This window comes from Streptomyces sp. NPDC041122 (genome assembly GCF_055592445.1).
Window position 1 is genome coordinate 1 of record NZ_JBVIYQ010000009.1, and the last position, 55,939, is coordinate 55,939.

General features: G+C 71.6%; 54 protein-coding genes and 2 riboswitches (1 of these 56 cut by a window edge). Of the genes, 34 read left to right on the plus strand and 20 right to left on the minus strand.

Annotated elements, in window-relative coordinates:
• Positions 1-184: 184 nt before the first annotated feature.
• On the minus strand, positions 185-1,672 hold the full coding sequence (locus ACZ6B8_RS29005; protein WP_471609174.1) for a hypothetical protein: 1,488 nt from the start codon (positions 1,670-1,672) through the stop codon (positions 185-187).
• Positions 1,673-1,864: 192 nt separating this feature from the next.
• Positions 1,865-2,092, minus strand: a complete 228-nt coding sequence (locus ACZ6B8_RS29010) for a hypothetical protein (RefSeq protein ID WP_471076535.1) — start codon at positions 2,090-2,092, stop codon at positions 1,865-1,867.
• Between the two features lie 133 nt (positions 2,093-2,225).
• On the opposite strand from ACZ6B8_RS29010, the gene ACZ6B8_RS29015 reads away from it, so the two are divergent.
• The gene (locus ACZ6B8_RS29015; RefSeq protein WP_471609175.1) at positions 2,226-3,200 is read left to right on the plus strand and encodes a carbohydrate kinase family protein; all 975 of its coding nucleotides are present in this window, start codon (positions 2,226-2,228) and stop codon (positions 3,198-3,200) included.
• A gap of 18 nt (positions 3,201-3,218) precedes the next feature.
• Here ACZ6B8_RS29015 and ACZ6B8_RS29020 read toward each other — a convergent pair whose 3' ends face one another.
• The gene (locus ACZ6B8_RS29020) at positions 3,219-4,595 is read right to left on the minus strand and encodes an aminotransferase class V-fold PLP-dependent enzyme (RefSeq protein ID WP_471609176.1); all 1,377 of its coding nucleotides are present in this window, start codon (positions 4,593-4,595) and stop codon (positions 3,219-3,221) included.
• A gap of 360 nt (positions 4,596-4,955) precedes the next feature.
• Between ACZ6B8_RS29020 and ctaC the strand changes: the two genes are divergently transcribed.
• The 4 genes from ctaC to ACZ6B8_RS29040 all read left to right on the plus strand — a co-directional run bounded on the left by ctaC (position 4,956) and on the right by ACZ6B8_RS29040 (position 9,428).
• The gene (gene ctaC / locus ACZ6B8_RS29025; RefSeq protein ID WP_471609177.1) at positions 4,956-5,918 is read left to right on the plus strand and encodes an aa3-type cytochrome oxidase subunit II; all 963 of its coding nucleotides are present in this window, start codon (positions 4,956-4,958) and stop codon (positions 5,916-5,918) included.
• The gene (gene ctaD, locus ACZ6B8_RS29030) at positions 5,915-7,654 is read left to right on the plus strand and encodes an aa3-type cytochrome oxidase subunit I (protein ID WP_471075258.1); all 1,740 of its coding nucleotides are present in this window, start codon (positions 5,915-5,917) and stop codon (positions 7,652-7,654) included. The genes ctaC and ctaD overlap by 4 nt, the downstream gene beginning before the upstream one ends.
• Positions 7,651-8,049 carry a cytochrome c oxidase subunit 4 gene (locus ACZ6B8_RS29035; RefSeq protein ID WP_362331502.1) on the plus strand — a complete coding sequence of 133 codons (399 nt, stop codon included), beginning with the start codon at positions 7,651-7,653 and terminating at the stop codon, positions 8,047-8,049. The genes ctaD and ACZ6B8_RS29035 overlap by 4 nt, the downstream gene beginning before the upstream one ends.
• 131 nt (positions 8,050-8,180) lie before the next feature.
• Positions 8,181-9,428, plus strand: a complete 1,248-nt coding sequence (locus tag ACZ6B8_RS29040; protein ID WP_471075261.1) for a L,D-transpeptidase — start codon at positions 8,181-8,183, stop codon at positions 9,426-9,428.
• A gap of 103 nt (positions 9,429-9,531) precedes the next feature.
• On the opposite strand, the gene ACZ6B8_RS29045 is transcribed toward ACZ6B8_RS29040, so the two are convergent.
• Positions 9,532-9,930, minus strand: coding sequence for a hypothetical protein (locus ACZ6B8_RS29045; RefSeq protein ID WP_471075264.1), 399 nt, complete (start codon positions 9,928-9,930; stop codon positions 9,532-9,534).
• 212 nt (positions 9,931-10,142) lie between these two features.
• On the opposite strand from ACZ6B8_RS29045, the gene ctaE reads away from it, so the two are divergent.
• The 6 genes from ctaE to ACZ6B8_RS29075 all read left to right on the plus strand — a co-directional run bounded on the left by ctaE (position 10,143) and on the right by ACZ6B8_RS29075 (position 17,313).
• Positions 10,143-10,763, plus strand: coding sequence for an aa3-type cytochrome oxidase subunit III (ctaE, locus tag ACZ6B8_RS29050; RefSeq protein WP_355813721.1), 621 nt, complete (start codon positions 10,143-10,145; stop codon positions 10,761-10,763).
• Positions 10,764-10,841: 78 nt separating this feature from the next.
• Entirely contained in the window at positions 10,842-11,651 is an 810-nt protein-coding gene (qcrC, locus tag ACZ6B8_RS29055) for a cytochrome bc1 complex diheme cytochrome c subunit (protein WP_355813718.1), read from the plus strand.
• Positions 11,648-12,703 carry a cytochrome bc1 complex Rieske iron-sulfur subunit gene (gene qcrA / locus ACZ6B8_RS29060; protein ID WP_471075268.1) on the plus strand — a complete coding sequence of 352 codons (1,056 nt, stop codon included), beginning with the start codon at positions 11,648-11,650 and terminating at the stop codon, positions 12,701-12,703. Before qcrC ends, qcrA begins: the two co-directional genes overlap by 4 nt.
• A complete protein-coding gene (gene qcrB / locus ACZ6B8_RS29065; RefSeq protein ID WP_471075271.1) occupies positions 12,700-14,337 on the plus strand; it encodes a cytochrome bc1 complex cytochrome b subunit in 1,638 nt (545 codons plus the stop codon). The genes qcrA and qcrB overlap by 4 nt, the downstream gene beginning before the upstream one ends.
• 162 nt (positions 14,338-14,499) lie before the next feature.
• A complete protein-coding gene (trpD, locus tag ACZ6B8_RS29070) occupies positions 14,500-15,564 on the plus strand; it encodes an anthranilate phosphoribosyltransferase (protein WP_471075277.1) in 1,065 nt (354 codons plus the stop codon).
• A gap of 84 nt (positions 15,565-15,648) precedes the next feature.
• Positions 15,649-15,766, plus strand: a riboswitch (SAM riboswitch).
• 164 nt (positions 15,767-15,930) lie between these two features.
• Complete coding sequence (locus ACZ6B8_RS29075) at positions 15,931-17,313, plus strand: aminotransferase class V-fold PLP-dependent enzyme (RefSeq protein ID WP_471075280.1); 1,383 nt, start codon at positions 15,931-15,933, stop codon at positions 17,311-17,313.
• 21 nt (positions 17,314-17,334) lie between these two features.
• Here ACZ6B8_RS29075 and ACZ6B8_RS29080 read toward each other — a convergent pair whose 3' ends face one another.
• Positions 17,335-17,616 (minus strand): Lrp/AsnC family transcriptional regulator, encoded by a 282-nt coding sequence (locus ACZ6B8_RS29080; RefSeq protein WP_055566223.1) that lies wholly within the window; start codon positions 17,614-17,616, stop codon positions 17,335-17,337.
• Positions 17,613-18,344 (minus strand): rhomboid family intramembrane serine protease, encoded by a 732-nt coding sequence (locus ACZ6B8_RS29085; protein WP_471075283.1) that lies wholly within the window; start codon positions 18,342-18,344, stop codon positions 17,613-17,615. The genes ACZ6B8_RS29080 and ACZ6B8_RS29085 overlap by 4 nt, the downstream gene beginning before the upstream one ends.
• Before the next feature lie 180 nt (positions 18,345-18,524).
• On the opposite strand from ACZ6B8_RS29085, the gene ACZ6B8_RS29090 reads away from it, so the two are divergent.
• From ACZ6B8_RS29090 to ACZ6B8_RS29110, 5 genes are all read left to right on the plus strand, one after another.
• Complete coding sequence (locus ACZ6B8_RS29090; RefSeq protein ID WP_355813701.1) at positions 18,525-18,764, plus strand: hypothetical protein; 240 nt, start codon at positions 18,525-18,527, stop codon at positions 18,762-18,764.
• Between the two features lie 34 nt (positions 18,765-18,798).
• A complete protein-coding gene (locus tag ACZ6B8_RS29095; protein WP_471075287.1) occupies positions 18,799-20,148 on the plus strand; it encodes an NYN domain-containing protein in 1,350 nt (449 codons plus the stop codon).
• Positions 20,149-20,416: 268 nt separating this feature from the next.
• Positions 20,417-21,448: a C40 family peptidase gene (locus ACZ6B8_RS29100; protein WP_471075289.1), complete on the plus strand. Its 1,032-nt coding sequence runs from the start codon at positions 20,417-20,419 to the stop codon at positions 21,446-21,448.
• A gap of 249 nt (positions 21,449-21,697) precedes the next feature.
• Complete coding sequence (locus ACZ6B8_RS29105; RefSeq protein ID WP_471075293.1) at positions 21,698-22,726, plus strand: C40 family peptidase; 1,029 nt, start codon at positions 21,698-21,700, stop codon at positions 22,724-22,726.
• Positions 22,727-22,764: 38 nt separating this feature from the next.
• A complete protein-coding gene (locus ACZ6B8_RS29110; RefSeq protein ID WP_471609178.1) occupies positions 22,765-23,967 on the plus strand; it encodes a hypothetical protein in 1,203 nt (400 codons plus the stop codon).
• Here the strand turns inward: ACZ6B8_RS29110 and ACZ6B8_RS29115 are convergent.
• Positions 23,924-25,162, minus strand: a complete 1,239-nt coding sequence (locus tag ACZ6B8_RS29115) for a glycosyltransferase 87 family protein (RefSeq protein WP_471609179.1) — start codon at positions 25,160-25,162, stop codon at positions 23,924-23,926. The genes ACZ6B8_RS29110 and ACZ6B8_RS29115 overlap by 44 nt on opposite strands.
• 164 nt (positions 25,163-25,326) lie before the next feature.
• On the opposite strand from ACZ6B8_RS29115, the gene ACZ6B8_RS29120 reads away from it, so the two are divergent.
• A complete protein-coding gene (locus ACZ6B8_RS29120; RefSeq protein ID WP_471609180.1) occupies positions 25,327-26,469 on the plus strand; it encodes a glycosyltransferase family 4 protein in 1,143 nt (380 codons plus the stop codon).
• Positions 26,470-26,697: 228 nt separating this feature from the next.
• Here the strand turns inward: ACZ6B8_RS29120 and ACZ6B8_RS29125 are convergent, their stop codons facing one another.
• Entirely contained in the window at positions 26,698-28,494 is a 1,797-nt protein-coding gene (locus tag ACZ6B8_RS29125) for an AMP-dependent synthetase/ligase (RefSeq protein WP_471609181.1), read from the minus strand.
• A gap of 311 nt (positions 28,495-28,805) precedes the next feature.
• Between ACZ6B8_RS29125 and ACZ6B8_RS29130 the strand changes: the two genes are divergently transcribed.
• From ACZ6B8_RS29130 to ACZ6B8_RS29155, 6 genes are all read left to right on the plus strand, one after another.
• Positions 28,806-29,576 carry a metallophosphoesterase family protein gene (locus ACZ6B8_RS29130; RefSeq protein WP_471075307.1) on the plus strand — a complete coding sequence of 257 codons (771 nt, stop codon included), beginning with the start codon at positions 28,806-28,808 and terminating at the stop codon, positions 29,574-29,576.
• An 82-nt stretch (positions 29,577-29,658) separates the two neighbouring features.
• Positions 29,659-30,099: an SRPBCC family protein gene (locus ACZ6B8_RS29135; protein ID WP_471075311.1), complete on the plus strand. Its 441-nt coding sequence runs from the start codon at positions 29,659-29,661 to the stop codon at positions 30,097-30,099.
• A gap of 302 nt (positions 30,100-30,401) precedes the next feature.
• Positions 30,402-31,598 carry an ArsA family ATPase gene (locus tag ACZ6B8_RS29140; RefSeq protein ID WP_471609182.1) on the plus strand — a complete coding sequence of 399 codons (1,197 nt, stop codon included), beginning with the start codon at positions 30,402-30,404 and terminating at the stop codon, positions 31,596-31,598.
• 58 nt (positions 31,599-31,656) lie between these two features.
• Positions 31,657-32,169 (plus strand): DUF5304 domain-containing protein, encoded by a 513-nt coding sequence (locus tag ACZ6B8_RS29145; RefSeq protein WP_471075316.1) that lies wholly within the window; start codon positions 31,657-31,659, stop codon positions 32,167-32,169.
• 52 nt (positions 32,170-32,221) lie between these two features.
• A complete protein-coding gene (locus ACZ6B8_RS29150) occupies positions 32,222-33,175 on the plus strand; it encodes an ROK family glucokinase (RefSeq protein ID WP_355813669.1) in 954 nt (317 codons plus the stop codon).
• Positions 33,176-33,250: 75 nt separating this feature from the next.
• Entirely contained in the window at positions 33,251-34,024 is a 774-nt protein-coding gene (locus ACZ6B8_RS29155; protein ID WP_471609183.1) for an endonuclease/exonuclease/phosphatase family protein, read from the plus strand.
• A 3-nt stretch (positions 34,025-34,027) separates the two neighbouring features.
• Here ACZ6B8_RS29155 and ACZ6B8_RS29160 read toward each other — a convergent pair whose 3' ends face one another.
• From ACZ6B8_RS29160 to ACZ6B8_RS29175, 4 genes are all read right to left on the minus strand, one after another.
• Positions 34,028-34,990, minus strand: a complete 963-nt coding sequence (locus ACZ6B8_RS29160; protein ID WP_471609184.1) for a CU044_5270 family protein — start codon at positions 34,988-34,990, stop codon at positions 34,028-34,030.
• Positions 34,983-35,666, minus strand: coding sequence for an RNA polymerase sigma factor (locus ACZ6B8_RS29165; RefSeq protein ID WP_471609185.1), 684 nt, complete (start codon positions 35,664-35,666; stop codon positions 34,983-34,985). The genes ACZ6B8_RS29160 and ACZ6B8_RS29165 overlap by 8 nt, the downstream gene beginning before the upstream one ends.
• Positions 35,667-35,840: 174 nt before the next feature.
• Entirely contained in the window at positions 35,841-36,461 is a 621-nt protein-coding gene (locus ACZ6B8_RS29170; protein WP_471609186.1) for a hypothetical protein, read from the minus strand.
• The gene (locus ACZ6B8_RS29175; protein WP_471075331.1) at positions 36,454-37,233 is read right to left on the minus strand and encodes an alpha/beta hydrolase; all 780 of its coding nucleotides are present in this window, start codon (positions 37,231-37,233) and stop codon (positions 36,454-36,456) included. The genes ACZ6B8_RS29170 and ACZ6B8_RS29175 overlap by 8 nt, the downstream gene beginning before the upstream one ends.
• Positions 37,234-37,451: 218 nt before the next feature.
• Here ACZ6B8_RS29175 and ACZ6B8_RS29180 point away from each other — a divergent pair, with 218 nt between their 5' ends.
• The 5 genes from ACZ6B8_RS29180 (at position 37,452) to ACZ6B8_RS29200 (ending at position 42,517) form a co-directional block, all read left to right on the plus strand.
• Positions 37,452-38,189 (plus strand): lysophospholipid acyltransferase family protein, encoded by a 738-nt coding sequence (locus ACZ6B8_RS29180; protein ID WP_471609187.1) that lies wholly within the window; start codon positions 37,452-37,454, stop codon positions 38,187-38,189.
• A gap of 73 nt (positions 38,190-38,262) precedes the next feature.
• On the plus strand, positions 38,263-39,504 hold the full coding sequence (gene macS / locus ACZ6B8_RS29185) for a MacS family sensor histidine kinase (RefSeq protein ID WP_471609188.1): 1,242 nt from the start codon (positions 38,263-38,265) through the stop codon (positions 39,502-39,504).
• Between the two features lie 122 nt (positions 39,505-39,626).
• On the plus strand, positions 39,627-40,271 hold the full coding sequence (locus ACZ6B8_RS29190; protein ID WP_471609361.1) for a response regulator: 645 nt from the start codon (positions 39,627-39,629) through the stop codon (positions 40,269-40,271).
• A 134-nt stretch (positions 40,272-40,405) separates the two neighbouring features.
• Entirely contained in the window at positions 40,406-41,443 is a 1,038-nt protein-coding gene (locus ACZ6B8_RS29195) for a 6-phosphofructokinase (RefSeq protein WP_471075338.1), read from the plus strand.
• Positions 41,444-41,512: 69 nt separating this feature from the next.
• Positions 41,513-42,517, plus strand: coding sequence for a 2-hydroxyacid dehydrogenase (locus ACZ6B8_RS29200; RefSeq protein WP_471075341.1), 1,005 nt, complete (start codon positions 41,513-41,515; stop codon positions 42,515-42,517).
• Here the strand turns inward: ACZ6B8_RS29200 and ACZ6B8_RS29205 are convergent.
• A complete protein-coding gene (locus tag ACZ6B8_RS29205; RefSeq protein WP_471609189.1) occupies positions 42,460-44,352 on the minus strand; it encodes an anthranilate synthase family protein in 1,893 nt (630 codons plus the stop codon). The two genes, ACZ6B8_RS29200 and ACZ6B8_RS29205, sit on opposite strands and share 58 nt — an antisense overlap.
• 293 nt (positions 44,353-44,645) lie before the next feature.
• On the opposite strand from ACZ6B8_RS29205, the gene ACZ6B8_RS29210 reads away from it, so the two are divergent.
• On the plus strand, positions 44,646-45,998 hold the full coding sequence (locus ACZ6B8_RS29210) for a class II 3-deoxy-7-phosphoheptulonate synthase (protein WP_471075347.1): 1,353 nt from the start codon (positions 44,646-44,648) through the stop codon (positions 45,996-45,998).
• Positions 45,999-46,131: 133 nt separating this feature from the next.
• The gene (locus ACZ6B8_RS29215; RefSeq protein WP_471075350.1) at positions 46,132-46,398 is read left to right on the plus strand and encodes a (2Fe-2S)-binding protein; all 267 of its coding nucleotides are present in this window, start codon (positions 46,132-46,134) and stop codon (positions 46,396-46,398) included.
• Here the strand turns inward: ACZ6B8_RS29215 and bfr are convergent.
• On the minus strand, positions 46,395-46,874 hold the full coding sequence (gene bfr / locus ACZ6B8_RS29220) for a bacterioferritin (protein ID WP_355834117.1): 480 nt from the start codon (positions 46,872-46,874) through the stop codon (positions 46,395-46,397). The genes ACZ6B8_RS29215 and bfr overlap by 4 nt on opposite strands.
• 165 nt (positions 46,875-47,039) lie before the next feature.
• Between bfr and ACZ6B8_RS29225 the strand changes: the two genes are divergently transcribed.
• A complete protein-coding gene (locus tag ACZ6B8_RS29225) occupies positions 47,040-47,672 on the plus strand; it encodes a sulfite oxidase-like oxidoreductase (protein WP_471075353.1) in 633 nt (210 codons plus the stop codon).
• Between the two features lie 45 nt (positions 47,673-47,717).
• Here the strand turns inward: ACZ6B8_RS29225 and ACZ6B8_RS29230 are convergent, their stop codons facing one another.
• From ACZ6B8_RS29230 to thiO, 6 genes are all read right to left on the minus strand, one after another.
• On the minus strand, positions 47,718-48,224 hold the full coding sequence (locus ACZ6B8_RS29230; RefSeq protein ID WP_471609190.1) for a DUF4396 domain-containing protein: 507 nt from the start codon (positions 48,222-48,224) through the stop codon (positions 47,718-47,720).
• 81 nt (positions 48,225-48,305) lie between these two features.
• The gene (locus ACZ6B8_RS29235) at positions 48,306-49,199 is read right to left on the minus strand and encodes a deoxyribonuclease IV (protein WP_471609191.1); all 894 of its coding nucleotides are present in this window, start codon (positions 49,197-49,199) and stop codon (positions 48,306-48,308) included.
• A gap of 61 nt (positions 49,200-49,260) precedes the next feature.
• A complete protein-coding gene (gene pknB / locus ACZ6B8_RS29240; RefSeq protein WP_471609192.1) occupies positions 49,261-51,222 on the minus strand; it encodes a Stk1 family PASTA domain-containing Ser/Thr kinase in 1,962 nt (653 codons plus the stop codon).
• Between the two features lie 139 nt (positions 51,223-51,361).
• Complete coding sequence (locus ACZ6B8_RS29245) at positions 51,362-52,156, minus strand: thiazole synthase (RefSeq protein WP_471609193.1); 795 nt, start codon at positions 52,154-52,156, stop codon at positions 51,362-51,364.
• Between the two features lie 3 nt (positions 52,157-52,159).
• A complete protein-coding gene (gene thiS / locus ACZ6B8_RS29250; RefSeq protein ID WP_471075368.1) occupies positions 52,160-52,372 on the minus strand; it encodes a sulfur carrier protein ThiS in 213 nt (70 codons plus the stop codon).
• Entirely contained in the window at positions 52,369-53,607 is a 1,239-nt protein-coding gene (gene thiO / locus ACZ6B8_RS29255) for a glycine oxidase ThiO (protein ID WP_471609194.1), read from the minus strand. The genes thiS and thiO overlap by 4 nt, the downstream gene beginning before the upstream one ends.
• A riboswitch (TPP riboswitch) is annotated at positions 53,605-53,718 on the minus strand. Its footprint overlaps the gene before it by 3 nt.
• Positions 53,719-53,848: 130 nt before the next feature.
• On the opposite strand from thiO, the gene ACZ6B8_RS29260 reads away from it, so the two are divergent.
• The 3 genes from ACZ6B8_RS29260 to thiE form a co-directional block, all read left to right on the plus strand.
• Positions 53,849-55,084, plus strand: coding sequence for an NAD(P)/FAD-dependent oxidoreductase (locus ACZ6B8_RS29260; RefSeq protein WP_471075373.1), 1,236 nt, complete (start codon positions 53,849-53,851; stop codon positions 55,082-55,084).
• 62 nt (positions 55,085-55,146) lie between these two features.
• A complete protein-coding gene (locus ACZ6B8_RS29265; protein ID WP_471075376.1) occupies positions 55,147-55,512 on the plus strand; it encodes an Rv2175c family DNA-binding protein in 366 nt (121 codons plus the stop codon).
• 85 nt (positions 55,513-55,597) lie between these two features.
• Positions 55,598-55,939, plus strand: partial view of a thiamine phosphate synthase gene (gene thiE / locus ACZ6B8_RS29270; RefSeq protein ID WP_471075379.1) — the 5' portion only. Its footprint extends 318 nt past the window's final position; the window shows 342 of its 660 coding nt (coding positions 1-342); the start codon lies at positions 55,598-55,600; the stop codon falls past the right edge of the window.

The following is a 55,939-nucleotide window of genomic DNA, read 5'->3' on the forward strand; positions in this document are numbered from 1 at the left end:
AACCACGGGTTCTGGAACACGAGGGGCGACAGGTTCTGAAAAAAGCACCGCGGGACAGCGGCTGTTTGTCCGCCAGGCCCCCCCCGGGACGGAAGAGGGTGGCGGCCCCTCTAACGTTCCGGGGGGCCCCCCGCCTTCGTACGTCCCGGCGCGGGCCGGCCGGCCAACCGGCCGCGCTCGCGCGCTACTTCTGCCGGACCGTGTCGCCCTTCGTGTCCACGACCCTGCGGTCGCCGAGCGGCTTGTCGAGGTGCACCGTCTTCGAGAGCTTCTTGGCGACCTTGACGCACATCTTGCCGTCCTGCGCGGGCGTCTCAATGACCTCGACCCGCACCTGGTCGCCGTCCTCCCGCGCGGACGCGGCGTACGTGCTGCACACGCCGCCCCAGAAGTGCACGGTCAGCGACCGGCCGTCGGCGCTGTAGGACTCGACGCCTGCCGTGCGCCGCTCGTCACCGCCGGGCTTCTCGCTGGGCGTGGGCGTCCCCGGCGTGCGGGGCGAGGTCAGATACTCGGGGGCGACGGCCGGATGCGTGACCGTGAAGGTCTCCTTCGCGCCCTCGGGCCTCACGTCGAACAGCCAGGACGGCACCAGGGCCCGCTTCCCCGCGACGAAGTGCGTCGCGAGCCCGAACGTGGCGCCGCTGACGGCGACCGGCCGCGGCTCCGGCGGCGCGGACGACGGCGCGCAGGGCTGCTGCTCCGGCCCGCTGCCGCCCTCCGCCTTCGTCTCGTCGTCGGCATGCGGCACCGGCCTCGCGCAGCCGCCGACGCCGACCCGGCCGTGGCCGCCGCCCGACTTGTTCAGCAGGTCGAGTGTCTTCTCGGCGCTGATCACCGGATACGTGGCGCCCTTCTCCGGCGCCTTCAACTGGCCGCTGCCGCCGACCACTTCACCGTCCGCGCCGACCTGGATGCCGGTCGACCAGCCGTACGTCGGCAGGCCGTCGAACTTCGGGTCGGCGTTCACCACCCGTACGGCGCCCATCAGCTGGCCCGCGTCCAGCTTGGCGTCGTCCTGGCCGAGCGCCTTCAGGACGGGGGCGGCGGCCGCCTTCGCCGCCTCCTCGCTCACCGCGTCGCCCGGCTCGCCGCCGGGCGCGGTGGAGGTCGAGGAACAGGGCTTGCCCTTGGAGCAGTTGTCGGTGCCGCCGGTGGCGTGCGCGGTGTAGGTCCAGGTGCCCGGCGCCTGCTTGTCGACCTGGAGGGAGGGGCCCGAGCCGTCGTTGGTGGGGCCCACCCGCCAGGCGCCGTCCCGCGAGGTCGCCGTGCCGCTCACGCCGAGCGCGTCGGCCAGCTCGGTGACCTCGCCCCGGGTGACCTGGCCCCGCGCGTGGTACACGGCCGCCGACCCGGGGCCGTCGGGCAGGTCGCCGGCCGCCCGGTACGTCGCGCCGTGCGGGTCGGGCTCACCCGGCGCGATGCCGCTGGTGCCGCCGTCCTGCCGGTCGTCGCCCGGATAGCCGTCCAGGGCGAGCGGGGGAGGCGTGCCGCCGTCCCCCGCCGGGGCTCCGTCGCCGCCGCCGTTGCCGCCACCGCCGGACGCGGTCGCCGCGACGTACGCGCCACCGCCGCCTACCAGCAGCACGGTGGCCGCGACCGAGACGACGGCCAGACGGGAACGCCGCCGCCGCGGTTCGGCTGCCTCATGATCGGATCGCTCGGTGCTCACCGCATCGCTCCTTCGACTGCACTGCTGTCCCTGACATCCCACGGGTGGGCTTCGTCGTATCCCCCTTCCCCTTGACGGGGGACGGCAATGGGACGCAGCGGGGGAGCGCACGGTTCCCCGCGCGCGCCGGTGCCCCGGAAGGGACCCTCCCCGGACGAAGCACGTCCGGGGCCGGACCCGGTGAGGCCGACGTCAGTCCCCGTACTCCGACATCCCGGCGATCACCCGCGCCGAGGCCGGCGGGACGGTGATCCCGTGGATGAGCGAGGGCGGCACGGGAGCGGTGGCGGCTACGGCGGGCACTGCCCAGTGCGGCGCCATGCGGGCACCGTCCCCGCGCAGCGTCTCCATGGTCTCCGGAGCCTCGGTGGGCGGCGCGGCGCGGCGCCGCAGGACGACATCCTTCGGGATAACGGTCATAACGGCACCGTATGCATCACGCGGCGTCGGAAAAAAGCCCTACTATTGGGTAGTTTTGGCACTTCAGAGACGGTGCGTCGACCCGGTAGCGTGAACTGTCAATCCCGCCTCTCCTCCACAGGAGCATCCAGCCGTGCGTATCGCAGTCACCGGCTCCATCGCCACCGACCACCTGATGACCTTCCCCGGCCGCTTCGCCGACCAGCTGGTCGCCGATCAGCTGCACACGGTCTCCCTCTCCTTCCTCGTCGACGCCCTCGATGTGCGCAGGGGAGGCGTCGCCGCCAACATCACGTTCGGCATGGGCCAGCTCGGCACCCGCCCGATCCTGGTCGGCGCCGCCGGCTCGGACTTCGACGAGTACCGCGCCTGGCTCGACCGGCACGGCGTGGACACCGCGTCGGTCCGGATCTCCGAGACCCTGCACACCGCGCGCTTCGTCTGCACCACGGACGCCGACCACAACCAGATCGGCTCCTTCTACACGGGCGCCATGAGCGAGGCCCGCCTCATCGAGCTGAAGACGGTGGCCGACCGCGTCGGCGGTCTCGACCTCGTGTCGATCGGCGCCGACGACCCCGAGGCGATGCTCCGTCACACGGAGGAGTGCCGCAGCCGCGAGATCCCCTTCGCCGCTGACTTCTCGCAGCAGATCGCGCGCATGCAGGGCGACGAGATCCGCACGCTCCTCGACGGCGCCACGTACCTCTTCTCCAACGAGTACGAGAAGGGACTCATCGAGTCCAAGACCGGCTGGAGCGACGCCGAGATCCTCTCCAAGGTCGGCCACCGCGTGACCACCCTCGGCGCGCAGGGCGTGCGCATCGAGACCGCGGGCCAGGACCCGATCGAGGTCGGCGTCCCGCAGGAGGAGGCGAAGGTCGAGCCGACCGGCGTCGGCGACGCCTTCCGCGCGGGCTTCTTCTCCGGCCTCGCCTGGGGCGTCTCGCACGAGCGCGCCGCGCAGGTCGGCTGCATGCTCGCCACCCTGGTCATCGAGACCGTCGGCACCCAGGAGTACGAGCTGCGCCGCAGCAACTTCATGGACCGCTTCACCAAGGCGTACGGCCACGAGGCCGCGGCCGAGGTCCAGCCGCACCTCGGCTAGCCGGTCGCGGGCAGCCGGTCACGAGCTCCGGCGGACCACGTAGGCCACGCCCTGGTCCGCCGGCCGCTCGCCCACGTACTCCTGCTGCCGCGTCCAGCACCACGCCGGGATGTCCACCGCCGCGACCTCGTCGTCGGCGAGCACGGTGACGGTGCCGCCCACCCGCACCCGCCCGATCGCCCGGGCCAGTTCGATGACCGGCTGCGGGCAGCTCGTGCCGAGCGCGTCGACGGTCACGGCCTCGGCGTCCCCGCTCCCGCCCGCGACCGGAGCCCCCAGCGTCTCCCGCACGCCCCGCACCACCCCCGGCAGCACGTCGAGGAACCGCTCGACCTCCGCCGCCTCGGTGCCGGCCGGCAGCGAGATCCGTACGTTGCCCTCGCTCAGCACGCCCATCGCCCTGAGCACATGGCTCGGCGTCAGCGTCGAGCTGGTGCACGAGGAGCCGGACGACACGGAGAAGCCCGCCCGGTCCAGCTCGTGCAGCAGTGTCTCCCCGTCGACATAGAGACAGGAGAAGGTCACCAGGTGCGGAAGGCGCCGCACGGGATCGCCCACCACCTCCACATCCGGCACGAGCGAGGGCACCCGCGTCCGGATCCGCTCCGTCAGCTCCCGCAGCCGCGCCCCCTCCGCCGCGGCCTCGGCCCGCACCGCGCGCAGCGAGGCCGCCGCCGCCACGACCGCCGGAATGTTCTCGAACCCGGCGGCCCGCCCCGACTCCCGCTCGTCGGCCGGACCCCGCGGCGCGAACCGCACCCCCTTGCGTACGACGAGGACGCCGACCCCCGCGGGCCCGCCCCACTTGTGGGCGCTGCCGGTCAGCAGCGACCAGGCCCCCTCGACCGGCCCCCAGGCCAGCGACTGCGCGGCGTCCACCAGGAGCGGCACCCCGGCGGCGCGGCAGACCTCGGCGACCTCGGCGACCGGCTGCTCGGTGCCGACCTCGTGGTTGGCGGACTGCAGACAGGCGAGCGCGGTGTCCTCGCGCAGCGCGGCGGCGTACCCGTCCGGGGCCACCGCCCCACCCCGGTCCACCGGCACCCGGGTCACCGCCCCGCCGCCCTGCTCGTGCGCCTCCGCCGAATGGAGCACCGACGAATGTTCGACGGCCGACACGATCAGGTGGTGTCCGACGCGCCGACGCGCGGCGAGCGCGCCCTCGATCCCGGCGTGCACGGCACGGGTGCCGGAGGCGGTGAAGACGAGCTCGTCCGGCCGGCACCCCACGGCCTCCGCGGCCGCCTCACGCGCGGCATCCAGCAGCATCCGGGCCCGCCGCCCCTCCCGGTACAGCCGCGCGGGATCGGCCCACCCCTCGTCGAGCGAGGCCACCAGCGCCTGCCGGGCAACGGGGTGAAGGGGAGCGGAAGACGCAACATCAAAGTAGGACACGCCCCCACGCTAAGACGTCGGCGCACCGGGGCACCCTGAGGGAGCGCCCCGCAGGGGCCGCTCCTTCAGGGGCGCGGGGAACTGCGCGCCCAGCCACAGCGCACCCGCACCCGCGGACCAACAGATTCCGCCGAGCTGGTGGGCGCCCCGACCCTCCGTCAGAAAGGGCCCGACGGCGCCCCGTCCCACCCTTCGGAGTGACCCGCGGCGCGTTAGGCACCCTCCCCGCGCGACCCCAAATAGCGTCCAGTAGGGTTTGGTCCGCATAAACATCCAAACCCCTGCCCGACGCAGGGCGGCGACCGACCAGCGTGGAGGCCGCAGCCGACCGCGCGGGCGAGACTCTCGGGAAGGCGCTACGTGAGTCCCAACGGCTCCGACCGCTCGTCGCGGCGCCCGATGCGGCGGAAGCTGCCGCAGGTGCTGACTGCGGGCCTGATCCTGGCGACCGCCACCGGTTGCACATACAAGGATTTCCCCCGCCTTGGAATGCCCACCCCGGTAACGGAAGAGGCTCCGCGGATTCTCTCCCTCTGGCAGGGCTCGTGGGCGGCAGCGCTCGCCACGGGCGTCCTGGTCTGGGGTCTGATCCTGTGGAGCGTCGTCTTCCACCGGCGCAGCCGCACCAAGGTGGAAGTACCGGCGCAGACGCGTTACAACATGCCCATCGAGGCGCTGTACACGGTGGTGCCCCTCATCATCGTGTCGGTGCTCTTCTACTTCACGGCACGTGACGAGTCCAAGCTCCTCAAGCTCGACGACAAGCCGGCCCACACGGTCAACGTGGTCGGCTTCCAGTGGAGCTGGGGCTTCAACTACGTCGAGAACGTTCCGGGTGGCGGCAAGGACAACGCCAAGACGTCCAAGGACCTCTCGGCGATCCCCGACAAGTTCCGCAAGGACTTCCCGGCCAGGGCCAACGGCGTCTACGACGTCGGCACGCCCGGCGAGCGGAACCCCCAGAACGGCAACCCCGGCCCGACCCTCTGGCTCCCCAAGGGCGAGAAGGTCCGCTTCGTGCTCACCTCGCGTGACGTCATCCACTCCTTCTGGGTGGTGCCGTTCCTCATGAAGCAGGACGTCATCCCGGGCCACACCAACGCCTTCGAGGTCACTCCGAACAAGGAGGGCACCTTCATGGGCAAGTGCGCCGAGCTCTGCGGCGTCGACCACTCCCGGATGCTCTTCAACGTCAAGGTCGTCTCCCCCGAGCGCTACAAGCAGCACCTCGAGGACCTGGTGAAGAAGAACCAGACCGGTTACATCCCGGCCGGCATCGAGCAGACGCCCCACGAGAAGAACCGGGAGACGAACAACCTGTGAGCATCCTCAACGAACCCCAGGGTGCCGCGGCAGCAGAAGACTCGTACGAGAACGAGCTGCCGGTCAGGCGCAAGCAGCCGGGCAACGTCGTCATCAAGTGGCTGACCACCACCGACCACAAGACGATCGGCACGTTGTATCTGGTCACGTCGTTCGCGTTCTTCTGCATCGGCGGTGTGATGGCGCTCTTCATGCGCGCCGAGCTCGCCCGCCCGGGCACGCAGATCATGTCGAACGAGCAGTTCAACCAGGCGTTCACGATGCACGGCACGATCATGCTGCTGATGTTCGCGACGCCGTTGTTCGCCGGTTTCGCGAACTGGATCATGCCGCTGCAGATCGGCGCGCCCGACGTGGCGTTCCCGCGGCTGAACATGTTCGCCTACTGGCTGTACCTGTTCGGCTCGCTCATCGCCGTGGGCGGTTTCCTCACGCCGCAGGGTGCGGCGGACTTCGGCTGGTTCGCCTACAGCCCGCTCTCCGACGCGGTCCGTTCGCCGGGCATCGGCGCCGACATGTGGATCATGGGTCTGGCCTTCTCCGGCTTCGGCACGATCCTCGGCTCGGTCAACTTCATCACCACGATCATCTGCATGCGCGCTCCGGGCATGACGATGTTCCGTATGCCGATCTTCGTGTGGAACGTGCTGCTGACCGCGGTGCTGGTCCTGCTGGCCTTCCCGGTCCTGGCCGCCGCGCTGTTCGCCCTGGAGGCGGACCGTAAATTCGGTGCGCATGTCTTCGACGCGGCCAATGGCGGCGCATTGCTCTGGCAACACCTCTTCTGGTTCTTCGGCCATCCAGAGGTGTACATCATCGCGCTACCGTTCTTCGGCATCATTTCCGAGGTCATTCCGGTCTTCTCCCGCAAGCCGATGTTCGGCTACATGGGTCTGATCGGCGCGACCATCGCGATCGCGGGTCTGTCCGTGACGGTGTGGGCGCACCACATGTACGTCACCGGCGGAGTGCTCCTGCCGTTCTTCTCCTTCATGACGTTCCTCATCGCCGTACCGACCGGCGTGAAGTTCTTCAACTGGATCGGCACGATGTGGAAGGGGTCCCTGTCGTTCGAGACCCCGATGCTGTGGGCGGTCGGCTTCCTGATCACCTTCACCTTCGGTGGTCTGACGGGCGTCATCCTGGCCTCGCCGCCGATGGACTTCCACGTCTCGGACTCCTACTTCGTGGTGGCGCACTTCCACTACGTGGTGTTCGGCACCGTCGTCTTCGCGATGTTCTCCGGCTTCCACTTCTGGTGGCCGAAGATGACCGGCAAGATGCTCGACGAGCGCCTGGGCAAGATCACCTTCTGGACGCTGTTCGTCGGCTTCCACGGCACCTTCCTCGTCCAGCACTGGCTGGGTGCCGAGGGCATGCCGCGGCGTTACGCGGACTACCTCGCCGCCGACGGCTTCACCGCGCTGAACACGATCTCCACGATCTGCTCGTTCCTGCTCGGTCTGTCGATCCTGCCGTTCTTCTACAACGTCTGGAAGACGGCGAAGTACGGCAAGAAGGTCGAGGTCGACGACCCGTGGGGCTACGGCCGTTCGCTCGAGTGGGCGACGTCCTGCCCGCCGCCGCGGCACAACTTCCTCACCCTGCCGCGCATCCGCTCCGAATCGCCGGCGTTCGACCTGCACCACCCTGAGATCGCCGCGATCGGACACATCGAGAACGACGGGCAGAAGGACACCGCTCTGTTCGGCGGCGACAAGGAGAGCGCGAAGTGAAGATCCAGGGCAAGATGTTCATCTGGCTGAGCGTCTTCGTCCTCGCCATGGCGATCGTCTATGGCGTGTGGTCGAAGGAGCCCGCCGGTACCACGGCGCTCTTCCTGGCCTTCGGCCTGTGCATCATGATCGGCTACTACCTGGCCTTCACGGCCCGGCGGGTCGACGCCTCCGCACAGGACAACAAGGAGGCGGACGTCGCGGACGAGGCCGGCGAGGTGGGCTTCTTCAGCCCGCACAGCTGGCAGCCGCTCTCCCTGGCCGTCGGTGGCGCGCTCGCCTTCCTGGGCGTCGTCTTCGGCTGGTGGCTGCTGTACTTCTCGGCCCCGATCATCCTGATCGGCCTGTGGGGCTGGGTCTTCGAGTACTACCGCGGCGAGAACCAGACCCAGTGAGCCGGTAGTTCCCGTTCAACGCCGAAGGGCCCGGACACTCCTGAGGGAGTGTCCGGGCCCTTCGGCGTGTCGGTACCCCGGACGGGTGACTTCGGCGCGCCGAACCCGGCGGATCTTCATACCGTGTGTCTATGAGCCACTCACCGCGAATTCGCACGGTACTGAGCTGCACGATGCTGGTGGCCGCCCTCGGTGCGGGGACCACGGCGTGCGGCAGCTCCGACGGCCACCCGCTCTCGGCGAAGCCGTACGACGCGGCCGGCCAGATCGCCTTCAACGGCCCCACGGGCACCCAGAAGGCGGACCCGGACAAGCCCCTGGAAGTCACCGCCCAGGGTGACGACGGACGCATCACCGACGTGACGGCCACCGACGCGACGGGCCGGTACGTGGCGGGTGAACTCTCGGCCGACGGCGCCCGGTGGCACAGCACCACCCCGCTGGCCGCGGACGCCCACTACACGGTGCGGGTGAGCACCGAGGACGAGGACGGGGCGCCGGGGCGCAAGGTCCTCGCCTTCGACACCACCACCCCCGATGACAAGAAGCGGCTGAAGGTCACCTTCGGCCCGGAGGCGGGCAAGTACGGCGTCGGACAGCCCGTCACGGCCACGCTCAGCCGCGCGGTGAAGGACAAGAAGGCCAGGGCGGTCGTCGAGCGTGCGCTCAAGGTCCGCTCGACTCCCGCCACGGAGGGCGCCTGGTACTGGGTGGACAGCAAGACCCTGCACTACCGCCCGAAGGAGTACTGGCCCGCGGGAGCGAGCGTCAGCGTCTCCAGCAACCTCAAGGGCCTCAAGGTCGACGACAAGCTGTGGGGCGCCGAGACCAAGCCGCTGGAGCTCACCATCGGCGACCGCGTCGAGGCCGTGACGGACGCCGGCTCGCACTACATGACGGTCTACCGCAACGGCGAGGAGATCAACTCCATGCCGGTGACCACCGGCAAGCCCGGCTACTCCACGCGCAACGGCGTCAAGGTGGTGCTGGGCAAGGAGTACTCCGTACGCATGACCAGCGCCAGCATCGGGTCGTCGGACTTCTACGACAAGCAGGTCTACTACGCGACGCGGGTCACCGACTCCGGCGAGTACGTGCACGCCGCGCCCTGGTCGGTGGGGTCGCAGGGGTACGCGAACACCAGCCACGGCTGCACCGGCATGAGCACCGGGGACGCCGCCTGGTTCTACGAGACCGTCCGCCAGGGCGACCTGGTGAAGGTCATCAACAGCGCCGGCGAGGACATGCCGACGTTCGGCAACGGCCTCGGCGACTGGAACATGGGCTGGAAGAAGTGGCGCAAGGGCAGCGCGCTGCTTGCCGGGGCCAAGGAAGGCCCGTCGGCGGTCGAGGCCGCCAGGCTGCGGCCGGCTGTCTGACGGAGCCGCAGAGACGCTGTCAGAGACGCACGAGAGGGGCCCACACCGCGGTGTGGGCCCCTCTCGTGGAGCACGGGCCCCTTCGGCGGGTCCGGGCGGCCCGTCAGGCCTCCACGGCCGCCTTGTCGCGCAGCAGCGCGGCCAGGGCCCGGGCGAACTCCACCGGCTCGACCGGCAGCGTCACCGCGGCCTCCGCGCGGCTCCAGGTGGCCAGCCAGGCGTCCTGGGGGCGCCCGATGAGCAGCAGGACGGGCGGGGCCTGGAAGATCTCGTCCTTGATCTGCCGGCAGACGCCCATCCCGCCGGGCGCCGACTCGCCGTCGAGGACACAGACGTCGATGCCGCCGTGGTCGAGCTCCTTGAGGACCGCGTGCTGGGTGGCGCACTCCACGAACCGGACCTCGGGAACGTCCGTCGCCGGCCTGCGACCGGTGGCCAACCGGACTTGCTCGCGGGTGCCGGCGTTGTCGCTGTAGACCAGCACCGTGGCGGTCGGCTGCATTGTTCCTCCAGTACGTCAGTGCGTCGAGCAGTGCTGAGCTGAGCTGAGCTGTGCCGTCATGGGTCGGGAACCGATGCGCGGATGCTACTCCTCCCGACACCCCGTCAACACCGGTTCGGAGCGGGCTGCGATGGGCCATCCGGGCAGGACACACCCCGTAGACACTCCGAACGGCACCCCCCGGGGTGAGGGCGGGATAAGCGACCGACATAATGTCGGTCGTGGCGACAGCAACGACAGTAGATACCGGGCACGCGCACCCGCCGGTCAATCGACCGAACCTCACCAGCGTCGGAACCATCATCTGGTTGAGTTCCGAGCTGATGTTCTTCGCGGCCCTCTTCGCGATGTACTTCACCCTGCGATCGGTGACAGGTCCTGATCACTGGAAGGAAATGGCCTCGGCCCTTAACTTCCCGTTCTCGGCGACGAACACCACGATCCTGGTGCTCTCCTCCCTCACGTGTCAGCTGGGCGTGTTCGCAGCTGAACGCGGGGATGTGAAGAAGCTCCGGATGTGGTTCATCGTCACCTTCATCATGGGTGCGATCTTCATCGGCGGTCAGGTGTTCGAGTACACCGAGCTGGTCAAGAAGGATGGGCTCTCGCTCTCCTCCGACCCCTACGGCTCGGTCTTCTACCTGACCACCGGCTTCCACGGACTGCATGTGACAGGCGGCCTCATCGCCTTCCTGCTGGTCCTCGGACGCACCTATGCGGCCAGGAGGTTCACCCACGAACAGGCGACCGCAGCCATCGTCGTGTCCTACTACTGGCACTTCGTCGATGTGGTCTGGATCGGCCTCTTCGCCACGATCTACATGATCAAGTAATCGGCGGGGTCGCTCCCGCGACGCAACCGACACATTCCAGAAGCATCGACGCAGAAGATCCTGACACCGGGGTAATCCGTGAAAAAGCTCTCCGCACGACGACGCCATCCGCTGGCGGCGGTCGTCGTCCTACTCCTCGCGCTGGCGGCCACCGGGGGGCTGTACGCCGCGTTCGCGCCGGCGGACAAGGCGCAGGCCGATGACACCGCCCAGTCCCTCGCCATCGACGAGGGCAAGAAGCTCTACGCCGTGGGCTGCTCCAGCTGCCACGGAACCGGCGGTCAGGGCTCCTCCGACGGTCCGAGCCTGGTCGGCGTGGGCGCCGCCGCTGTCGACTTCCAGGTCGGCACCGGGCGCATGCCGCTCCAGCAGCCGGGTGCCCAGGCGCCCAAGAAGAAGGTCATCTACAACCAGGCCCAGATCGACCAGCTGGCGGCGTACATCTCGTCGCTGGGTGCCGGTCCCTCGGTCCCGACCGAGAAGCAGTACAGCCCGGACGGGGCGGACATCGCCAAGGGTGGCGAGCTGTTCCGCACCAACTGCGCCCAGTGCCACAACTTCACCGGTGAAGGTGGTGCGTTGACGCACGGCAAGTTCGCGCCTTCGCTGGAGGGCGTCGCCCCGAAGCACATCTACGAGGCCATGCAGACCGGCCCGCAGAACATGCCGTCCTTCCCCGACACCACGATGCCGGAGAAGAACAAGAAGGACATCATCGCGTACCTCGACGCGGTCAACGGTGAGAAGACCGAGAGCCCTGGCGGTCTCAAGCTGGGTGGTCTGGGTCCGGTCAGTGAAGGCCTCTTCGGCTGGATCTTCGGTCTCGGCTCGCTGATCGCGGTCGCCGTGTGGGTCGCCGCTCGGACCGCAAAGGCCAAGAAGTCATGAGTAGCCAAGAGATTCCAGAGAAGAACCTGCCCAGCAAGCAGGAGACCGGGCACGGCTCGGTGGCCGAGACGGAAGAGAACCCGTTCGCCGACCCGGGGCTGCCGCCCCACGAGCACCGCGTCCAGGACATCGACGAGCGGGCCGCCAAGCGGTCCGAGCGTGCCGTGGCGTTCCTGTTCACGCTGTCGATGATCGCCACCGTGGGCTTCATCGCCTCGTACGTGGCGATCCCGGCCGACAAGAGCATCTACGTCTTCCCGATCGGTCACATCAGCGGCCTGAACTTCGCCCTGGGCCTGACCCTCGGCGTGGCCCTGTTCTGCATCGGCGCGGGCGCGGTCCACTGGGCCCGCACCCTGATGTCCGACGTGGAGATGGCCGACGAGCGGCACGAGATCGCCGCCGAGCCCGAGGTCCGCGCCAAGGTCATGGCCGACTTCAAGCAGGGTGCGGCGGAGTCCGGCTTCGGCCGGCGCAAGCTCATCCGCAACACGATGTTCGGCGCGCTGGCCCTGGTCCCGCTCTCCGGCGTCGTCCTCCTGCGTGACCTCGGTCCGCTGCCCGAGGACAAGCTCCGCCACACCAAGTGGGGCCGGGGCAAGATGCTCGTCAACATGAACACGCACGAGCCGCTGCGTCCCGCGGACGTCCAGGTCGGTTCGCTGACCTTCGCGATGCCCGAGGGGATGTCGGAGCACGACCACGACTTCCAGACGCAGATCGCCAAGGCCGCCCTGATGATCGTCCGGATCCAGCCGGAGAACATCAAGGACAAGCGCGAGCTGGAGTGGTCGCACGAGGGCATCGTGGCCTACTCCAAGATCTGCACCCACGTGGGCTGCCCGATCTCCCTGTACGAGCAGCAGACGCACCACGTCCTCTGCCCGTGCCACCAGTCCACCTTCGATCTCTCCGACGGTGCCCGAGTGATCTTCGGCCCGGCTGGTCACGCCCTGCCGCAGCTGCGCATCGGCGTGAACGAAAAGGGCTATCTCGAGGCGCTCGGCGACTTCGAAGAGCCCGTCGGTCCGGCCTTCTGGGAGCGCGGATGAGCACCACCACTTCTTCGAACGACAACCGCCAGAAGGCGCCCGCGGGTGAGCGGGTCGCGGACTGGGCGGACGGCCGGCTGGGGATCTACTCCCTCGCCAAGGCCAACATGCGCAAGATCTTTCCGGACCACTGGTCCTTCATGCTCGGCGAGATCTGCCTGTACAGCTTCCTCATCATCATCCTCACGGGTGTGTACCTGACGCTGTTCTTCCACCCGTCGATGAACGAGGTGGAGTACTCCGGCAGCTACATCCCGATGCAGGGACAGCTGATGTCGGAGGCGTTCAACTCGACCATGCACATCTCCTTCGATGTGCGCGGTGGTCTGCTGATCCGGCAGATCCACCACTGGGCGGCGCTGATCTTCCTCGCCGGCATGTTCGTGCACATGATGCGCGTCTTCTTCACGGGTGCGTTCCGCAAGCCGCGTGAGGTCAACTGGCTGTTCGGCTTCCTGCTGTTCGTCCTCGGCATGTTCACCGGCTTCACCGGTTACTCGCTCCCGGACGACCTGCTCTCCGGTACCGGTGTCCGCTTCATGCAGGGCGCCATCCTCGGAGTGCCGATCGTCGGCACGTACCTCTCGATGTTCCTGTTCGGCGGGGAGTTCCCCGGCGGCGACTTCGTGGCCCGGTTCTACTCGGTGCACATCCTGCTGCTGCCGGGCATCATGCTCGGTCTCGTGGTGGCGCACCTGATCCTGGTCTTCTACCACAAGCACACGCAGTACGCGGGCGCCGGCAAGAACAACAAGAACGTCGTCGGCATGCCGCTGCTGCCGGTCTACATGGCCAAGGCCGGAGGCTTCTTCTTCCTGGTCTTCGGTGTCATCGCGGTCATCGCGGCGATCGCCTCGATCAACCCGATCTGGGCCATCGGCCCGTACCGCCCGGACCAGGTGTCCACCGGCGCCCAGCCCGACTGGTACATGGGCTTCGCCGAGGGTCTGATCCGTGTGATGCCGGGCTGGGAGATCAACCTCTGGGGCCACACGCTGGTCCTCGGTGTGTTCATCCCGCTGGTCGTGGTCTTCCCGCTGGTCCTCGTGGCCATTGCGGTCTACCCGTTCATCGAGTCCTGGGTCACCGGCGACAAGCGCGAGCACCACATCCTGGACCGCCCGCGCAACGCCCCGACCCGTACGGCCTTCGGTGTCGCCTGGCTCACCGCGTACATGGTCATGCTCGTCGGTGGTGGCAACGACCTGTGGGCCACCCACTTCCACCTGTCGCTGAACGCGATCACCTGGTTCGTCCGGATCGCCTTCTTCGTCGGACCGGTCGTCGCCTTCATCGTCACCAAGCGGATCTGCCTGGGTCTGCAGCGGCGCGACAAGGACAAGGTGCTGCACGGCCGCGAGTCGGGCATCATCAAGCGGCTGCCGCACGGTGAGTTCATCGAGATCCACGAGCCGCTCAGCCAGGACCAGCTGCACACGCTCACCGCGCACGAGCAGTACAAGCCGGTCGAGATCGGCCCGTCGGTCGACGAGAACGGCGTCGAGCGCAAGCTGTCCGGTTCGCAGAAGCTCCGGGCGAAGCTCTCCAAGGGCTACTACGGGGAGAACAACCAGATCCCCAAGCCCACCGCCGAGGAGTACAAGGAGATCACGAGCGGCCACGGTCACCACTGATCACCTGACGCTTCACGCGCTCCGACCTTCCACGGTCGCCACGGCAGGAGCCCCGTCCAGTGCATGGACGGGGCTCTTCGCCGTCCCGGGGCTGGATAGGGTGGAGCCACCCCGGTATTCCGGGGCGTTTCCCACCCCACCGGACAGAGACCAGGAGCAGCCATGAACGCTGTGACCCCCGCAGGAGGCGACACCGCGGCGGCCCGCTCCTGGCCCGACGTGCTGAACGGTCTGCTCGACGGACGGGACCAGAGCGCCGACGACACCGCGTGGGCGATGGACCGCATCATGCGCGGAGAGGCCACCGACGCGCAGATCGCGGGCTTCGTGGTGGCGCTGCGCGCCAAGGGCGAGACCGTCGCGGAGATCTCCGGCCTGGTGCGCGCCATGTACGCGCACGCCAACGTCGTCGAGGTGCCGGGTCCGAGCGTCGACATCGTGGGCACCGGCGGCGACGGCGCCAAGACCGTCAACATCTCCACCATGTCCGCGATCGTCGTCGCGGGAGCGGGCGCCAAGGTCGTCAAGCACGGCAACCGCGCCGCCTCCAGCGCGTCCGGCGCCTCCGACGTCCTGGAGAAGCTCGGCGTCAACCTGGACCTCACGCCCCGGCGGGTCGTCGAGGTCGCCGAAGAGGCCGGCATCACGTTCTGCTTCGCCGTGAAGTTCCACCCCGCGCTGCGGTACGCCGGCGCCGCCCGCAGCCAGCTGGGGATCAGGACGGTCTTCAACCTGCTCGGCCCGCTCACCAACCCGGCGAAGGTACGGGCCCAGGCGGTCGGGGTCGCCGATCCGCGGATGGCGCCCGTCGTCGCCGGGGTCTTCGCCGAGCGCGGGCACTCCTCCCTCGTCTTCCGCGGCGACGACGGCCTCGACGAGCTGACGACGACGTCGACGTCCCGGGTCTGGACCGTGCGGGACGGCGCCGTGCGCGAGGAGCCCTTCGACCCGCGGGACGTCGGGATCGACCTGGTGCCCGTCGAGGCGCTGCGGGGCGCCGACGCCTCGTACAACGCCGAGGTGGCGCGGCGCCTCCTGGACGGCGAGAGCGGGCCGGTGCGGGACGCGGTGCTGCTGAACTCCGCGGCGGCGCTCGTGGCCCTCACACCGACCGACGAGCCGCTGGTGGAGCAGATCCGCGCCCAGATGGCCCGGGCGGCGCAGGCGATCGACTCCGGCGCCGCCAAGCGGGCCCTGGAGCGCTGGGTGTCGGCCAGCAACCGCTGAACCGCCCCCTGTGTGACGCACGGCGCAGTCCGGATCCTGGACTGCGCCTTGCGCGCCGAAGATCGTATGGCAGGATGCTGCACAGGTCATGAGTGACAGCGACTACGGCCCCGGCCCGCTGTCCGGCAACCCTCCGTCCGTGGCGGGGTGCCCCGGGTGAAGACCAGGTCGTACGCAGCAAGGCGTATGGCAAGCGCGGACCCCTCGCAACCCTGGGGTCCTGGTCCTCAAGGGAGCAGTCTCGTGAGCAAGCGAATGTGACAGGGCTTCCACGCCCCGCCTCCGCACACCCTTTTTCACCCTTCTCCCGCGCCGTCGACTTCGCTCCGGCGCGGTGAATTCGCCTGTCTCTCACGGGAGTTCGCCATGTCTGTTTCCGCCGTTGCCGTCGACGCCCCCGTCTGTGCCCCGCTGGCCGTGCTCGGCCGGGACGTCACCGTTCCGCTGGTCACCGGCGGCGAGGTGACCTACGCCGCGCTCGACTACGCGGCGAGCGCGCCGGCCCTGCAGCGGGTCTGGGACGACGTGGCCGCGTACGCGCCGTACTACGGCAGCGTGCACCGCGGCGCCGGCTACCTCTCGCAGCTGTCGACCGACCTCTTCGAGAACTCCCGCAGGACCGTCGCCGACTTCCTCGGCTGCCGCGAGGGCGACCAGGTCGTCTTCACCCGCTCCACCACCGACTCGCTGAACCTGCTGGCCGCCGCCCTGCCCGCCGGCTGCGAGGTCTTCGTCTTCGAGACCGAGCACCACGCCTCGCTGCTGCCGTGGCGCGACGCCCGCGTCACCTACCTCAACGCCCCGCGCACCCCCGACGAGGCCGTCCACACCCTGGAGCGCGCCCTCGCCGACCGCGACCCCTACGGCCCCGCCCTGGTCTGCGTGACCGGCGCCTCCAACGTCACCGGGGAGCTGTGGCCGGTGCGCGAGCTGGCCGCCGCCGCGCACGCGCACGGCGCCCGGATCGTCCTCGACGCCGCGCAGCTCGCGCCCCACCACCCGGTCTCCGTCGACGAGTTGGACGTCGACTGGGTCGCCTTCTCCGGCCACAAGCTGTACGCGCCGTTCGGCTCGGGCGTCCTCGCGGGCCGCTCCGACTGGCTGCGCGCCGCCGAGCCCTACCTCGCGGGCGGCGGCGCCTCGCGGAAGGTGACGCGGCGTTCCCAGGAAGCGGGCGGCGGCGTGGACGTGGAGTGGCACGACAGCGCGGCCCGGCACGAGGCCGGCTCGCCCAACGTCATCGGCGTCTACTCGATCGCCGCCGCCTGCAAGGCGCTCACCGAGGCGGGCTTCGAGGAGCTGGTCGCCCGTGAGCAGTACCTGATCGCGAAGGTGCGCGAGGGTCTCGCCGAGGTGCCGCAGGTGCGGATCCTCTCCCTCTTCGGTGACGACGCGCCGCGCGTGGGCGTCATCTCCTTCGTGGTGGACGGCTGGAACAGCTCGCACTTCGCCGCCGCGCTCTCCGCCGAGTACGGGATCGGCGTGCGGGACGGCCTGTTCTGCGCCCACCCGCTGGTGCGCACCCTGCTCGGCAGCGAGCCCGGCGAGCCCGGCGAGTGCGGCGCGCCCGAGGCCGCCCCCGGCGAGAAGTCGCTGAACGCCATCCGTGTCAGCTTCGGCGCGGGCACGCCCGACGAGCACGTCGAGCGTTTCGTGCGCGCGGTCAAGGAGCTGGTGGCGGACGGCGCGCGGTGGAACTACCGCACCGAGGACGGCCGTTGCGTGCCGGACACCGGCGCGGCGGCCTGACCGGACGGGCGCGGACGGCGCCTAGGAGTCGAGGCCGATCGCGAACGCGGCCTCCAGGTCGTGCTGCGAGTACGTGCGGAACGCCACGTGCGTGTCGGTCCCCTCGACGCCGGGGATCTTGCTGATCCGGCCCGGGATGACGTCCGCGAGGTCGTCGTGGCGCGGCACCCGCACCATCGCGATGAGGTCGTAGGTGCCGGTGACGGAGAAGACCTCGCTCACGGAGTCGAGGGCGGCGATCGACTCGGCGATCTCCGGGATCCGGTCCACGCTGGTCTTGATGAGCACGATCGCGGTGATCACGGCTTGCAGTCTCCCTCGGTGGCCGGTGCGGTGGCTCTCACTCTAGTCGTCCGCATCCGCCACCCCCACGCGCAGACGAAGCCCAGCGAGAAGCCCACCAGGTGCGCCAGATAGGCGACCCCCGTCCCCTTGCCGTCCTGCCCGGCGGCCAACCACTGCAGCGTCACCCAGAACGGCAGGACCACCCACGCCGGGAAGCGCAGCGGCAGAAAGAAGAGGAACGGGAAGAGGCTGGTGACGCGCGCCCTGGGGAAGAGATACAGGCAGGCACCGAGGACGGCGGAGATCGCGCCGGAGGCTCCCACGAGCGTCTGGTCGGAGCCCGCGTGCGCGGCGGCGTAGGCGAGCAGGGCGAGATAACCGCAGCAGAGGTAGAAGCACGCGTACAGGAGGTGGCCCATGCGTTCCTCGACCATGACGCCGAACACGTACAGGAAGAGCATGTTCCCGAGCAGATGAAGCCAGCTTCCGTGCACGAAGAGAGCGGTGAACGGGCCGAGCGCGGCGCGCGGGGCACCGCTGAACAGTTCGACGGGTACCACCCCCCACTGCTCGAAGTAGGCCTGCTGGGCGCCGATCAGCTCGTCGCCCCGGCCGTAGGAGGGGTTGAACCCGGAGACCGGGGAGATCAGGAAGACCACGCAGCAGAGGGCGATCAGTCCGTACGTCACCGGGGCGGTCCGCCCCCCGAGCAGCCGGCCCGCCTTCGCACTCCATGTTCGGATCATGGACGAAGCATGACGTAACGGGCGCTACCTGCCCAGGCCGCCATGCCGCTCCGCGGGCCGCCGCATCGCGCCCCTTACAGGCCTTAGGGTTACGGGCAATACGCACGAGGAAACCTGCGTAGACCCCTCGGTCGCCGAAGACGTCGCCGGACAAGTCACCGAAGAAAGCGAACAGCCACGATGACGGTTCCCCTGCCGACCGCCACCACCCGGTGGCGTTGCACGCTCTGCGGCAATCTCACGCGTTTCGATGTGACCCGCAGCTCGAAGGTCGTCGAGTATGTCCATCTCGACCTGGCCGGAGAGTCGAACGTCGAGGAACGCGAGGTGGTCAGTGAGACCATCGAGTCCGTGCGCTGCCGCTGGTGCAACGCCGTGGATCAGGTCGAACTCGTGGACAGGCCGGGCACCGACTCCTGAGGGAGCGGGGCCCGCACAGCTAGTGGGGTGACGGATGGTGGAGAGCTCAGGCGGGGAGCCGGACGACGGCACCGCTGAGGTGCTCGACCGTCCGCTGCCCGACGGGGTCCGGCGGCGGGTCGTGCAGATCGTCTCGGACGGCTTCGGCGGGCTGACCCTGGCGGAACTGCCCGCCCAGCTGCGGCAGTACGCCCGGTTCACGCCGACCCGGCGCGCGAAGTTCGCGGCCAACGCCATGGCGGCCGCGCTGGAGCACGACACGCTCTTCCGCCAGCGCATCGGCGAACGCCTCAGGGAGGCGCAGCCCGAGCTCGCCGCCGCCCTGGACGCGGGCTCGCCGCCACCGGCCGCCGATCCGCTGGACGTGGCGGCCGCGGCCTATGTGCTGCGCCCCGCCGGCTGGGTGAAGCTGGTCACCGCCGCGGGCGAGGAGGCCCAGCGGGCCGACGCCGAGCGCGTCGACGACGAGACCCGGGCCGAGCTGGACCGGCTGCGCGAGGAGCTCGCCGCGGCCCGCGGCCAGACCAAGGCGGAGACCGAGCGGCTGCGCGTCGAGCTGGAGACGGTGCGCAAGGAGGCCGAGTCGACGCACCGCAAGCTGCGCGGCGCGCTCAGCGACGTCAAGCGCGGCGAGGCCGCGCTGCGCAAGGCCGCCGCGGAGATCGAGGCGGTGCGCGCCGAGGGCCAGACCCAGCTGTCCGCCGCCGAGAGCGAGAGCCGGCGGCTCAAGGCGCGGCTCGGCGAGACGGAGGCCGCCCTGGAGGCCAGTCGGCGCGCCGCCCGCGAGGGCCGCAGCGTCGAGGACATGCGGCTGCGGCTGCTGCTCGACACGGTCCTGGACGCCGCGCAGGGGCTGCGGCGCGAGCTGGCGCTGCCGCCCGTCTCGGTGCGGCCCGCCGAGACCGTGGACGCCGTCGAGCCGGGCCGGATGTCGCCCAAGGACATCGCCGCCCGCGCGCTCTCGGAGAGCGATCCGGCCATTCTGGATCAGCTGCTCGCCCTGCCGCAGGCCCATCTGGTGGTCGACGGCTACAACGTCACCAAGACCGGCTATCCGACGATGCCGCTGGAGAAGCAGCGGCTGCGGCTGCTCGGCTCGCTCTCGCAGCTCGCCCTGCAGTCCGGCGCCGAGGTCACCTGTGTCTTCGACGGCGCGGAGCTGGCCGCGCCGGTGCTGCTCGCGCCGCCGCGCGGGGTGCGGGTGCTGTTCTCCAAGCCCGGTGTCACCGCCGACGAGTTGATCCGTCAGCTGGTGCGCGCGGAGCCGCCGGGCCGTCCCGTGGTCGTCGTCTCGACCGACCGCGAGGTGGCCGACGGGATCGCCAAGGCGGGGGCGCGGCCGGTGGCTTCGGCCGTGCTGCTGAAGCGGCTTTCGCGGAGCTAAGTGACGTCCCGTAACTCCTGGGCCGTATGCCCGAATTGAGCGATGCGGCGGGCGACGTAGCGTCAGAAGATCATTACTGGCTGTGCGTTATCGGTAAAGAATGCGCTTCGCGACCGGTTTTTTACTGATGGGATTTGAACTGATCACAAGAAGGTCACTAAGGTCTCGCCTCGAACCCCCGCTCGGTTGATCACCCATCCGGGGTGGCGGCGGTGGTACCCGCCCGCCGCGTCCCGGTAGGCGGCCGGAGGAAGAAGGAGCCGCCCGCGTGGCGTCCCACCGTCGACCCAAGCAGCCGAGCCGCACCCGCGTGACCGTGCTCACCGCGACCGCCGCCGCTGCCGTGGCCCTCACCTCGCAGGGTGCCGCCCAGGCCGCACCGAAGCCGAGCAAGGACGAGGTCAAGTCCAAGGTCGACAAGCTCTACGAAGACGCGGAGCGGGCCACCGACAAGTACAACGGGGCCAAGGAGAAGCAGGAGAAGCTGGAGAAGCAGATCGGCGACCTCCAGGACAAGGTCGCCCGCGGCCAGGAGGACCTCAACGACCTGCGCGACGGCCTCGGTTCGATGGCCAGCGCCCAGTACCGCTCCGGCGGCATCGACCCCTCCCTGCAGCTCTTCCTCTCCTCCGACCCGGACGACTACCTCGACAAGGCGTCCACGCTCGACCAGCTGAGCAGCCAGCAGGTCGACGCCCTCAAGAAGATCCAGAAGAAGCAGCGGGACCTCGCGCAGCAGCGCAAGGAGGCCGCGGGCAAGCTGGACGACCTCGCCGACACGCGCGAGGAGCTCGGCAAGAAGAAGAAGGAAGTCCAGGGCAAGCTCGGCGAGGCGCAGCGGCTCCTCAACACGCTGACCGCCAAGGAGAAGGCCGCCCTGGCCGCCAAGGAGCAGAAGCGCGCGAGCCGCGCCCAGGGCGAGCGCGCCGACCTCGGCGACGAGAAGCCCGCCTCCGGCCGCGGCGCCGCAGCCCTCAGCGCCGCCGCCACCCAGATAGGCAAGCCCTACGTCTCCGGCGGCACCGGCCCCAACTCCTACGACTGCTCGGGCCTGACCCAGTGGGCGTTCGCGCAGGCCGGCGTGCACATCACCCGGACCACGTACACCCAGCAGAACGACGGCACGAAGATCGGCCGCGGCGAGCTCAAGCCCGGCGACCTGGTGTTCTTCAACAACCTCGCGCACGTCGGCTTCTACGCCGGCAACGGCCAGGTGCTGCACGCCCCGCACCCCGGCGCCTCGGTGCGCTACGAGTCGATGTCCTACCTCGGCTCCTTCCAGTTCGGCGTCCGCGTCTGAGCGGAGCGCCCGCCGCTTCGCTACCCCTGACGTCAACGCCGTGCCGACACCGCCCAAACGGGCGAATTCCGGCAACTCCCGCTGACCCCACGCCCCGTTGGTGACCTGGTCCGAGACGGGGCGTCGGGCTGTCCACGCCCGTCGTGCACCCCGCGAGGTCTTTGGCCGCCGCGTGTCCGCACGGCTACTGTCGGCGCGCATTCCCCCGGACAGCCGGGGGTTCGTCAGCGGAAGGGAGAGCGGCTTCCCGTGGGGTCCCATCGCCGTCCCGCACAGCCCGGTCTCGACCGGAGCACGCGCGTGACCGTCCTTTCAGCCGCCGCGGCCACCGCGGCGGCGGCCCTCGGCGCCGCGCCCGCGGGTGCCGCGCCGCAGGACAAGCCGTCCGACACCCGGGCCACCGTGGACCGGCTGTACGAGCAGGCCGAGCAGGCGACCGAGCTGTACAACAAGGCCGATGAGCGCGCCGACAAGCTGCGCGAGCAGGTCGGCCGGGCCAAGGACGGCGTCGCGCGCGGCCAGGAGCGCATCAACCGGATGCGCGGGGCGCTCGGCGCGCTCGCCGGCGCGCAGTACCGCTCCGGCGGCATCGACCCCTCGCTGGCCCTGCTGCTCTCCTCCGACCCGGACGGCTACCTCGACCGGGCCTCGGTCCTCGACCGCGTCGGCGCCCGGCAGGCGGGCGAACTCGCCGATCTGCAGCGGGCCCAGCGCACGCTCGCCCAACAGCGCGCGGAGGCGGGCCGCAAACTCGCCGAGCTGGAGAAGAGCCGCACCGCCGTCGCCCGCCACAAGCGCACCGTCGAGCACAAGCTGGCCAGGGCGAGGAAGCTGCTCAACTCCCTGTCGGACGACGAGCGCGACGCGTACAAGAGATCCTCGCGCTCCGGCGAGCGCGCCGAACTGCCCGAGCTCGGCGGCGCCCCGGCCTCCTCGCGGGCCGCCGCCGCCATCGCGGCCGCGCGGTCCGCGGTCGGCCGCCCGTACGTGTGGGGCGCCAACGGGCCCTCCGGATTCGACTGTTCGGGCCTCATGCAGTGGTCGTACGGCCAGGCCGGTGTCGCCCTGCCGCGCACCTCGCAGGCCCAGCGGTACGCCGGGCGCCAGGTCTCCCTGTCCGAGGCCAGGCCCGGCGACCTGGTCGCCTACCGCGACGACGCCAGCCACATCGGGATGTACATGGGCAACGGCCAGGTGGTCCACGCCCCGTACCCCGGGGCCGCCGTCCGCTACGACCCGGTCGGCATGATGCCGGTCTCCTCCGTGACGCGGGTCTGACCGGCGGGCGGCGGGATCCGCCCCGTACGATCGGGAAGGTGGCTGGTCGCGGACGCGGGTCGTGGGTGGTGGCGCTGTGCGGCGCGCTCTGCCTCGCCCTGCTCGCCGGATGCGGCGGCGACCCGGTCCCGGACGCCGCCGCCGACGACGTCCGCAGACTCCTGGAGCGGCGCGCACGGGCCGTCCTCGCCGACGACGCGGCGGCGTACCGGCGGACCGAGCGGCCCGCGAAGGGCGCCCCGGACCTCTTCGCCCGCGTCGACGACGTGCCGCTGGACTCCTGGGAGTACCGGCTGACCGGGCTGGAGCGCACCGGCGCCGAGGCCACCGCGAGCGCCGAACTCCTCTACCGCGTCAAGGGCTACGACCGCGCCCCGGTCACCGCGGAGCGCACGCTCACGCTGCGCCGCCGCGACGGCCGCTGGTACGTCACCGCCGAGCGCCCCGCGAAGAAGTCCGGCCAGCAGCTCTGGGACCAGGGGCACGTACGCGTCGAGCGGGGCGCGCACAGCCTCGTCCTCGGCGTCGGGCAGAGCGCCGCGGAGCTGCGCGCCCACCGCGAGCTGGCCGACCGTGCGGTGCCCCACGTGCGGGAGGCCTGGCCGGGCGGCTGGCCGGGCAAGGTCGTCGTCCTCGTGCCGCACTCGCTGGACGACATGGCGGGGCTGCTCGGGGCGTCCGCGTCCGGGTACCGGGGGATCGCGGCGGTCACCACGGGTGAGGCGGGCGGCTCCGGCCGGGCGCCCGCCGACCGGATCATCGTCAACCCCGAGGCGTACGGCGTCCTCGGCGACTTCGGCAAACAGGTCGTCCTCACCCATGAGGCGACCCACGTGGCGACCCGCGCGCAGACCTCCGCGGCCACCCCGCTCTGGCTCTCCGAGGGCTTCGCGGACTGGGTGGGCTACCGCGACACGGGGCGCAGCGCGGCGCAGGCCGCGCCCGAACTACGGCGTGCGGTGCAGCGCGGGGAGGTGCCGGACGCGCTTCCGAAGGACGAGGACTTCGGTTTCGCGGGGGACGCGACGCGGCTCTCGGGGGCCTACGAGGGCGCCTGGCTGGCCTGCCGGATGATCGCCGAGCAGTGGGGCGAGCGGAAGCTGACGGACTTCTACCGGGCGGTGGGCGCCCACGAGGAGCGGGCGGGCGCGGTCGGGGACGCGCTGCGGGACGTCCTGGACACCACGTCCGACGACTTCACGGCGCGCTGGCGTACGTATCTGCGCGCGGAGCTCGGCTGAGCTGTTCCGGCACCGGCTGCCGCTGTGCCCGGTACGGTTCGGACACCGTCTGCCGCCACAGGTTCCGGCAGGCCAGCAGGGTCGCCGCGACCAGCAGGCCGTTGCGCACGAGGAGCAGTGCCACGCCCAGCGGATCGCTCGCCACGACGTGCGAGAACCAGACCGGGAACTCCAGGAACGTGACGAACGTGGCCGCGAGCACCAGCCGCGCCGGGACCGCCATGCGGCTGCCGCGGAACGCCAGGCAGACCGAGCCGACGCCGACCAGCCAGAGCATGTACTGCGGGCTGATCACCCGGCTCGTGGTGGTGAACAGGAGCACGGCCACGAAGGCCGCGTCCGCGGGCGTGCTCGCGACCCGGGCCGCGGCCCGCAGCCGCCACACCAGGAGCCAGCAGAACGCCGCGACCGTCAGCCCCTGCGCCGCGGTGCTCACCAGCGGCACGTACGGGCCGAGGAACTCCACCGAGCCGTAGTTGAGCCGCACTTCGCCCCGCCAGCCGAGGTGCCGCCCGACGTGCAGGACGAGGGCGCCGAGGGACTCCACCTCGGTGCCGCGGTCGCGCTGGAAGGTGAGGAAGGCCAGGGCGCCCGGCATCGGCACGACGAAGGCCAGCGTGAGGGCGCAGGCCGTGCCCGCCGCCGCGGCCCAGGACCGCCGGGTCGCCCGCCCGCGCGGGGCGCCGACGAGCAGCAGCACCGGCCACACCTTGAGCAGCGCCCCGAACCCGGCGAGCACCCCCATGGTGCGCGGGTGCCGCGCCCCGGCGAGCAGCGCGGCGACCGCGACGGCGACCACCATCACGTCGTACCGGGCGTACACGGTGGGCCCCAGCAGGGCCACGCCCACCACCCACGTCCAGGCGCCCCGGGGTGACTTGCCGGGGCGCCGGCCCGCGTACAGGAGCAGTCCGCACACCGCGGCGTCGCAGAGCAGGGCCAGGACGAAGAAGGCCGTGGCGTAGCCGAGGAAGGGCAGCGCGGCGGGGGAGAGGACGGCGAGGGCGGCGGCGGGCGGGTACTGCCAGGTGACGTCGTCGAGCGGGAAGGTGCCGGTGCGCAGGACCTCGTACCAGCCCTGGTAGATGACGGAGACGTCGCTGGTCACGTCCGGGCCGGGGCCGGCGAGCACATGGAGGACGCACAGCAGCAGGACGGTTCTGGTCAGGACCCAGACGGTCAGGATGCGCATCATGTGCACTTCGCCCCTTTCCCGCTACTTCATTGTGATTCGGGGAGCCATGATGCCGGGCCGGTCCGGGCGAGGGCGAAGAGGCTGGGCCGTGCGGCGGTGCGGAGGGGGTGGTGGCGCGGAGGGCGCTCCGTGCCGCGGCGGGCCTTTCGGTACTGTCGTGCGCGATGCACAAGACCCTGATCGTCACGAACGACTTCCCGCCCAGGCCCGGTGGCATCCAGGCGTTCCTGCACAACATGGCGCTGCGCCTGGACCCCGAGCAGATCGTCGTCTACGCCTCCACCTGGAAGCGCGGCCGCGAGGGGGCCGAGGCCACCGCCGCCTTCGACGCCGAGCAGCCCTTCCAGGTCGTACGCGACCGTACGACGATGCTGCTGCCCACCCCGCGCGTCACCAGCCGCGCGGTCTCGCTGCTGCGCGAACACGGCTGTACGTCGGTGTGGTTCGGGGCGGCGGCGCCGCTCGGGCTCATGGCGCCCGCGCTGCGCCGGGCGGGCGCGCGCCGGCTCGTCGCCACGACCCACGGCCACGAGGCGGGCTGGGCCCAACTGCCCGCCGCGCGCGGGCTGCTGCGGCGGATCGGCGAGTCGACGGACACGATCACCTATCTCGGTGAGTACACCCGCTCACGGATCGCCGGGGCGCTGACCCCGGCGGCGGCGGGCCGCATGGTCCAACTGCCGCCCGGCGTCGACGAGAAGACCTTCCACCCCGGCTCCGGCGGCGCGGAGGTACGGGCCCGGCTCGGCCTCACCGACCGGCCGGTCGTGGTCTGCGTCTCGCGTCTGGTGCCGCGCAAGGGGCAGGACACGCTGATCCTCGCCATGCCGGGGATTCTCGCCGCGCAGCCGGACGCGGTGCTGCTCGTCGTGGGGGGCGGCCCTTACGAGGAGGACCTGCGCCGGCTCGCCGCCGAGACGGGGGTTGCCGATTCCGTGCGGTTCACCGGGGCGGTGCCGTGGGGGGAGCTTCCCGCGCACTACGGCGCGGGCGACGTCTTCGCCATGCCGTGCCGGACGCGGCGCGGGGGCCTCGACGTGGAGGGCCTCGGCATCGTCTACCTGGAGGCGTCCGCGACGGGCCTTCCGGTCGTCGCCGGTGACTCCGGCGGGGCACCGGACGCGGTGCTCGACGGGGAGACGGGCTGGGTGGTCCGCGGCGGCTCGCCCGAGGAGGCGGCCGACCGGATCGTCGCCCTGCTCGGCGACGGGGCGCTTCGCGCGCGGATGGGAGAGCGGGGCCGGGCGTGGGTGGAGGAGAAGTGGCGCTGGGATCTGTTGGCGGAGCGCCTCCGTGACCTCCTGTGACGCGGGCCGTCTGCCCCGCCGCCGTGGCTGATCGCGCAGTTCCCCGCGCCCCTGAAAGCGGCTGCGCCGCCTCCCGGGGTGCGGGGGGAGCGTGAAGGGGGAATGCGGGGCGCAGCCCCGGCATTCAGGGGCGCGGGGAACTGCGCAGGCGACCACGAACCAGCCGCACTCGCGGGCGCGGAAGAGGCCCCCACGCCGAGTGGGCGCCACCGTCACCACGTCATGACGCTAACCGCGATAGATCGACTCGATCTCGTCCGCGTAGTCCTTCGCCACGACGTTCCGCTTCAGCTTCAGCGACGGCGTCAGATGGCCCGACTCCTCCGTGAACTGGGAGCCGAGGACCCGGAACTTCCGTACGGACTCCGCCTTGGAGACCGCCGCGTTGCCGTCGTCCACCGCGCTCTGGATCGCCGCGAGCAGATCCGCGTCGTCCCGCAGCGACGCCGCCGTCGACCCCGCCGGCTTGCCGTGCTCCGCGGCCCACCGGCCGAGGAACTCGTCGTCGACCGTGACCAGCGCGCCGACGAAGGGGCGGCCGTCGCCGACCACCATGCACTCGGCGACCAGCGCGTGCGCGCGGATGCGGTCCTCGATCACGGCGGGGGCCACGTTCTTGCCGCCCGCGGTGACGATGATCTCCTTCTTGCGGCCGGTGATGCGCAGATACCCGTCCTCGTCGAGGGTGCCGATGTCACCGGTGTGGAACCAGCCGTCGGCCAGCGCCTCCTCGGTGGCGCCCTCGTTGTTCCAGTACTCCTTGAACAGGTGCTCGCCGTGGAGCAGCACCTCGCCGTCGTCGGCGATGCGGACCACCGAGCCGGGGAGCGGCTGGCCGACCGTGCCGATCTTCTGGCGGTCCCACGGGTTGAAGGCGGTGGCCGCGCAGGACTCGGTCAGGCCGTATCCCTCGAGGACCGTGAAGCCGATGCCGCGGAAGAAGTGGCCGAGGCGCTCGCCGAGCGGCGCGCCGCCGGAGATCGCGTACTCGCCGCGACCGCCGAGGACCGCGCGCAGCTTGCTGAAGACCAGCTTGTCGAAGATCTTGTGCTTGACCTTCAGGCCCAGGGACGGGCCCGAAGGGGTGTCGAGCGCGCGGCTGTACGCGATGGCCGTGTCCGCGGCCTTGTCGAAGATCTTGCCCTTGCCGTCGGCCTGCGCCTTGGCGCGCGCCGAGTTGTAGACCTTCTCGAAGACGCGCGGGACGCCCAGGACCATGGTCGGCCGGAAGGAGGCGAGTTCGTCCGTGAGGTGTTTGACGTCGGGCGCGTGGCCGAGCTTGATCGGCGCCATCAGCGCGGCGACCTCGACGAGCCGTCCGAAGACGTGCGCGACGGGCAGGAAGAGCAGGACCGAGCACTCGCCGGTACGGAAGAGCGGCTTGAGGCGCTCCACCACGTTGCCGCACTCCGCGAAGAAGCTGCGGTGGGTGAGCACGCAGCCCTTGGGGCGTCCCGTGGTGCCCGAGGTGTAGACGATGGTGGCCGGGTCGTCGGCGCCCGCGACCGCGCTGCGCTCGTCGACGGTCTCGTCTGCGACCTCGGCGCCGGCGGCGTGCAGCTCCTCGACGCCGCCCTTGTCGATCTGCCAGACGTGCGCGAGGCCGGGCAGCCGGTCGCGCACGGACTCCACGGCGGCGGCGTGCGCGTCGAGCTCGACGACGCAGGCCACGGCACCGGAGTCGCCGAGGATCCACTGGATCTGCTCGGCCGAACTCGTCTCGTACACCGGGACGGTGACCGCGCCGGCGCTCCAGATGGCGAAGTCGAGGAGCGTCCACTCGTAACGGGTGCGGGACATCAGGCCGACCCGGTCGCCGGGGCCCACCCCCGCGGCGATCAGGCCCTTGGCGGTGGCGCGCACGTCGGCGAGGAAGGCCTTGGCGGTGACGTCCTGCCAGCGGCCGTCGACCTTGCGGCCGATGACGGCGACATCCGGGTGCTGCGCGGCATTTCTGCGGACGATGTCGGTCAGATTGCCGTCCGCAGGGACCTCGTACAGGGCCGGAAGGCTGAACTCGCGCAAGACTGCTGCTCCTACATAGGGCGCCGGCGCCACGACGTCGTGTGCTGCGACGGTGCGGTCCAAGATCGGGCAGGTGCTCAGTCGAGATGGGGGGCTGAGCACTACTGGACTGCCCGGACGTTACCCACCGGTATGGCTTGTTCGGTAGGGGGGCAGGCCCAGATGTTCGGTGCGTCACACGTCGCTGTGGTCTGCAGCGCACAGTACGCCACCGTCTTCCCGACTCGGAAGTAACCGCAGGTCCGGCCGGTGGACGGGCGCCGGGCCGTGGCCCCTACCCTCCGCGGGGCCGCCGTCCTAGGGTGATCGGCATGCCAGGTTTCCGGGTCAATGTGGTCAGTGACGTGCACGGCAACGCCGAGGGGCTCGCCCGCGCGGGGGAGGGCGCGGACGCGCTCGTCTGCCTGGGTGACCTCGTGCTCTTCCTCGACTACGCCGACCACTCGCGCGGTATCTTCCCCGACCTCTTCGGCGCGGAGAACGCCACCAGGCTGGTGGAACTGCGCACCGCCCGCCGGTTCGACGAGGCCAGGGAGTTCGGCGGCCGGCTCTGGGCGGACGTCGACCGCGCCGCGGCCATCGAGAGCGCGGTCCGCAAGCAGTACGCCGAAATGTTCGCGGCCTTCCCCACTCCGACCTACGCCACCTACGGCAATGTCGACATCCCCGCCCTGTGGCCCGAATACGCCGGACCCGGTATCAGCGTCCTGGACGGCGAGCGGGTGGAGATCGGCGGCCGCGTCTTCGGCTTCGTCGGCGGCGGCCTGCGCACCCCGATGCGGACGCCGTACGAGATCAGCGACGAGGAGTACGCGGCCAAGATCGAGGCGGTCGGCGAGGTCGACGTGCTGTGCACGCACATCCCGCCGGACGTACCCGAGCTCCTCTACGACACGGTGGCCCGGCGCTTCGAACGCGGCAGCGCGGCCCTGCTCGACGCGGTCCGGCGCACCCGTCCCACGTATGCGCTCTTCGGCCACGTCCACCAGCCGCTGGTCCGGCGCATGCGCGTCGGCGCGACGGAGTGCGTGAACGTCGGGCACTTCGCGGGGTCCTCACGGCCCTGGGCCCTGGAGTGGTGAGAGCGAACCGCGCGGTAGCCTTCACGCGGTAGGACCACCTCGGACACCCGCGTACCGGACCGCATCTGGAGGAGCCACGGCCATGGCCGAACACACCAGCTCGAGCATCACGATCGAGGCGGCACCGGCCGAGGTCATGGGGGTGATCGCCGACTTCGAGCGCTACCCCGACTGGACGGGTGAGGTGAAGGAGGCCGAGGTCCTCGCCACCGACGAGCGGGGCCGCGCCAAGGAGGTCCGCCTCGTCATGGACGCGGGCGCGATCAAGGACGACCAGACGCTCGGCTACACCTGGACCGGGGACGACGAGGTGAGCTGGACCCTGGTGAAGTCGCAGATGCTGCGCTCCCTGGACGGCTCCTACCTGCTGCGCCCCGCGGGGTCCGGTACCGAGGTCACGTACAGGCTGACGGTCGACGTCAAGATCCCCATGCTCGGCATGATCAAGCGCAAGGCGGAGAAGGTCATCATCGACCGCGCCCTGGCGGGCTTGAAGAAGCGGGTCGAGTCCAAAGAGGCCTGAGGGGCCTGAGGGGCGGGCCTGAGGGGTAAGCGGGGCGCAGCCCCAGCTTCCCGGGGGCGCGGGGAACGGCGCGAGCAACCCCACTCAACCGAGCGCCGCGAACAAGCAACGCCCCCCCACGGCGAGTGGGCGCCCAACCAAGCCGCCCAGGAGGGTGGGCAGGGCGAAGCCCGCCTCCCCAGGGGCGCGGGGAACGGCGCGAGCAACCACCCCCCACCGCAAGCCGCAACCGAACAGCCCCCCCCCACGGCGAGTGGGCGCCCCCGTCAAGCCCGGCGCAGCCTCACGTACCGTTCACCCACATGCGCACCCTCCTCGTCACCGGCCCCGGCGGCTCCGGCCGGACCACGCTCGCCGCGGCCACCGCACTCGCCGCCGCGCGCGCGGGCCAGCGGACCCTGGTGCTCTCCGCCGACCGCGCCGACACCCTCGGCACGGTGCTCAGCGGCCCCGGCGGCCCCGGCGCCCCCGGCGCCGACGCGCACCCCGGGCTCACCACCCGCCGGCTCGCCCCCGACGACCGCTTCCGTGCCGACCTGCTCGCCGTGCAGGAACGTGCCTCCTCCGCCCTCGACCTGCTCGGCGCCGAGCGGCTCGACGGCGAGGAGCTCACCCCGCTGCCCGGGGCCGAGGAGCTGGCCCTGCTCCGCGGCCTGCGCGACGCGGCCCGGGAGGCCGGCCGGGACGGCGGCCACGACACCGTGGTCGTCGACCTGCCGGCCGCCCCCCGCGCACTCGCGATCCTCGCGCTCCCCGAGCAGCTCCGCCGCTATCTGCGCCGGCTCCTGCCGCCCGAACGGCAGGCCGCCCGCGCCCTGCGCCCCATGCTCGGCCGGCTCGCCGGCGTCCCGCTGCCCGCCGCCTGGCTGTACGAGAGCGCGGCCCGCCTGGAGGACGAACTCACCGCCGTCCAGCGCGTGATCGAGGCCCCCGGCACCACCGTCCAGCTGGTCGCCGAGCCCGGCCCCGCCGGCGCCGACGCCGTCCGCGCCACCGCCACCGGCCTGGCCCTGCACGGCCTGCGCGCCGACACCCTGATCGCCAACCGCGTGCTGCCGGACGCGAGCGCGGACACCTGGCTCGCCGGGCTCGCCGCCCAGCAGCACAAGACGCTCGACGACTGGGAGGCCGCGTACGGCCGCGTCGGCCGGGTCCCGCACCTCGGCCGCGACCCGCGCGGCGCCGACGACCTCGCCGCCCTCGGCCTGCCGGCCCCCGCCGCCGCGCCCGCCCCCGTCGCCTGGCCCGTCACCGAGGCTCCCGCCGACGAGCCGGACCACCGCTACGTCTGGCACCTGCCGCTCCCCGGCGTCGCCCGCGACGAGCTCGGCCTCATCCGCCGCGGCGACGAACTCGCCGTCACCGCGGGACCCTTCCGCCGCATCGTCACCCTGCCGTCCGCGCTGCGCCGCTGCACGGTGGCGGGGGCGGGGCTGCGCGACGGCGAGCTGCGGGTGCGGTTCGCCCCCGACCCCGGCCTCTGGCCGCGCGGGAACTGAGTCCCGCCGCCGCACGGACGGTGAACGCGTGACCGCCATTCGGGTAACGTCGAGTGGCATGAGCGATGCCACCGAGCGCGAAGCCCCCGAAGTCGACGCCGACGCCTGGGAGCAGGCCTGCGCCGAGGATCTCGCGGCCGAGCGGGCCCGCCGCCGCGACCGGTACGGAGCCCCCACCGGATCGGCCGCCGAGGAACTGCGCAAGCTCGTCGACGCCGTCTCCGAGAAGCTCTCCGGCCTGCAGACACCGCTGCTCGGCGCGGTCGCGCAGGGCGCCGTCGAGCAGACGATCAAGCAGGTCGTCCGGGAGGCGAAGGCCGCCGTCGAGCCGGTCATCGAGCGCAACCCGGACGTCTTCGACCACCTCGCGGCGGCCGGCTCCGAGCTGCTCGCCGCCTACCGCTCCGCGGCCCGGGGCCAGGAGGGCCGGTGGACCCGCGGCGACGGCCCGGCCGGCGGCGCGCAGGACGGGCCGAAGAGCGGCGCCGGGGGCGGTGCCGAGGGCGGCGCGCAGGGCCGGGACCGCCGGGACGAGGGCCCCGCGGCCGGGGAACACATCGATCTGGACTGACCCCCCTCGGGTACGGTGGGCCGTAGCGGGGCTCGATCGAACTGAGGGATTCATGGGACTCACCATCGGCGTCGACATCGGCGGCACCAAGATCGCGGCCGGAGTGGTCGACGAGGACGGCAACATCCTCTCGACCTTCAAGGTGCCGACCCCTGGTACTTCCGAGGCCATCGTCGACGCGATCGCCTCCGCCGTCGCGGGCGCACGGGCCGGGCACGAGATCGTCGGCGTCGGCATCGGCGCCGCCGGATACGTCAACCGCCAGCGCTCCACGGTCTACTTCGCGCCGAACATCGACTGGCGCCAGGAGCCGCTCAAGGAAGAGGTCGAGAAGCGCGTCGGCCTGCCGGTCGTCGTGGAGAACGACGCCAACGCCGCGGCCTGGGGCGAGTACCGCTTCGGCGGCGGCAAGGGCCACCGCAACGTCATCTGCATCACGCTCGGCACCGGCCTCGGCGGCGGCATCATCATCGGCAACAAGCTGCGCCGCGGCCACTTCGGCGTGGCCGCCGAGTTCGGCCACATCCGGATGGTGCCGGACGGCCTGCTCTGCGGCTGCGGAAGCCAGGGCTGCTGGGAGCAGTACGCCTCCGGCCGCGCCCTCGTGCGGTACGCGATGCAGCGCGCCAACGCCACCCCCGAGAACGCCGAGTACCTGCTCTCGCTGGGCGACGGCACCCCCGAGGGCATCGAGGGCAAGCACATCTCGATGGCCGCCCGGCAGGGTGACGCCGTCGCGATCGACTCCTACCGCGAGCTGGCCCGCTGGGCGGGCGCCGGCCTCGCCGATCTGGCGTCGCTCTTCGACCCGTCCGCGTTCATCGTCGGCGGCGGCCTCTCGGACGAGGGCGAGCTGGTCCTCGACCCGATCCGCAAGTCCTTCAAGCGCTGGCTCGTCGGCGCCGCGTGGCGCCCCGAGGCCCAGGTGATCGCCGCCCAGCTGGGCAACGACGCGGGGCTCGTCGGCGCGGCCGACCTGGCGCGGGAGCCTGATCCCGTCATGTGACATCGCCCCGTACGGCGCACCGGTGCCCGTCGCGTCCCCTCCGGGAGCGGCGGGCACTGTCGTATCTTGATCGCCATGGCCAGCGAACCGCTCCCCAACTCCCGCACCGAACCGGACGGTTCGGCCGTCATCCGGGTGCTCAGCTACAACATCCGCTCGATGCGCGACGACACCGCCGCGCTCGCCCGGGTCATCTCCGCCTGCGCCCCCGACCTGGTCCTGATCCAGGAGGCCCCGCGGTTCTTCCGCTGGCGCAAGAAGCTGGCCCGGCTGGCGCGCGCGGCCGACCTGGTGATCCTCTCCGGCGGCGGCAGCGCGGCGGGACCCGCGCTGCTCTGCTCGCTGCGCGCCACCGTCGAGCGCACCGAGGACGTGCTGCTGCCGCTCACCCCCGGCCTGCACCGGCGCGGCTTCGCCACCGCCGTCGTCCGGTTCGGGGGCGCCCGGCTCGGTGTCCTGAGCGCTCACCTGAGCCTGCAGGGCGACGAGCGGTACGAGCAGGGCGGCATGCTCCTCGACCGGCTCGCGGGGATGAGCGTGGAGCACGCGGTGGCGGGCGGCGACCTCAACGAGCGGCCGGACGGGCGGACGTTCCGCAGGCTCGCCGGCGCGCTGACGGACTGCTGGGCGGCGAAGCCCTGGGGGAGCGAGAACACCTCGACGCCCGCCGATCCGCACCAGCGCATCGACGCGCTCTTCACCACCCCCGGCATCGAAGTTCTGGGCTGCGGCGTGCCGTTGCGGCTGGCCGGGGTGAGCGAGGACGACCTGAGGGCGGCCACGGACCACCTGCCGGTCCTGGCCGCCCTCAGGGTTCCCGCGTCCCGCCGGGGCGACGAGGCCCGGTGAGGTCTACGGCCGCTGCTTCATCTTGTCGACGACCGCCCACTCGACGGTGTGCGACAGCTGGGTGTACGTCTTCTTTCCGTCAGGCGAGACCCGCTCATCACCAAAGCCCAGGAACGCATAGGACTTCGGGTCGAAGATGAGGTACTTGCCCTTGGAATGGGAGGGGTAGGCGATCCCCACACCGGGACGCCCGGCGGAGTCCACGACCCCCTCGACCGTCTTGACGCCGGGCACGAGCGCCAGTCCTTCGTAGGCCGCCGCGCGCAGCCCTTCGGGCAGCGCCGGAGCCTTCAGGAGCTCGCCGAGCAGGAAGTAGGCCTGCCACCGGTCGTCCTTGGTGAGTGCACTGATCGGGGTGTCGGTGCTGCCCAGGAACACGATGGCCGGGACGAGCTTCTCGGGGTCGGTGGGCAGCTTCTTCAGCTCGGCCCACCGGCGGGGCGGCCACACCCCCTGACCCCTGCTCATGGGCTCCTCCCACATGACCTTGCCGAGCTCCATGGACAAGGAGCGCTTGGAGCCGTCCACCGACTCCCACATCTCGTCGGTGTAGGTCCTGACCTCGCCGGTCTTCCGCTCCGTTTCCCTGATGATCCGCTTGGAGTAGAGGAACTGGTCGTCGCGGGGTACCACGGTCCGCTTCTCGTGCCTGCGTTCCCGGGTGGCCGCGCCGCTGAGCACCTTCGCGGCGGCGACGGTGGCCGCGTGCGGTGAGCCGGCGGCCGGCGGCTTCGCCCGCTCACTCTCCTTCGTGCCGTCGCCGGTGACCAGAAGGGTCGCGGCCACTGCGGCTGTCACCAGTCCGGTGAGGGCGATGCGCAGCACGGGACGGCGCCACAACGGCCGTACCGTCGCGGGACGCTCGTTCATCGCGGCGAACAACCGCACCCGCGCCCGATGGCGCGTGCCGTCGTCCAGCGGGGGAGCCCCCGCGTCCCAGTCGCGCAGTTCGTCGAGCTCATTCATGGGCGTGTGCCTCCTGGAAAGCTGTCGGATCGGATCCGCCCAGTGCTTCGCGCAACGCGCCGCGAGCCCGGTGCAGCCGTGATCTGACCGTGCCGACGGGCACCCCCAACGCGCGGGCCGCCTCCTCGTAGTCGAGGTCGGCCCACGCCACCAGGAGGACCACGTCGCGGTGGCGGGCGGAGAGCCCGGCCAGCGCGGCCGCCAGGTCCGCGCGCAGCCCCGCGGCGCCCGCGCGGGCCACCGCGCGGTCGGCGACCGGCTCCTCGTGCGGCACCGGCGAGGGCACCCGGGCCAGCGCCTTGAAGCGGCGGGCCTCGGCCCTGCGGTGCCGTCCGACGAGGTTGGTCGCGATGCCGAACAGCCAGGGGCGGGCGTCGGCCCGCGCCAGGTCGTACCGGTGGCGCTCCTTGAAGGCGGTGGCGAAGGTGTCCGCCATCAGATCCTCCGCCGCCTCGGGGCCGAGCCGGCGGGCCGCGTACCGGTATACGGAGTCGGCGTGCCGGTCGTAGAGGGCGGCGAACTGCTCGGGCTCGTCCCGGGACCGCTCGATGAACCGGGCGTCGCTCTCCTCGGACCGCCCGCGCGGCGACACGTGCTCTCCCCTGTGGAGCACGTGCCCACGCGCGGGGCCCTCGGCCTCCCGTGCACCGAGAGGGACGCCGGGATCGACGGTCATCGGGGCTCCTTTCGTTCGTCTGAACGCCTCGAAGGCTTGGGCTTCTTTCGGTGGTTCACCTCTCCTTCGCCGCTGGGCGGGATCGAGTTCCATCCGGGGTGCGGGGACCGGGGTGCGGGCACACAGAAGGCCCGCCCGGAGCTGTCCGGACGGGCCCTCTCGCTGTTGCCGGGCTCAGACGACCGCGCCGCGCCCCGGGTCCTCGTCCTCCTCGTCGTCGCCGCCCATCCGCATCACCAGCGTGGCGAAGCCGCCGAGGAAGCCGCCGATGCCGAGCGTGGTCAGCCACCACGTCATCTGCCAGCCGAACAGCACCGCGAGCAGGATGAGCAGTGGTCCGCCGAGCACCGCGAGCCAGGCGAACTTGGCGGTCACGTCCGCGTCGGGGAGCGGCGGCGGCTCCGGCGGCACGAAGTGGCCCTCGTCGTCGGCGTCGAAGTCGCCCTCGGAGGGCTCCGGGGCGGTGTAGTCGCGGGGGCCGCCGACGCCGGGCGCGAACGAGACGGAGCTGCCGAGCGGCTTGCCGGTGCCCGGCTCGTCCTCGGCGTCCTCGGGCCGGCCGCCCGCCGGGCCGCCCGCGGGCCCGTTCGACTCGGCCTCCAGGAGCGCCAGGCCGTCGACCGACTTGAAGGGCTTGGCGCCCGGCGGGTCCGCGGGCTCCTCGCCGTATCCCGCGACGATCGCCTGCCAGGCGGCGTCCTCGTCCAGGGGCAGGCCCTCGCGCGGCTCCTCGCCCTTGCCGGGAACCTTCTCGGGCTCGCGGCTCTCCTCGCGGTCCGCCTCGTGCTCAGCCACCGGTGGCCGTCCCTTCCTTGCCGAAGCTGGGGGCGAGCCGGTCGATGAACGTGTGGCTCTCCTCGAAGATCCGGTCCGCGTCGTAGTCCAACGTCGCGACGTGGTAGCTCTGTTCCAGCAGGATCTCCGTGACGTCCCGGGAGGAGACGCGGCTGAGGATCCGGGCCGAGTCGGCGGGCGGCACCACGTGGTCGCGCGGGCTGTGCAGCACCATCAACGGCTGCGTCACCTGCGGCAGTTCGGCGTCGACCAGGCGGAAGAAGCGGCGCAGCGAGTGGGCTGCGTGCAGCGGGATGCGGTGGTAGCCGATCTCCTCGGAGCCGGGCTTGGCGATGTCGCTGACGATGCCCTTGGTGCTCGGCACCAGGTGCCGGGCGACCGGCAGGGCGTGCGCCGCGGCGCCGTGCACCTTGTTCCCCGGGTTGACCAGGACGAGGCCGCTGATCGCGTCGCCGTGCTTCGCGGCGAGCCGCAGCGCGAGCGCGCCGCCCATCGAGAGCCCGAAGACGAAGACCCGCTCGCACCGGTCGACGAGGCCGCGCAGCTCGCGCTCCACCTCCGCGTACCAGTCCTGCCAGCCGGTGACCTGCATGTCCTCCCAGCGGGTGCCGTGCCCGGGCAGCAGCGGCAGCGAGACGGTGAGGCCGCGCTCCGCCAGATGCTCGGCCCAGGGGCGCAGCGACTGCGGGGATCCGGTGAAGCCGTGGCAGAGGAGGACGCCGATCTCGCCGCCTTCGTGGCGGTACGGCTCGGCTCCGGGGAGGACCGGCACCTTCGGTCTCCTTCGTGAGAGGTGGCAGGGGGTCGTCAGAGGTGGCAGGGGTCGTGAGAGGCGAGAGGGGGTTTCGCGGGGCCGCGAGGGGAAGCGAGGAGTACTTCACCGTACGCGACCGGGCTGACACCGACCAGGGTCGTCGGGCCCATTGGCGGTACCCCGGGTTAAGGTCTGATCCACAGAAACAGGAGGCACTCGGTTTGATCTACGGCGCAATGAAGGTTGCCATCGGAGGGCCGCTGAAGCTCGGCTTCAGGCCCTGGGTGGAGGGCCTTGAGAACGTCCCCGCCGAAGGCCCCGCGATTCTGGCCAGCAACCACCTCTCCTTCTCGGACTCCTTCTTCCTGCCCGCGGTCCTCGACCGCAAGGTCACCTTCATCGCCAAGGCGGAGTACTTCACCTCGCCGGGTGTGAAGGGCAAGTTGACCGCGGCCTTCTTCAAGGGTGTGGGCCAGCTCCCCGTGGACCGCTCCGGCGGGCGCGGCGCGGGCGAGGCGGCGATCAGGAGCGGCATCGAGGTCCTGGAGCGCGGCGAGCTCTTCGGCATCTACCCCGAGGGCACCCGCTCGCCCGACGGACGCCTCTACCGCGGCAAGCCCGGCGGCCTCGCGCGCGTCGCGCTCGCCACCGGCGCCCCCGTGCTGCCCGTCGCGATGATCGACACGGAGAAGATCCAGCCGCCCGGCAAGGTGCTGCCCAAGCTGATGCGGCCCGGCATCCGCATCGGCAAGCCGCTCGACTTCCGCCGCTACCAGGGCATGGAGCAGGACCGCTTCGTGCTCCGCGCGCTGACCGACGAGGTCATGTACGAGATCATGAAGCTCTCCGGCCAGGAGTACGTCGACATGTACGCGACGGCCGCGAAGCGCCAGATCACCGAGGCGGCCAAGGCCGCCAAGGCCGCGGAGAAGGAAGCGGAGAAGACGGAAGACAAGGAACGTTCCGGCTCCTAGCAGCGTCCGTTCAGGGGCGGGGAACGCCTGCGGGGCGGGTGGGCGACAGGCGGGGAAGACGGCGGTGGGGGACATGGCCAGGCGCGAGAAAGTCATGAGGATGTCGGTCGAGCAGCCGCTGTGGCGCGCGCTCACCGCCTACCGCGTCCTGACGATGCTGTACGCGATCGGCCTCTTCGTGGCGGCGCACGAGAAGCTGGACCGCCCCTGGCTCGCCGTCGCCTACTACGCGGTGCTCGCCCCCTGGACCCTGGCCACCCTGCCCCGCGTCGCGAACGCCGCGAGCTGCACCCGGCGCTTCCTCTTCGCCGACCTGACCGTGGCCATCGCCGGCATTCTGCTCACCCCCCTCGCCGACTCCCAGCAGCGGATCGTCGACGGCGGCCCGACGCTGCCCTCCATATGGACGGCCGGCTCCGTCCTCGCCTTCGCCATCAAGGGCGGCTGGCGCTGGGCGGCCTCGGCCTCGCTGCTCGTGGGCGTCGCCAACGTGGTGCAGCGCGGCGCGTTCAGCCGCGACACCCTGCACAACGTCCTGCTGGTCTGCATCGCCTCCATCGCCATCGGTTACGTCGTGGAGCTGGCTCGCGCCTCCGAGCGCACCCTGGCCCGCGCCCTGGAGATCGAGGCCGCGACCCGCGAGCGCGAACGGCTCGCCCGCGACATCCGCGACAGCGTCCTGCAGGTCCTCGCCATGGTGCAGCGCCGCGGCACGGCCATCGGCGGCGAGGCCGCGGAGCTCGGCCGGCTCGCGGGCGAGCAGGAGGTCGCGCTGCGGACCCTGGTCGCCGGGGGCATGGTCCCCGCCTCGCACGCGTCGGAGGACGTCTCGCTGGGCGCGGTCGTACGCGAGGTCGAGGTGCCGGACGACGACCCGGACGACACGGCCCCGTGCGACCTGCGCTCGCTTCTCGTCCCGCACGCCGGGTCGAGGGTGACGCTCTCCGAGCCGGGCGCGCCGGTCCTCCTCGCGCCGCGGGCCGCGCGGGAGCTGGCGGCCGCCGTCGGCGCGGCCCTGGACAACGTCCGCCGGCACGCGGGCGCCGGCGCCCGCGCCTGGATCCTGGTCGAGGACGAGCCGGACGACGTGATCGTGACGGTCAGGGATGACGGCCCCGGCATCGCGGAGGGGCGGCTCGCGGAGGCCGAGGGGGAGGGGCGGCTCGGGGTCGCGCTGTCGATCCGGGGGCGGCTGTGGGACATCGGGGGCACGGCCGAGCTGATCTCGGTGCCGGGCCAGGGGACAGAAGTGGAACTGAAGGTGCCGCGCGCGGAGGCGCGGGAGGCGCGGGGGAAGGCGGGAAAGGCGAGATGAACGAGCACCAGAGGAAGAATCCGGCCACGGAGGCCGCCGAGGCCACAGGGACGGCAGGGGCCACAGAAACAGGTGGGGCCACGGGGACGGCGAGGGACGGCGCCGCCGCCCCGACCAAGGTGATGGTCGTCGACGACCACCCCATGTGGCGTGACGCGGTCGCCCGCGACCTCGCGGAGGCCGGTCTCGACGTGGTCGCCACGGCGGGCGACGGCGAGCAGGCGGTCCGCCGCGCGCAGGCGGTCGGCCCGGACGTCCTGGTCCTCGACCTGAACCTGCCGCTGAAGCCGGGCGTGCAGGTCTGCAAGGAACTCGTCGGCGCCAACCCGGCGCTGCGCGTCCTGGTCCTCTCCGCGAGCGGCGAGCACGCCGACGTCCTGGAGGCGGTCAAGTCCGGCGCGACCGGCTACCTCCTGAAGTCCGCGTCCACCGAGGAGCTCATCGACGCGGTGCGCCGCACGGCCGTCGGCGACGCGGTCTTCACCCCGGGCCTGGCCGGCCTGGTCCTCGGCGAGTACCGCCGCCTGGCCACCGAGACCGCCGCCGGCACCCCGGACGACCCGAAGGCCCCGCAGCTCACCGACCGCGAGACGGAGGTCCTGCGCCTGGTCGCCAAGGGCCTGAGCTACAAGCAGATCGCCGAGCGCCTGGTCATCTCGCACCGCACCGTGCAGAACCACGTCCAGAACACCCTCGGCAAGCTCCAGCTGCACAACAGGGTGGAGCTCGTGCGGTACGCGATCGAGCGGGGCCTGGACGACGCGTGACCCTCGTACGGGTGAACGTTCTTGATCAACTCGCCTGCGCAGTACAGGAATTGACCGTTCGCACCGTCCCGGAGTGACCTGGATCACCATTAGCGTGACTCGCATCAGGTCACTGAGGCGAAGGGACTTTTCCTATGGGGGCCAAGAAAATTGGCGTACTGACCGGAGGCGGCGACTGCCCCGGGCTCAACGCCGTCATCCGGGGCATCGTCCGCAAGGGCGTGCAGGAGTACGGCTACGACTTCGTCGGCTTCCGGGACGGCTGGCGCGGTCCGCTGGAGGGCGACACCGTCCCGCTCGACATCCCCGCCGTCCGCGGCATCCTGCCCCGCGGCGGCACCATCCTCGGCTCCTCGCGCACCAACCCGTTCAAGGCGGAGAACGGCGTGCGCCGCATCAAGGAGAACCTCGCCAAGTACGAGGTCGACTCCCTCATCGCGATCGGCGGCGAGGACACGCTCGGCGTCGCCGCGCGCCTCACCGACGAGTACGGGATCCCGGTCGTCGGCGTCCCCAAGACCATCGACAACGACCTCTCCGCCACCGACTACACCTTCGGCTTCGACACCGCCGTCGGCATCGCCACCGAGGCGATCGACCGGCTGCACACCACCGCCGAGTCCCACATGCGCGTCCTCGTCGTCGAGGTCATGGGCCGCCACGCGGGCTGGATCGCGCTCCACTCGGGCCTCGCGGGCGGCGCCAACGTCATCCTCATCCCCGAGCAGCGCTTCGACGTCGACCAGGTGTGCGCCTGGGTGACCTCGCGCTTCAAGGCGTCGTACGCCCCGATCGTCGTCGTCGCCGAGGGCGCCATGCCGAGGGACGGCGAGATGGTCCTCAAGGACGGCTCGCAGGACTCCTTCGGGCACGTCAGGCTCTCCGGGGTCGGCGAGTGGCTGGCCAAGGAGATCGAGGGGCGCACCGGCAAGGAGGCGCGCACCACGGTCCTCGGGCACGTCCAGCGCGGCGGCACCCCGAGCGCCTTCGACCGCTGGCTCGCCACCCGCTTCGGCCTGCACGCCATCGACGCGGTACGGGACGGCGACTTCGGCAAGATGGTCGCGCTGCAGGGCACGGACGTGGTCCGCGTCCCGATCGCGCAGGCCACGGCGAAGCTGAAGACGGTCGACCCGGCGCTGTACCGGGAGGTCGGCGTCTTCTTCGGCTGACGCCGCCGCCCGAGGGACGGCCCCGGGCTCCGGGTGCCGTCCCGGCGGGCGGTCCCTAGACTCGCGCCCATGGAGATCCTCGCGTTCGGCGTGCAGTCCGACGAGAAGCCGCTGATCGAGAAGGCCTTCGCGGGACACCACGACGTCCGCTGCCTCGATGTGTTCCTGAACGAGGACACCGCCCCCATCGCCGCCGGCTACGAGATCATCTCCTCCAGCGTCAACGCGACCCTGAACAACCACGTCCTGCAGACCCTCGCCGCGGGCGGCACGCAGATGATCGCCCAGCGCTCCACCGGCTTCAACAACATCGACCTCCAGGTCGCCGAGCGCCTCGGCCTGACCGTCGCCCGCGTCTCGTCCTACTCGCCCTACTCCGTGGCCGAGTTCGCCTGGACCCTCGCCATGGCCGTCAACCGCCGCATCGTCCGCGCCAGCAACCGCACCCGCGACTTCGACTTCCGCCTCGACGGCCTGATGGGCCGCGACCTGCGCGGCCGCACCGTCGGCGTGCTCGGCACCGGCAAGATCGGTGAGGCGTTCACCCGTATCGCGCACGGCTTCGGCATGCGGTTGCTCGGCTGGGACGTCGCCGAGAACCCGGCCTGCGCCGCCCTCGGCATGACGTACGTGGAGAAGGACCGCCTCCTCGCCGAGGCGGACCTCGTCAGCCTGCACGTGCCGCTGCTGCCCTCCACCCGGCACCTCATCGGCGCCGACGCGCTACGCACGATGAAGGACGACGCGATCCTGGTGAACTCCAGCCGGGGCGGTCTGATCGACACCCACGCCCTGGTCGGGGAGTTGCGCGCGGGCCGCTTCACGGGCGTGGGCCTGGACGTGTACGAGGCGGAGGCCGGGCTCTTCTTCCTCGACAAGTCCCTGGAGGTCGTCGAGGACGACACCCTGGCCCGCCTCGTCACGTTCCCCAACGTCGTCGTCACGTCCCACCAGGCGTACTACACGGCGGACGCGGTCGGCCAGATCATCGACACCACGGTGCGCAACGTCCTCGACTACAGCGCGGGCCGCCGCTCCGAGAACGTCCTGGTGCCCGCCGAGACGAGCAGTTGACCGAGCAGGTCCCGCACGATGCCGGTGCCGCGCAGCGTCAGCACCGACTCCGGGTGGAACTGCACGCCCGCGAAGGAGGGGCCGCGCACGGCGTGCACCTCACCGCCGGCGCCGTCCACGGCCACCTCCACGTCGTGCGCGGCCAGCTCCGCCCGCGTCTCCGCGTCACAGCGCGCCACGAAGCTGTTGTAGAAGCCGACGGTCTCCGGCCGTCCGAACAGGTCGACGCGGGTCTGCGCACCCTGGTACGGCACGTCCTTGCGCACGATCTCCAGGCCCAGCTCCGCCGCGATCAGCTCGTGCCCGAGGCAGACGCCGAGCACGCCGTACGGGTGGTTACGGATCACCTCGGCCGTCAGCGACCGCAAAAAGCGCATCTTCGGGTCGGTGAGGTCGGACGGATCACCGGGCCCGGGGCCGAGCACCACCGGGCCCCGGTGCGCGAGCGCCGTCTCCCGCAGCCCCGCCTCGTCGTAGCGCCGCACCGACACCTGAAGGCCCAGGGAGCGCAGCACGTGCGCGAGCATCGCGGTGAACGTGTCCTCGCCGTCCACCACGAGCGCGTGCCCGGCCAGCTCGTCCCGCGGCTCCTGCATCCGCAGCCAGAACGGCGCGAGGGAGGCCCGCCGCCCGTCGAGCGCCGCCCGCACCCGCGGGTCCTCGGCGACGAGGGCGGGCCGGGCGCCCTCCTCGCGCGGCCTGCCCGGCCGGACGCCCAGCGCGGCGAGGACACCCGCCGCCTTCGCGTGGGTCTCCGCGACCTCGCTCATCGGGTCGGAGCCGCGCACCAGCGTGGCGCCCACCGGGACCCGCAGCCGCCCGGCCGCGCTGATGTCGGCGGTACGGATCAGGATGGGGGAGTCCAGGGTCTGCGCGCCGCCCGCGTCACGGCCGATGAGGGCGAGGGCGCCCGCGTAGTAGCCCCGGCCGCCGGACTCGTGCCGCTCGATCACCCGGCAGGCGTTCTGCACCGGCGAACCGGTGACGGTCGCCGCGAACATCGTCTCCTTCAGGACGTCCCGCACGTCCAGCGACGACCTGCCGCGCAGCTCGTACTCGGTGTGCGCGAGATGGGCCATCTCCTTCAGGCGCGGCCCGACCACCACGCCGCCCCTGTCGCCGACCGTGCACATCATCTTGAGCTCCTCGTCGACGACCATCGACAGCTCCTCGATCTCCTTGCCGTCGGAGAGGAAGCCGAGCAGGTCGTCCGCCGTGGGCCCGGCGGCCGGGTAGCGGTAGGTCCCGCTGATCGGGTTCATGACGACGGTCCCGCCGGACATCCGCACATGGACCTCCGGGCTCGCCCCGACCAGCGTCCGCTCCCCGGTGTGCACGACGTACGTCCAGTAGGCGCCCCGCTCACCCACGAGCAGCCGCCGGAAGAGCGCGAGGGCGTCGGCCCTGCCGAAGTCCGGGATGTGCCCCTCATACGTGCGCCGGATGACGAAGTTGGCGCCTTCGCCCCGGCCGATCTCCTCGCGCAGCACCCGCCCCACGATGTCCGCGTACGCGCCGTCGTCCACGTCGAAGGCGCCGCCCTCGACCCGCACGTCGTGCGTGGGCAGCGCGGCGAGCGCCTCGGCGAGCGGCACCTCGCGGCGCACCTCGGGGGTCAGGACGGTGAGCGGCGTGCCGTCGTCGCGGACGTCGAAGCCGCGCTCCCTGATCTGCCGGAAGGGCACGAGTGCGAGGCCCTCGGGGACGTCCGCGAGACGGTCGTACGTGCCGGCCGGGCCGACGAGGAGCTCGACCGTGTCGTGGTCGTGGCCCGGGGTGCGCCGCCGCAGCAGGGCGAACGGCCGGTCGTCGGACAGCAGGTCGGTGAGGTGCATCGATGGGGTTCCTTCTCCCTCGGAGAGGAACGGCCCGGCCCGGGAAGTCCCGGAAAACACTGAAGGCCGCCCCTCGGGCGGCCTTCGCGAGTCTGGGTGCGCAGAGTCAGTGGGCCGCCGGGAGAGCGGGCCACCACCAGTTCGGGTTCGTCGTCTGCGTACGCATGAGCGGCACCCTAACGCATCACCCGCCCGCTCACGCATCACCCGCCCGGCCGCGCGGAGGCTGTCGCTCCGTCTCACTTGGTGAGCGGGTGAATGGACGGGGCCCCGCACCCCGTAATGTTGACGAGGTGACCGTGAACGCTAAGACCACCGCCACCGGTGGCAACACCTGGCGAAACCTGCCCGCGGCGCAGCAGCCCGAGTACCCCGATGCCGAGGCTCTGCGCGATGTGATCGCGGACCTCGAGTCGTATCCGCCGCTCGTCTTCGCGGGCGAGTGCGACCAGCTGCGCGCCCGACTGGCCTCCGTCGCCAAGGGAGAGGCGTTCCTGCTCCAGGGCGGCGACTGCGCCGAGGCCTTCGACGCGGTGTCCGCCGACCACATCCGGAACAAGCTGAAGACCCTGCTCCAGATGGGCGCCGTCCTCACGTACGCGGCGTCCGTGCCCGTCGTGAAGGTGGGCCGCATCGCGGGGCAGTACTCCAAGCCGCGCTCCAAGGGCACCGAGACCCGCGACGGCGTGACCCTGCCGACGTACCGCGGCGACTCCGTCAACGGCTTCGACTTCAACGAGAAGGCCCGCATCCCGGACCCCGAGCGCCTGAAGCGGATGTACAACGCGTCCGCCTCCACGCTCAACCTGGTCCGCGCCTTCACCACCGGCGGCTACGCCGACCTGCACCAGGTGCACGCCTGGAACCAGGACTTCGTGAAGTCGTCCCCGTCCGGCCAGCGGTACGAGCAGCTGGCCCGCGAGATCGACAACGCGCTCAACTTCATGAAGGCCTGCGGCACCGACCCGGAGGAGTTCAAGACCGTCGAGTTCTACGCCTCCCACGAGGCGCTGCTGCTCGACTACGAGACGGCGCTGACCCGCGTCGACTCGCGCACCGGACGGCTGTACGACACCTCGGGCCACATGGTCTGGATCGGCGAGCGCACCCGGCAGCTGGACCACGCGCACATCGAGTTCGCCTCCCAGGTGCGCAACCCCATCGGCGTCAAGCTCGGCCCGACCACCACGGCCGAGGAGGCGCTGCAGTACATCGAGCGCCTCGACCCCGACCGCGAGCCCGGCCGGCTGACCTTCATCGTCCGGATGGGCGCCGACAAGGTCCGCGACAAGCTGCCCGAGCTCGTCGAGAAGGTCACCGCCTCCGGCGCGACCGTCGCCTGGATCACCGACCCGATGCACGGCAACACCTACGAGGCGGCCTCCGGTCACAAGACCCGCCGCTTCGACGACGTGCTCGACGAGGTCAAGGGCTTCTTCGAGGTCCACAAGGCGCTCGGCACGCACCCGGGCGGCATCCACGTCGAGCTCACCGGCGACGACGTCACCGAGTGCGTGGGCGGCGGCGACGAGATCTTCGTCGACGACCTGCACCAGCGCTACGAGACGGCCTGCGACCCGCGGCTCAACCGCAGCCAGTCGCTCGACCTGGCGTTCCTGGTCGCCGAGATGTACCGCGACCAGTAGTTCTCCGCCGTACGCACGAGTGGGGCGCGGATCCATGTGATCCGCGCCCCACCGGCGTATCAGGGCTTTTGTGGACTCGGGGGCATGGGTAAGGTTAGGTTAGCCTCACCGATCAATCGGGACGGCGCAGCCGATGAGTCCACTCCGGGAGGTGAACCGCGTGTACGTCTGCAACTGCTTCGGGGTCACCGAAGCGCAGGTGAAGAAGCACGCGGAGGACGGTGCCTGCACCCCCCGCCAGATAGCGTCGGCCTGCAAGGCCGGCACGGACTGCGGTTCGTGCGTACGACGGATCCAGGCGCTGCTCGGCCGGGGCGCGTGCCCCCGCCGTGAGCTGGTGGACCAGGGTGAACCCGCGATGGCGCCGCTGCCGGGGACCCGGCTCCCCGAGGCCGCCTAGCTCTCCGGCTGCTCGATGAGCTGCGCGATGTAGAGCGCCTCACCCAGCTTCTCGACGAGCTCCAGCTGTGTGTCGAGATAGTCGATGTGGTGCTCCTCGTCCTCGAGGATCGACTCGAAGATGTTCGCGGACGTGATGTCGCCCTTGGTCCGCATCACCTCGATGCCGCGCTTGAGGCGGTCGATCGCCTCCACCTCGACCTGACGGTCGGCCTGGAACATCTCGGTGACGGTCTGACCCACCCGGACGTGGAAGAGCCGCTGGTAGTTGGGCAGACCGTCGAGGAACAGAATCCGGTCGGTCAGCACCTCCGCGTGCTTCATCTCGTCGAAGGACTCGGACCGGGTGTACTTCGCGAGCTTCGTCCAGCCGAAGTTTTCCTGCATCTTGGCGTGGAGAAAGTACTGGTTGATCGCCGTGAGTTCGGCGGTCAGCTGCTCGTTGAGAAATTCGATGACCTCGGGGTCGCCCTGCATCGCAGAGGCTCCTTCCGCACGGGTTACTGGGCAGGTAGCGCGCATCCTTGCACCGGCGTTCGGAGGCCGTCCAGTAAGTGCACGCTTAGTAGGAGTTGCCCCGATCGGTGCCCCGGGGGCTGCGGCTGGTCACGTCCACCGTCCCGGGTCTGTCAGGATGGAGCCATGGGTCAGCCGGCGGAACGCGCATCTCGACAGGCAGCGGAGCCGGAGCTTCCGCCGGGTCAGCGGCTGCAGCGCGGCTGGCCGGTCACGCACTACGGCCCGGTGCCGAAGTTCCGCCCCGAACGCTGGGAGTTCAGGGTTTTCGGCGCCACCGCCGACCACGAGAAACACTGCTGGACGCATGAGGAGTTCTCCGCGCTGCCGTACGACACGGTGGTCGCCGATCTGCACTGCGTGACCAAGTTCAGCATGCTGGGCGCGGAGTGGGGCGGGGTGTCGGCCCGTACGCTCCTGGAGATCGCGCCGCCCGCGCCGGCCGCGACGCATGTGATGGTCTGGGCCGAGTACGGCTTCAGCTCCAACCTGCGGATGGCGGACTTCGCCTCCGACCGCACGATTTTCGCCACCCACAAGGGCGGTGAACTCCTCACCGCGGAGCACGGTTTCCCGCTCCGGCTCGTGGTGCCCCATCTGTACGCGTGGAAGGGCCCCAAGTGGGTCCGCGGCATCGAGTACATGACCGCCGACCGCCGCGGCTTCTGGGAGGAGCGCGGCTATCACAACCTCGGCGACCCCTGGCGGGAGCAGCGCTACTCGTACCAGGAAGAGCCCGGGGACGGCCCCGAGCTCTGACCTGCGAGTGGCCGGCGGTGACGGCCGGTCTCCGGCGGCGCCTGATCAGTGGTACTGGTGCACCACCGCGTGGCCCTTGCCGCGGCCGATCATCCACTTGTTCACGGGCGTCGTGACGACGAACGCGATCACCAGGGCCACGGCGAGGATCCACCAGAACATCGCGTCGGACAGGTGCGCGTCCAGGGCGCCGGGCCACAGCGCGATCACGCCGTTGTCGATCAGCTCCATGACCGCGATGGACAGGGTGTCGGCGGCGAGCGCCACCCGGACCGCCGTCCTGAGGCCGACGCCGGCCCGGAGGATGCCGCGCAGCGTCAGCGCGTAGCCGAAGGCGAAGGCCAGGACGATCGCGAGGACCATCGTCGGCAGGTTGCCCCAGCCGAACGCGGTGCCGACGATCATGCCGAGCACCTCGCCGATGGCGCACCCGGTGAGGCAGTGGAGGGTGGCCTGCGCGGCGGTGCGCCAGCTGACCTTGCCTCCGCCGCTCGGGGCGTGGTGTGTGTGGCCCGCGTGCCCTGCATGCCCCGCGTGCGTCTCGTGCTGCATGACTTCCCCCAACGTCGGATAGCGGTTCCTGTCGCCGATGACAGGAACCGTATACCCCCCAGGGGTATTCCTCAAGGGTCGTCAGACGCTCCTGAGCTCCTTCAGCCGCGCCACGTCCGCCGCATGGCCCTCCTTGCCGCCCGGGGTCTCGATGACCAGCGGCACGCCCTCCGTGGCGGGGTGGAGCATCAGTTCGCGGAAGGGTTCCTCGCCGATGTGGCCGATGCCGATGTTCTCGTGGCGGTCCTTGTGGGCCCCGGCGACGTCCTTGGAGTCGTTGGCGTGCACGAGCTTCAGGCGGCCCTCGCCGACCGTGTCCACCAGGAGGTCGAGGGTCTGCTTCATGCCGCCCGGGCCGGTCAGGTCGTGGCCCGCGGCGAAGATGTGGCAGGTGTCCAGGCAGACGCCCAGCTTGGGGTGGGCGTCCAGTGCCTCGAAGTACGGCCCGAAGTCCCAGGTGCGGGAGCAGAGCGAGGCGCCCTGGCCCGCGGTCGACTCCAGGAGCAGGAAGGGGTCGTCGTCGTGCGTCAGCTCGTCGAGCAGCGGCAGCATCCGCTCGCGCACCTGCCGCAGGGCGACGGCGCGGTCCCGGCCGCCGGTCGCCGAACCGGTGTGCACGACGACGCCGAGTGCGCCGATCGCACGGGCCCGGCGCAGCGAGTGGCGCAGGGACTCCACGGACTTCTCGACGGTCGCCTCGGTGTGCGAGCCGAAGTTGATGAGGTACGGCGCGTGCACGTACGCGGGGATCCGCTCGGCGGCACAGGCGGCGCGGAACGCCTCGTCCTGCCGGGGGTTGCCGGGCGGGGTGGCCCAGCCGCGCGGGTTGGCGACGAAGACCTGTACGGCTTCGGCGCCGAGATCACGGGCGTACGAGAGGCCGACCGTGGCGAGGCCGCCGGCCACGGGGACATGGCCGCCGACGGGGTTGCGGGACGGCACGGGGGGAACGCTGGGGGACTTTTCGCTGCTCACGCCGTCCAGGGTGGCATGGGCGCGGGAGCCGGAGCGCCCGGCCCCGGCCCCGCCCCGCGGCTCAGCGGATGGTGATCGTGATCGTCGAGTTCTTGGGCGCCTTGTCGCCGCCGTCCACCGACTGCTTCTTCACGGTGTCACCGAAGATGCCCAGCAGGCCGCGGTCCTCGTCCACCTCGAATCCCGCGCCCTCCAGCTTGTCCGTGGCGTCGTCCACGTCCATGCCGGTGACATCCGGGACCTCGATCATCGGGGGACCCTTGGAGATGGTCAGGGTGACCGTGTCACCCTCGGCCAGCGACCGGCCCTCGGCGGGCGACTGCTCGGCCACATCGCCCTTGTCCTCCTCCTCGGAGGTGACCCACTTCTCGGCGATCTCGACCTTGAGCCCGGCGTCCTCCAGGTCCGCCCTGGCGTCGGCCTGGGATTCTCCGACCACCCCGGGCACCTCGACCGCGCGGCCCTTGCTGACGACGAGCGCCACGGCCGAGCCGGCCTTGCGGGTGAAGCCGGTGCGCGGGTCCGTACGGATCACGGAGCCCTTCTTCACGTCGTCGCTGAAGCTCTTGGTGACCATGCCGGGCGCGAGCCCCGAGCTCTTGATCTCCTTCTTCGCCGTGTCCAGCGGGAGGTTCTTCACGTCCGGGACCTTGACGGTGTCCGGGCCCATCGAGACGGTCAGCGTCACCTTGTCGTTCTGCCGGATGCGGTCGCCCGCCGCGGGGTCGCTGGCCATGACGGTGCCGCGCTTGTCCGTGTCGCTGTACTTGCGCTTGATGTCGCCGACCTCGAGCCCGGCCTCGTCCAGCCGCTGCTTCGCCTGCGCCTCGGTCTTGGAGAGGACCGGCGGGACCTTCGTGAACTGGCCGGAATTGATGTACCAGACGCCGGTGCCGAGTCCGAGGACGAGCAGGACGCCGGCTATGACAGCGATCATGCGGCGGCGCGGGTCGAACCGGCGCCGGGAGGCCCGGCCCGCGGCGGGCGGTGCGGGCGGCGGGGTCGCGAGGACGCTGGTGCGGTTCAGCTCGTCCCGGTCGTCGCGACCGCCCTGTTCGCCCTCCGCGGGCAGCGGGAGCTGGACGGAGCGGGCCGCGCGCGGGATCACGGTCGTGCGGTCCTCGGCGCCGTCGTGCGCCGTCGCGTGCGCCTGCGGCGGCACCGCGTCGAGCTGCTCCTCGGTCAGGGATGCCCGCGCCTCCCTCAGCTGCGCGAGGAGTGCCACCGCGTCGTACGGACGGACGTCCGGGGTGCGCGCCGTGGCGGAGGCGACCAGCTCGTCGAGCGCGAAGGGCAGCCCGGGGACGGCCGCCGACGGGGGCGGCACGTCCTCGTTGAGGTGCTGGTAGAGGACCTGGGCGGGGGAGTCCCCGGAGTGCGGCTTGGCGCCGGTCAGCATCTCGTAGAGCACGACCCCGCAGGCGTACACGTCCACGCGGGTGTCCGACGTGCCGTGCTCGATCTGCTCGGGGGCGAGGTAGGAGACGGTGCCGAGGACCGTGCCGGTGGTGCTGGTGACGGTGTCGACCGCGCGCACGAGCCCGAAGTCGGCGACCTTGACCCGGCCGTCGTCCCCTATGAGGACGTTCTCCGGCTTCATGTCGCGGTGCACGAAGCCCGCGCGGTGCGCGGCGCCGAGCGCGGCGAGGACCGGTTCCAGGATGTCGAGCGCCGCCCGCGGCTGCAGGGCCCCGCGCTCGCGCAGCACGTCGCGCAGGGTGCAGCCAGCGACGTACTCCATCGCGAGGTACACGTACGACCCGTCCGTGCCCTGGTCGAAGACGCCGACCACGTTCGGATGCGAGAGGCGGGCCACCGACTTCGCCTCGCGGATGAAGCGGTCGACGAAGGAGGCGTCGGCCGCCAGCGTCGGGTGCATCACCTTGAGCGCGAGCACGCGGTCGAGGCGGGTGTCCACGGCCCGGTAGACCGTGGCCATCCCGCCGACCGCGACGCGTCCGTCGATGCGGTAACGGCTGTCGAGCAGCTGCCCGACGAGCGGGTCCTGAAGGGTCGTGTCCACGCAGGGGAGTCTACGAGGCGCCGCCGACACCTCCAGCGGCCCGGCCGCTTCCCGGCGGGACTGCAGCCGAGCTGTGACGCTCCCGCCCGCGTCGCACCGGCCGCTCCGGAACCGTCGCACCGGCCGCTCCGGACCGAGGTCAGAAGGCCGGCCGCTCCGGATCGAGCCGGGCCATGCCCGCCACGGGCGAGGACGCCTCCGCGAAGTGCCGCCGCGGGATCCGCCCGGCCCGGTACGCGAGCCGCCCCGCCTCGACGCCGTGCCGCATCGCCTCCGCCATCAGCACCGGCTCCTGCGCCCGGGTCACCGCGGAGGCGAGCATCACGCCCGCGCACCCCAGCTCCATCGCGATGGTCGCGTCGGACGCCGTGCCCGCGCCCGCGTCGAGGATGACCGGCACGCGCGCGTGCTCCACGATCAGCTGGAAGTTGTGCGGGTTGCGGATGCCGAGCCCGGAGCCGATGGGCGAGCCGAGCGGCATGATCGCCGCGCACCCCACGTCCTGCAGCTTCCGCGCGAGCACCGGGTCGTCATTGGTGTACGGCAGGACGGTGAAGCCGTCGTCCACCAGGACCTCGGCGGCGTCCAGGAGCTCGACGGGGTCGGGCAGCAGGGTGCGCTCGTCGGCGATCACCTCCAGCTTGACCAGGTCGGTGCCGAGCGCCTCACGCGCGAGACGGGCGGTGAGGACGGCCTCGCCCGCGGTGAAGCAGCCCGCCGTGTTGGGCAGGACGCGGATGCCGAGCCGGTCGAGGACGGAGAGCACCGAGCCCTGTACGCCCGGGTCGAGGCGGCGCATCGCGACCGTGGTCAGCTCGGTGCCGGACGCGACGAGGGAGCGCTCCAAGACGTCGAGGCTCGGCGCGCCGCCCGTGCCCATGATCAGGCGCGAGGAAAAGGCGAGCCCGCCGATGACGAAGGGGTCGTCTGCCATGGTTCAGCCTCCCTGGACGGCGGTGAGTACTTCGACGCGGTCGCCCTCGGCGAGCGGCGTGCGGGGCCACTGCGCGCGCGGGACGACGGTTTCGTTGACGGCGGCGGCGACACCGGAGTGCGCCGTGGAGAGCGTGGCGACGAGAGCGTCGAGCGTGGTGCCCGAGGCCACCTCCCGTGCTTCTCCGTTGAGGGAAACGGCGAACGGCGTGCTCATACGGGCTGCTCCGTGAGGGACTGCGGGCGGGGCGGACGAGGTGCGGGGCTCTCGTCGGCGGCGCCGTCGAAGCGGCGCGGGGTGAACGGGCGGGCCTCGTCGGGCAGTTCGCCGGTGGTCAGCGCGTGCGCCATGACGTCCCCCGTGAGCGGCGTCAGCAGGACGCCGTTGCGGTAGTGCCCGGTGGCCAGGTGGAGGCCGGGCAGCCGCGTGGGACCGAGCAGCGGGGCGTTGTCGGGCGAGCCGGGACGCAGCCCCGCGAGGGTCTCGGTGAGCGGCAGCTCCGTGATGCCGGGCACCAGCTCGTGGGCGTCCCGCAGCAGTTCGTACACGCCGCCCGCGGTGACCGTGGTGTCCCAGCCGAGCTCCTCGGTGGTCGCGCCGACGACGAGCTCGCCGCTCTCGCGCGGCACCAGGTAGAGGTGGCTGCCGCGCACCACGGCCCGCACGGTGCGGCTCAGGAACGGCGCGTACGCCTTCGGCACCGTCAGCCGCAGCACCTGCCCCTTGACCGGGCGCACCGGCGGCACGACGTCCTCCGGGACGCCCGCGAGACGCCCGCTGAGGCTGCCCGCCGCGAGCACGGTCCGCGCCGCGCCGAGCCCGGTGCCGTCCGCGAGGACCACACCGGTGGCCCGGTCACGTACGACCGACAGGCGCTCGGCCCGGGCGCGGTGGAAGACCACACCGGCACGCTCGCAGGCCACCATGAGCGCCGCGGTGAGCCGGCGCGGGTCGACCTGGTGATCGCCGTCGACGCGCAGCCCGCCGCGCACACCCGGCGCCAGCATCGGCTCCAGGCGGCGGCACTCGCGGCCGCTCAGCCACTGCGACTCAAGACCCGAACGGTGGTGCAGGGCGAGCAGTTCGCGCAGGTGGGCTCGGTCGTCGGAGTCGAGCGCGACGGCGAGCGTGCCGCACGCGCGGTAGCCGAGGTCGCGCCCGCTCGCCTCGGCGAGCTCCGCGGCGAAGGCCGGATAGCGGCGGGCGGAGGCGAGATTGAGGGCGAGCAGCGTCTCCTCGCCGTAGTGCAGCTCGGTGACGGCGGCCAGCATGCCCGCCGCGACCCGCGCCGCGCCGCCGCCCGGTTCGGGGTCGACGACCGCGACGGAGAGTCCGCGCTGCGCGGTGCGCCAGGCCGTGACCAGGCCGATGACACCGCCCCCGACGACCAGGACGTCGGAGGTGGCGGATGGCGCGGTCGCAGGGGGATGTGTCGTGTGTGGTGGATGCATGGGCGTCCAGCCCCTCCCTTCGCCGGCATGACCCGGATCAGGTTCGTACGGTCGGAGGCCGTCCCAGCCTCCCTCTCAGCCCGGTGCGTCCGGGCTCCCGCGAGTGCTCTGCACCGGCCAGCCTAGCCCGTCGCCCCGCGCGGCAGTAGGGGAGCCGTCCGGGTACGGGCAGTGACGGTGTGTCAGAGATCTCCTGCCCCGCGCCTGAGGGCGCCCTTGCCCGCCGCCCTACAGTGATCGGGTGAGCGACCAGCAGAGGCAGAGCGCGAATCAGGGGCAGAGCGAGCGGCGCGTCGTCATCGTCGGCGCGGGGATGGCCGGCGTGCAGACCGCGGTGGCCCTGCGCGAGCAGGGGTTCGCCGGCGCGGTCACCGTCGTCGGGGCCGAGCCGCACCAGCCGTACGACAGGCCGCCGCTGTCCAAGGCGGTGCTGCTCGGCAAGGCGGAGGGCTCCGCCTTCGACATCGACTTCGAGGCGCTCGGCATCGAGTTGATCCTGGGCCGCGCGGTCACCGGGGTCCGCCCCGCCGACCACGCCCTGGACACCGCGGACGGCCCCCTCGGCTACGACGTCCTGGTCCTCGCGACCGGCGCCGAGCCCATCACCCTGCCCGGCACCGAGGGTGTGCCCGGCGTCCATCTGCTGCGCACCCTGGACGACGCCGCGCGGCTGCGTCCGGTCCTCGCCGAGCAGCACGACGTCGTGGTGGTCGGGGCGGGCTGGATCGGCGCCGAGTTCGCGACGGCCGCGCGCGAGGCGGGCTGCGCGGTCACCGTCGTCGAGGCCGCGGCGCGGCCCCTCGCCGGGGCGCTGCCCGAGGCGGTCGCGGCCCCCATGGCGGGCTGGTACGCGGACTCCGGAGCGGTGCTGCGCACGCACGCGCGCGTGGCGAGCGTCGAGCCGGGCGCGGTCGTCCTGTCCGACGGCACCCGGCTGCCCGCGGGCGCCGTGGTCGTCGGCATCGGCGCCCGCCCCGCGACCGGCTGGCTGTCCGGCTCCGGCATCGAGCTCGGGGCACACCGTGAGGTCGTGACCGACGACCGGCTGCACACGTCGGCGCCCGACGTGTACGCGGTCGGCGACTGCGCGTCCTTCCCCTCCGCGCGGTACGGCGAGCGCCTCCTCGTGCACCACTGGGACAACGCCCTCCAGGGCCCGCGCACGGTGGCGGCGAACATCATCGGCGAGACACCGGCCCCGTACGACCCGGTGCCGTACTTCTGGTCGGAGCAGTTCGGCCGCTTCGTGCAGTACGCGGGCCACCACGAGAGCGCCGACGAGCTGGTGTGGCGGGGCGACTCGGCGAGCATGGCCTGGTCGGTGTGCTGGCTGCGGGACGGCGCCCTGGTCGCGGTCCTCGCGGTGGGCCGCCCGAGGGATCTGGCCCAGGGCCGCCGGCTCATCGAGTCGTCGACCCCGCTGGACCCGGCCCTGGTGGCGGACGCGTCGGTCCCCCTGAAGAAGGCGGCGCTCTGAAGGCAGCCCTCTAGAGGCGGTGCCCTCCGCCCGAGGCGCGCGACCGGAGATACCCTGGGGCTGTGACCGAGATTGACGCAAAGACCGACGCTCTCGTGCCCGCCTGGCTGCACCTCCCCGACATCGCGGAAATGCTCGATGTCGAGGTGACCCGTGTGCGCCAGCTGGTCAAGGAGGGCACGCTGATCGCCGTACGCCGCGGTGAGAACCGCGCACTGCAGGTGCCGGCGTCCTTCATCGACGGCGACAAGGTCGTCAAGGGCCTCGCCGGGACCCTGACGCTCCTGAGGGACGACGGTTTCTCCGACGAAGAGATGATCGAGTGGCTCTTCACCCCCGACCCGACCCTGCCCGGCACCCCCGCGCAGGCGCTGAGCGAGAATCGCGGCACGGAGGTGAAGCGCCGCGCCCAGGCGCTCGCCGTCTGACCTGAACACACCGTCCGGAGTGCGGGGCACGTGAGCTCACGCGCCCCGCGCCCCGGACGCCAACGACAACGGGGGGACACATCCCATGGCTGCCGCTGCCGCCGATCACCGCGCCCAGCTCGCCGACGCCCGGCTGTACCTGTGCACGGACGCCCGCAAGCGCCAGGGTGACCTCCCCGAGTTCCTCGACGCCGTCCTCGCGGGCGGCGTCGACATCGTGCAGCTGCGCGACAAGGGCATGGAGGCCGGCGAGGAGCTGGAGCACCTCCAGGTCTTCGCCGACGCCGCCCGGCGGCACGGCAAGCTCCTCGCGGTGAACGACCGCGCCGACGTCGCCCACGCGATCGGCGCCGACGTGCTCCACCTCGGCCAGGGCGACCTGCCCGTCCCCGCGGCCCGCGCCGTCCTCGGCGACGACGTCCTCGTC

Excerpts from the sequence above, each read along its gene's own strand:
- ACZ6B8_RS29150 (WP_355813669.1), top strand. The coding sequence starts at position 32,222 with ATGGGACTCACCATCGGCGTCGACATCGGCGGCACCAAGATCGCGGCC.
- ACZ6B8_RS29075 (WP_471075280.1), top strand. The coding sequence starts at position 15,931 with ATGTCTGTTTCCGCCGTTGCCGTCGACGCCCCCGTCTGTGCCCCGCTG.
- ACZ6B8_RS29215 (WP_471075350.1), top strand. The coding sequence starts at position 46,132 with ATGAGTCCACTCCGGGAGGTGAACCGCGTGTACGTCTGCAACTGCTTC.
- ACZ6B8_RS29245 (WP_471609193.1), bottom strand. The coding sequence starts at position 52,156 with ATGGCAGACGACCCCTTCGTCATCGGCGGGCTCGCCTTTTCCTCGCGC.
- ACZ6B8_RS29155 (WP_471609183.1), top strand. The coding sequence starts at position 33,251 with ATGGCCAGCGAACCGCTCCCCAACTCCCGCACCGAACCGGACGGTTCG.
- qcrA (WP_471075268.1), top strand. The coding sequence starts at position 11,648 with ATGAGTAGCCAAGAGATTCCAGAGAAGAACCTGCCCAGCAAGCAGGAG.
- ACZ6B8_RS29040 (WP_471075261.1), top strand. The coding sequence starts at position 8,181 with ATGAGCCACTCACCGCGAATTCGCACGGTACTGAGCTGCACGATGCTG.
- ACZ6B8_RS29090 (WP_355813701.1), top strand. The coding sequence starts at position 18,525 with ATGACGGTTCCCCTGCCGACCGCCACCACCCGGTGGCGTTGCACGCTC.
- trpD (WP_471075277.1), top strand. The coding sequence starts at position 14,500 with ATGAACGCTGTGACCCCCGCAGGAGGCGACACCGCGGCGGCCCGCTCC.
- ACZ6B8_RS29190 (WP_471609361.1), top strand. The coding sequence starts at position 39,627 with ATGGTCGTCGACGACCACCCCATGTGGCGTGACGCGGTCGCCCGCGAC.
- ACZ6B8_RS29140 (WP_471609182.1), top strand. The coding sequence starts at position 30,402 with ATGCGCACCCTCCTCGTCACCGGCCCCGGCGGCTCCGGCCGGACCACG.
- macS (WP_471609188.1), top strand. The coding sequence starts at position 38,263 with ATGGCCAGGCGCGAGAAAGTCATGAGGATGTCGGTCGAGCAGCCGCTG.
- ACZ6B8_RS29160 (WP_471609184.1), bottom strand. The coding sequence starts at position 34,990 with ATGAATGAGCTCGACGAACTGCGCGACTGGGACGCGGGGGCTCCCCCG.
- ACZ6B8_RS29045 (WP_471075264.1), bottom strand. The coding sequence starts at position 9,930 with ATGCAGCCGACCGCCACGGTGCTGGTCTACAGCGACAACGCCGGCACC.
- ACZ6B8_RS29010 (WP_471076535.1), bottom strand. The coding sequence starts at position 2,092 with ATGACCGTTATCCCGAAGGATGTCGTCCTGCGGCGCCGCGCCGCGCCG.
- ACZ6B8_RS29205 (WP_471609189.1), bottom strand. The coding sequence starts at position 44,352 with ATGCACCTCACCGACCTGCTGTCCGACGACCGGCCGTTCGCCCTGCTG.
- ACZ6B8_RS29180 (WP_471609187.1), top strand. The coding sequence starts at position 37,452 with ATGAAGGTTGCCATCGGAGGGCCGCTGAAGCTCGGCTTCAGGCCCTGG.
- bfr (WP_355834117.1), bottom strand. The coding sequence starts at position 46,874 with ATGCAGGGCGACCCCGAGGTCATCGAATTTCTCAACGAGCAGCTGACC.
- ACZ6B8_RS29230 (WP_471609190.1), bottom strand. The coding sequence starts at position 48,224 with ATGCAGCACGAGACGCACGCGGGGCATGCAGGGCACGCGGGCCACACA.
- ACZ6B8_RS29130 (WP_471075307.1), top strand. The coding sequence starts at position 28,806 with ATGCCAGGTTTCCGGGTCAATGTGGTCAGTGACGTGCACGGCAACGCC.
- ACZ6B8_RS29200 (WP_471075341.1), top strand. The coding sequence starts at position 41,513 with ATGGAGATCCTCGCGTTCGGCGTGCAGTCCGACGAGAAGCCGCTGATC.
- thiS (WP_471075368.1), bottom strand. The coding sequence starts at position 52,372 with ATGAGCACGCCGTTCGCCGTTTCCCTCAACGGAGAAGCACGGGAGGTG.
- ACZ6B8_RS29145 (WP_471075316.1), top strand. The coding sequence starts at position 31,657 with ATGAGCGATGCCACCGAGCGCGAAGCCCCCGAAGTCGACGCCGACGCC.
- ACZ6B8_RS29195 (WP_471075338.1), top strand. The coding sequence starts at position 40,406 with ATGGGGGCCAAGAAAATTGGCGTACTGACCGGAGGCGGCGACTGCCCC.
- ACZ6B8_RS29085 (WP_471075283.1), bottom strand. The coding sequence starts at position 18,344 with ATGATCCGAACATGGAGTGCGAAGGCGGGCCGGCTGCTCGGGGGGCGG.
- ACZ6B8_RS29135 (WP_471075311.1), top strand. The coding sequence starts at position 29,659 with ATGGCCGAACACACCAGCTCGAGCATCACGATCGAGGCGGCACCGGCC.
- ACZ6B8_RS29115 (WP_471609179.1), bottom strand. The coding sequence starts at position 25,162 with ATGATGCGCATCCTGACCGTCTGGGTCCTGACCAGAACCGTCCTGCTG.
- thiO (WP_471609194.1), bottom strand. The coding sequence starts at position 53,607 with ATGCATCCACCACACACGACACATCCCCCTGCGACCGCGCCATCCGCC.
- ACZ6B8_RS29120 (WP_471609180.1), top strand. The coding sequence starts at position 25,327 with ATGCACAAGACCCTGATCGTCACGAACGACTTCCCGCCCAGGCCCGGT.
- qcrB (WP_471075271.1), top strand. The coding sequence starts at position 12,700 with ATGAGCACCACCACTTCTTCGAACGACAACCGCCAGAAGGCGCCCGCG.
- ctaE (WP_355813721.1), top strand. The coding sequence starts at position 10,143 with ATGTCGGTCGTGGCGACAGCAACGACAGTAGATACCGGGCACGCGCAC.
- ACZ6B8_RS29225 (WP_471075353.1), top strand. The coding sequence starts at position 47,040 with ATGGGTCAGCCGGCGGAACGCGCATCTCGACAGGCAGCGGAGCCGGAG.
- ACZ6B8_RS29095 (WP_471075287.1), top strand. The coding sequence starts at position 18,799 with ATGGTGGAGAGCTCAGGCGGGGAGCCGGACGACGGCACCGCTGAGGTG.
- ACZ6B8_RS29165 (WP_471609185.1), bottom strand. The coding sequence starts at position 35,666 with ATGACCGTCGATCCCGGCGTCCCTCTCGGTGCACGGGAGGCCGAGGGC.